The 57,671-nt window shown below is 69.0% G+C and carries 46 protein-coding genes (1 of these 46 only partly in view); 14 read left to right on the forward strand and 32 right to left on the reverse strand.

What is annotated here, in order from left to right:
• Positions 1-102: 102 nt before the first annotated feature.
• The gene (locus tag AOM03_RS05165; RefSeq protein ID WP_062378816.1) at positions 103-1,068 is read right to left on the reverse strand and encodes a LysR family transcriptional regulator; all 966 of its coding nucleotides are present in this window, start codon (positions 1,066-1,068) and stop codon (positions 103-105) included.
• A 74-nt stretch (positions 1,069-1,142) separates the two neighbouring features.
• Here AOM03_RS05165 and AOM03_RS05170 point away from each other — a divergent pair, with 74 nt between their 5' ends.
• Positions 1,143-2,159 (forward strand): threonine ammonia-lyase, encoded by a 1,017-nt coding sequence (locus tag AOM03_RS05170; RefSeq protein WP_062378818.1) that lies wholly within the window; start codon positions 1,143-1,145, stop codon positions 2,157-2,159.
• A 330-nt stretch (positions 2,160-2,489) separates the two neighbouring features.
• Here AOM03_RS05170 and AOM03_RS05175 read toward each other — a convergent pair whose 3' ends face one another.
• From AOM03_RS05175 to AOM03_RS05210, 8 genes are all read right to left on the reverse strand, one after another.
• Complete coding sequence (locus AOM03_RS05175) at positions 2,490-3,587, reverse strand: branched-chain amino acid aminotransferase (RefSeq protein ID WP_062378820.1); 1,098 nt, start codon at positions 3,585-3,587, stop codon at positions 2,490-2,492.
• A 142-nt stretch (positions 3,588-3,729) separates the two neighbouring features.
• On the reverse strand, positions 3,730-4,509 hold the full coding sequence (locus tag AOM03_RS05180) for a hypothetical protein (protein ID WP_062378823.1): 780 nt from the start codon (positions 4,507-4,509) through the stop codon (positions 3,730-3,732).
• A 57-nt stretch (positions 4,510-4,566) separates the two neighbouring features.
• Positions 4,567-5,160, reverse strand: coding sequence for a hypothetical protein (locus AOM03_RS05185; RefSeq protein WP_062378825.1), 594 nt, complete (start codon positions 5,158-5,160; stop codon positions 4,567-4,569).
• A 168-nt stretch (positions 5,161-5,328) separates the two neighbouring features.
• On the reverse strand, positions 5,329-5,742 hold the full coding sequence (locus AOM03_RS05190; RefSeq protein ID WP_062378827.1) for an arsenate reductase ArsC: 414 nt from the start codon (positions 5,740-5,742) through the stop codon (positions 5,329-5,331).
• Complete coding sequence (locus tag AOM03_RS05195) at positions 5,739-6,764, reverse strand: metalloregulator ArsR/SmtB family transcription factor (RefSeq protein ID WP_062378830.1); 1,026 nt, start codon at positions 6,762-6,764, stop codon at positions 5,739-5,741. Before AOM03_RS05195 ends, AOM03_RS05190 begins: the two co-directional genes overlap by 4 nt.
• A gap of 206 nt (positions 6,765-6,970) precedes the next feature.
• A complete protein-coding gene (locus tag AOM03_RS05200; RefSeq protein WP_062378832.1) occupies positions 6,971-7,432 on the reverse strand; it encodes a DUF4190 domain-containing protein in 462 nt (153 codons plus the stop codon).
• 146 nt (positions 7,433-7,578) lie between these two features.
• Positions 7,579-8,556: a zinc-binding dehydrogenase gene (locus AOM03_RS05205; protein ID WP_062378835.1), complete on the reverse strand. Its 978-nt coding sequence runs from the start codon at positions 8,554-8,556 to the stop codon at positions 7,579-7,581.
• A gap of 63 nt (positions 8,557-8,619) precedes the next feature.
• Positions 8,620-9,267, reverse strand: coding sequence for an NADPH-dependent F420 reductase (locus AOM03_RS05210; RefSeq protein ID WP_062378838.1), 648 nt, complete (start codon positions 9,265-9,267; stop codon positions 8,620-8,622).
• Positions 9,268-9,368: 101 nt separating this feature from the next.
• On the opposite strand from AOM03_RS05210, the gene AOM03_RS05215 reads away from it, so the two are divergent.
• Positions 9,369-10,262 carry an HNH endonuclease gene (locus tag AOM03_RS05215; protein WP_062378841.1) on the forward strand — a complete coding sequence of 298 codons (894 nt, stop codon included), beginning with the start codon at positions 9,369-9,371 and terminating at the stop codon, positions 10,260-10,262.
• Here AOM03_RS05215 and AOM03_RS05220 read toward each other — a convergent pair.
• Positions 10,259-11,380, reverse strand: coding sequence for a DNA cytosine methyltransferase (locus AOM03_RS05220; RefSeq protein WP_062378843.1), 1,122 nt, complete (start codon positions 11,378-11,380; stop codon positions 10,259-10,261). The two genes, AOM03_RS05215 and AOM03_RS05220, sit on opposite strands and share 4 nt — an antisense overlap.
• Before the next feature lie 183 nt (positions 11,381-11,563).
• On the opposite strand from AOM03_RS05220, the gene AOM03_RS05225 reads away from it, so the two are divergent.
• Genes AOM03_RS05225 through AOM03_RS05245 form a run of 5 tightly spaced genes read left to right on the forward strand, consistent with a single transcriptional unit; the run spans position 11,564 to position 18,681 of the window.
• Positions 11,564-14,110, forward strand: coding sequence for a Z1 domain-containing protein (locus AOM03_RS05225; RefSeq protein WP_062378845.1), 2,547 nt, complete (start codon positions 11,564-11,566; stop codon positions 14,108-14,110).
• Positions 14,107-15,123, forward strand: coding sequence for a PD-(D/E)XK motif protein (locus AOM03_RS05230; RefSeq protein ID WP_082092126.1), 1,017 nt, complete (start codon positions 14,107-14,109; stop codon positions 15,121-15,123). The genes AOM03_RS05225 and AOM03_RS05230 overlap by 4 nt, the downstream gene beginning before the upstream one ends.
• Positions 15,120-17,030 carry a hypothetical protein gene (locus AOM03_RS05235; protein WP_156157620.1) on the forward strand — a complete coding sequence of 637 codons (1,911 nt, stop codon included), beginning with the start codon at positions 15,120-15,122 and terminating at the stop codon, positions 17,028-17,030. Before AOM03_RS05230 ends, AOM03_RS05235 begins: the two co-directional genes overlap by 4 nt.
• Before the next feature lie 56 nt (positions 17,031-17,086).
• The gene (locus AOM03_RS12975) at positions 17,087-17,917 is read left to right on the forward strand and encodes a hypothetical protein (protein ID WP_227589889.1); all 831 of its coding nucleotides are present in this window, start codon (positions 17,087-17,089) and stop codon (positions 17,915-17,917) included.
• Positions 17,917-18,681 carry a DUF6339 family protein gene (locus AOM03_RS05245; protein ID WP_062378853.1) on the forward strand — a complete coding sequence of 255 codons (765 nt, stop codon included), beginning with the start codon at positions 17,917-17,919 and terminating at the stop codon, positions 18,679-18,681. Before AOM03_RS12975 ends, AOM03_RS05245 begins: the two co-directional genes overlap by 1 nt.
• Before the next feature lie 95 nt (positions 18,682-18,776).
• Here the strand turns inward: AOM03_RS05245 and drmB are convergent, their stop codons facing one another.
• The 4 genes from drmB to AOM03_RS05265 are packed head-to-tail and all read right to left on the reverse strand — an operon-like array spanning position 18,777 to position 29,956.
• Positions 18,777-20,573 carry a DUF1998 domain-containing protein gene (gene drmB, locus AOM03_RS05250; protein WP_062378856.1) on the reverse strand — a complete coding sequence of 599 codons (1,797 nt, stop codon included), beginning with the start codon at positions 20,571-20,573 and terminating at the stop codon, positions 18,777-18,779.
• A complete protein-coding gene (locus AOM03_RS05255) occupies positions 20,554-23,679 on the reverse strand; it encodes a helicase-related protein (RefSeq protein ID WP_062378858.1) in 3,126 nt (1,041 codons plus the stop codon). Before AOM03_RS05255 ends, drmB begins: the two co-directional genes overlap by 20 nt.
• Positions 23,676-25,196, reverse strand: a complete 1,521-nt coding sequence (locus AOM03_RS05260; RefSeq protein ID WP_062378861.1) for an NERD domain-containing protein — start codon at positions 25,194-25,196, stop codon at positions 23,676-23,678. Before AOM03_RS05260 ends, AOM03_RS05255 begins: the two co-directional genes overlap by 4 nt.
• Entirely contained in the window at positions 25,193-29,956 is a 4,764-nt protein-coding gene (locus tag AOM03_RS05265; RefSeq protein WP_062378863.1) for a sacsin N-terminal ATP-binding-like domain-containing protein, read from the reverse strand. The genes AOM03_RS05260 and AOM03_RS05265 overlap by 4 nt, the downstream gene beginning before the upstream one ends.
• 175 nt (positions 29,957-30,131) lie before the next feature.
• On the opposite strand from AOM03_RS05265, the gene AOM03_RS05270 reads away from it, so the two are divergent.
• Positions 30,132-30,569: a very short patch repair endonuclease gene (locus AOM03_RS05270; protein ID WP_369345442.1), complete on the forward strand. Its 438-nt coding sequence runs from the start codon at positions 30,132-30,134 to the stop codon at positions 30,567-30,569.
• A 24-nt stretch (positions 30,570-30,593) separates the two neighbouring features.
• On the opposite strand, the gene AOM03_RS05275 is transcribed toward AOM03_RS05270, so the two are convergent.
• Both AOM03_RS05275 and AOM03_RS05280 read right to left on the reverse strand, forming a co-directional pair.
• On the reverse strand, positions 30,594-31,817 hold the full coding sequence (locus AOM03_RS05275) for an HNH endonuclease (RefSeq protein WP_062378869.1): 1,224 nt from the start codon (positions 31,815-31,817) through the stop codon (positions 30,594-30,596).
• A gap of 12 nt (positions 31,818-31,829) precedes the next feature.
• Positions 31,830-32,549 carry a M50 family metallopeptidase gene (locus AOM03_RS05280; protein ID WP_082092127.1) on the reverse strand — a complete coding sequence of 240 codons (720 nt, stop codon included), beginning with the start codon at positions 32,547-32,549 and terminating at the stop codon, positions 31,830-31,832.
• A gap of 466 nt (positions 32,550-33,015) precedes the next feature.
• On the opposite strand from AOM03_RS05280, the gene AOM03_RS05285 reads away from it, so the two are divergent.
• Positions 33,016-34,299 (forward strand): thermonuclease family protein, encoded by a 1,284-nt coding sequence (locus AOM03_RS05285; RefSeq protein WP_162197265.1) that lies wholly within the window; start codon positions 33,016-33,018, stop codon positions 34,297-34,299.
• Between the two features lie 62 nt (positions 34,300-34,361).
• Here AOM03_RS05285 and AOM03_RS05290 read toward each other — a convergent pair whose 3' ends face one another.
• A complete protein-coding gene (locus AOM03_RS05290; protein ID WP_062378874.1) occupies positions 34,362-34,748 on the reverse strand; it encodes a hypothetical protein in 387 nt (128 codons plus the stop codon).
• Between the two features lie 112 nt (positions 34,749-34,860).
• Between AOM03_RS05290 and AOM03_RS05295 the strand changes: the two genes are divergently transcribed.
• The gene (locus AOM03_RS05295; protein ID WP_062378876.1) at positions 34,861-35,430 is read left to right on the forward strand and encodes a dihydrofolate reductase family protein; all 570 of its coding nucleotides are present in this window, start codon (positions 34,861-34,863) and stop codon (positions 35,428-35,430) included.
• 1 nt (position 35,431) lies between these two features.
• On the opposite strand, the gene AOM03_RS05300 is transcribed toward AOM03_RS05295, so the two are convergent.
• The 14 genes from AOM03_RS05300 to ilvD form a co-directional block, all read right to left on the reverse strand.
• Positions 35,432-35,998, reverse strand: coding sequence for a hypothetical protein (locus AOM03_RS05300; protein ID WP_156157621.1), 567 nt, complete (start codon positions 35,996-35,998; stop codon positions 35,432-35,434).
• 383 nt (positions 35,999-36,381) lie between these two features.
• Complete coding sequence (locus tag AOM03_RS05305; protein WP_062378881.1) at positions 36,382-37,266, reverse strand: DUF4190 domain-containing protein; 885 nt, start codon at positions 37,264-37,266, stop codon at positions 36,382-36,384.
• Positions 37,267-37,466: 200 nt separating this feature from the next.
• Positions 37,467-38,315: an ABC transporter permease gene (locus AOM03_RS05310; protein ID WP_062378882.1), complete on the reverse strand. Its 849-nt coding sequence runs from the start codon at positions 38,313-38,315 to the stop codon at positions 37,467-37,469.
• Complete coding sequence (locus tag AOM03_RS05315) at positions 38,312-39,295, reverse strand: ATP-binding cassette domain-containing protein (protein WP_062378883.1); 984 nt, start codon at positions 39,293-39,295, stop codon at positions 38,312-38,314. Before AOM03_RS05315 ends, AOM03_RS05310 begins: the two co-directional genes overlap by 4 nt.
• A gap of 69 nt (positions 39,296-39,364) precedes the next feature.
• A complete protein-coding gene (locus tag AOM03_RS05320; RefSeq protein WP_062378884.1) occupies positions 39,365-40,447 on the reverse strand; it encodes an alpha/beta fold hydrolase in 1,083 nt (360 codons plus the stop codon).
• Positions 40,448-40,810: 363 nt separating this feature from the next.
• A complete protein-coding gene (locus tag AOM03_RS05325) occupies positions 40,811-41,254 on the reverse strand; it encodes a YbhB/YbcL family Raf kinase inhibitor-like protein (RefSeq protein ID WP_227589890.1) in 444 nt (147 codons plus the stop codon).
• A gap of 102 nt (positions 41,255-41,356) precedes the next feature.
• Positions 41,357-43,156, reverse strand: a complete 1,800-nt coding sequence (locus tag AOM03_RS05330) for an AMP-dependent synthetase/ligase (protein ID WP_062378885.1) — start codon at positions 43,154-43,156, stop codon at positions 41,357-41,359.
• Between the two features lie 75 nt (positions 43,157-43,231).
• Complete coding sequence (locus tag AOM03_RS05335) at positions 43,232-44,338, reverse strand: branched-chain amino acid aminotransferase (protein WP_062378887.1); 1,107 nt, start codon at positions 44,336-44,338, stop codon at positions 43,232-43,234.
• A 155-nt stretch (positions 44,339-44,493) separates the two neighbouring features.
• Positions 44,494-45,543, reverse strand: coding sequence for a 3-isopropylmalate dehydrogenase (locus tag AOM03_RS05340; protein ID WP_062378889.1), 1,050 nt, complete (start codon positions 45,541-45,543; stop codon positions 44,494-44,496).
• Entirely contained in the window at positions 45,540-46,571 is a 1,032-nt protein-coding gene (gene ilvC, locus AOM03_RS05345; protein WP_062378891.1) for a ketol-acid reductoisomerase, read from the reverse strand. The genes AOM03_RS05340 and ilvC overlap by 4 nt, the downstream gene beginning before the upstream one ends.
• A gap of 104 nt (positions 46,572-46,675) precedes the next feature.
• Positions 46,676-47,197, reverse strand: coding sequence for an acetolactate synthase small subunit (ilvN, locus tag AOM03_RS05350; RefSeq protein ID WP_062378894.1), 522 nt, complete (start codon positions 47,195-47,197; stop codon positions 46,676-46,678).
• On the reverse strand, positions 47,197-49,146 hold the full coding sequence (locus AOM03_RS05355; RefSeq protein ID WP_169746413.1) for an acetolactate synthase large subunit: 1,950 nt from the start codon (positions 49,144-49,146) through the stop codon (positions 47,197-47,199). Before AOM03_RS05355 ends, ilvN begins: the two co-directional genes overlap by 1 nt.
• A 581-nt stretch (positions 49,147-49,727) precedes the next feature.
• Entirely contained in the window at positions 49,728-50,534 is an 807-nt protein-coding gene (locus AOM03_RS05360; RefSeq protein WP_062378896.1) for a hypothetical protein, read from the reverse strand.
• 154 nt (positions 50,535-50,688) lie between these two features.
• A complete protein-coding gene (gene ilvD / locus AOM03_RS05365; RefSeq protein ID WP_062378899.1) occupies positions 50,689-52,386 on the reverse strand; it encodes a dihydroxy-acid dehydratase in 1,698 nt (565 codons plus the stop codon).
• A gap of 271 nt (positions 52,387-52,657) precedes the next feature.
• Between ilvD and AOM03_RS05370 the strand changes: the two genes are divergently transcribed.
• The 4 genes from AOM03_RS05370 (at position 52,658) to AOM03_RS05385 (ending at position 56,739) form a co-directional block, all read left to right on the forward strand.
• On the forward strand, positions 52,658-54,361 hold the full coding sequence (locus AOM03_RS05370; RefSeq protein ID WP_062378902.1) for a choice-of-anchor I family protein: 1,704 nt from the start codon (positions 52,658-52,660) through the stop codon (positions 54,359-54,361).
• Between the two features lie 114 nt (positions 54,362-54,475).
• Positions 54,476-55,225, forward strand: coding sequence for a MerR family transcriptional regulator (locus AOM03_RS05375; protein WP_062378905.1), 750 nt, complete (start codon positions 54,476-54,478; stop codon positions 55,223-55,225).
• A 40-nt stretch (positions 55,226-55,265) separates the two neighbouring features.
• Complete coding sequence (locus tag AOM03_RS05380; RefSeq protein WP_062378907.1) at positions 55,266-56,063, forward strand: NADPH-dependent FMN reductase; 798 nt, start codon at positions 55,266-55,268, stop codon at positions 56,061-56,063.
• A gap of 115 nt (positions 56,064-56,178) precedes the next feature.
• Complete coding sequence (locus AOM03_RS05385; RefSeq protein WP_062378909.1) at positions 56,179-56,739, forward strand: NADPH-dependent FMN reductase; 561 nt, start codon at positions 56,179-56,181, stop codon at positions 56,737-56,739.
• Positions 56,740-56,920: 181 nt separating this feature from the next.
• On the opposite strand, the gene AOM03_RS05390 is transcribed toward AOM03_RS05385, so the two are convergent.
• A protein-coding gene (locus AOM03_RS05390) for a MarR family winged helix-turn-helix transcriptional regulator (RefSeq protein ID WP_062378911.1) crosses the window boundary here: on the reverse strand, positions 56,921-57,671 show its 3' portion. Its footprint extends 101 nt past the window's final position; only the last 751 of its 852 coding nucleotides appear in the window; its start codon lies off the right edge, out of view; the stop codon is at positions 56,921-56,923.

The raw sequence follows: 57,671 nt of genomic DNA on the forward strand, positions 1-57,671 counted from the left end.
CCGCCCCGCCCCGCCCCACCGCGCCCGACCCGAAATGGGTAGATGGTGGTCGGTTTCGCCAGGTTGCTGCGCGTGAGGGGTAGCTGGTTGTCGTTCCGCGATCTAGACGACGGTCCCCGAGCACGCCTCGCGCGCGATCTCGGCGACCGCGGCGAGCGCCGGCGGGAGCGGCGGCCGCCCCAGCGTGAGCAGGGTGATGGCTCGCGAGGCTCCCTCGACCGGCGTGAGAGCGACACCCGGATGGCGGTGGGCCGCGAGCGCCATCCGCGGCAGCACGGTCACACCGTGACCCACGGCGATGAGCGCCTGGGCGGCCACGTAGTCGTCCGACGCGAAGGCGATGCGCGGCTCGAAGCCCGCCCGCTCGCACGTGCTCATGAGGTAGCCGCGGCAGCGTTCGCAGCCGGCCATCCAGGTGTCGTCGGCGAAGCGGGCGAGCTCGGGGATGGTGACCGCGGGCATCGTGCCGACCGCTCGCTGGCCGGCCGGGGCCGCGCCCGCCTCGGCGCCATCCGCGCCCGCCGCGCCCGCCGCGCCCGGGCCCGCGGCCGTCACGAGATACAGAGGGTCCTCCCCCATCACCTCGACGTTCACCGCGGACGTCGACTCCTGCTGCGGGTAGCGGAACGCGATCGCGAGGTCCACCTCGCCCGCGAGCAGGAGCTTCTCGGCCTCCGGCGGCTCGGCCTCGCGCAGGTCGAGCGACAGCCCCGGATGGCGCTCGGCCAGCTCGCCCAGGATCCGCGGACCCAGCGTGGCCACGCCCGAGGGGAACACCGCCAGCCGCACCGTGCCGGTCTGGAGGGAGGTCGCGGCGGCGAGTTCCGCATCGGCCACGGAGAGCAGGCCCAGGATCTCCTCGCCGCGACGGGCGAGCCGCTCGCCGGCCTCGGTGAGGCGGACGCCGCGGCCCACGCGGGTGACGAGCGTCGCGCCCGTCTCCGCCTCGAGCCGTCGCAGGTGGTGGGAGACGGTGGGCTGGGAGAGGTGGAGCTCGTCGGCGGCGGCGGTGACGGAGCCCTCGCGGGCGAGCGTGACGAGGACCTCGAGCCGGGACACATCGATCATGCATTCACCGTATCAATGCGATTCAAAGAAAGCACTCATTAGACATATGAATCAAGCGGACGGACCATGGAGTCATGACCGCGCCGACCTTCGAGGGAATCCTCAACGCCGCCAACCTGCTGTCCGCCAAGCTGCCCCGGACCCCCGCCTGGTCGTACCCGCTCCTCGACGAGCGCGCCGGCCGCCGCGTCATCGTCAAGCACGAGAACGTGCAGCCCACCGGCGCCTTCAAGGTTCGCGGCGGGCTCACCCTGCTCGCGGGCCTCTCCGCGGAGCAGCGCGCCGCCGGCCTCGTGACGGTCTCGACCGGCAACCACGCGCAGTCGCTCGCCTACGCGAGCCGCGCGGCGAGCGTCGCCGCCACGATCGTCATGCCGGCCACCACCCCCGAATTCAAGGCCGATGCGGTTCGCGCCCTGGGCGCGTCCGTCGCCCTCGTGGGCGCCTCGATGAACGATGCGGCAACCTACGCCGCGTCGCTCGCCGAGCAGTCCGGGGCCTACTTTGTGAACCCCGGCAACGAGGCCGGCATCGTGCACGGCCACGGCACGGTCTACCTGGAACTTCTCACCCAGTACCCCGAGATCGACACGCTGTATGTCCCGGTCGGCTCGGGCTCCGGCGCCGCGGGCGCGGTGCTGGTGCGCGACGCGATCTCCCCGTCCACCCGCGTCGTCGGCGTCCAGGCCGCCGGCGCGCCGGCGGCGTACCGCTCCTGGAAGTCCGGCGAGCTGGTCACGGCCGACGCGGACACCCTGGCCGCCGGCCTCGCGACCGGCGTCGGCTTCGCGACGCCGCAGGCGATCCTGCGCGACGGCCTCGACGACTTCCTGCTGGTGAGCGAGGCCGAGCTTCGCGACGCCATCGCCACCATGGCGCACGACGCCCACACCCTATGCGAGGGTGCCGGCGCTGCGGGGCTCGCGGGCATCCTGCAGGACCGCGACCGCGGCGTGGTGCGCGGAGCGCGTGCGGGTGCTTCCGGTGCGGGCGCCCCTTCCACCCCCGGCGTCGCGGCGTTCGCGTGCACCGGAGGCAACGCTGGCTCCGCGGAACTGCTCGCGCTGGCGAAGCTCGACCTCGCGGCCTGAGTCTCCACTCGCCCGCCTGACGCCCCGCCGGCGCGGCCCCGTGCGAGCCGCATCCAAACGCGGGAGCACAGGGGATCTTGTTTCGGCACGCTAGCCGAATTCATGCGTTTTGGGCGCAGCGCGAGCCGACCGCCCAAAACGCTTAAATTCGGCTAGCGCCGCGAAGAGAACCCCCACGCTGCCTGTCGACGGAGCCGCTCGGCACCGTGAAACGACAACCAGCTACCCCTCAGGCGCAGCAACCTCGCGAAAGCGACGCTCTTCTACCCATTCCGGGGGGGGGCGGGGGCTCGGGGCGCACGGGGCCTCGCGGCGAGCAGCGCGCCGTCGCTACAGGACGCGGCGCATCCAGCCGTGCGGGTCCTCGGCCCGGCCGTACTGGATGTCGGTGAGGCGCGGCCCCACGGTGCTCGCGACGAAGCCCGCGGAGCCGTCCGCGACCGTCACGTCGAAGTCGTCGGAGACCAGGCGCGCGATGGGCGTCACCACGGCGGCGGTGCCGCACGCGAAGATCTCGCCGATCTCCCCCGACTCGATGCCCTCGATCACCTCGGAGAGCTCGATGTCGCGCTCCTCCACGGAGCGGCCCTCGTCGCGCAGCAGCGTCAGAATCGAGTCACGAGTGACGCCGGGGAGAATCGTGCCGCTCAGGCGCGGCGTGAGCACCGAGCCGTCCGAGCGCACGATCACCACGTTCATCCCGCCCAGCTCCTCGATGTACCGGGACTCCTTGGCGTCGAGGAACAGCACCTGCTTGCAGCCGTGCTCGGCGGCCTCGCCCTGGGGCAGCATCGATGCGGCGTAGTTGCCGGCGGTCTTGGCCTCGCCGGTGCCGCCGATGGTCGCGCGGTGGAAGTCGCGGGAGACCCAGATCGAGACGCCCTCGCCGGCCGCCGCCATGTACGCGCCCACGGGCGACGCGGTCACCACGAAGTCGACCGTGTCCGCGGGCTGGACGAGCAGGCTGGGCTCGGTGGCCATGAGGAACGGTCGCAAGTACAGGCTCGAGCCGTAGCCGGACGGCACCCACGCGGCGTCCGCCTCGATGAGGCCGGAGACCGCGGCGAGGAAGTCCTCCTCGCTCACCTCGGGCAGCGCGAGGCGCCGCGCGGAGGCCGCGAGGCGCGCCGCATTCATCTCGGGACGGAACAGCCACACCGAGCCGTCCTCGTGGCGGTACGCCTTGAGCCCCTCGAACACCTGCTGCGCGTAGTGCAGCACCGCCGCGCCGGGATGCATGGGCAGCGGCCCGAAGGCGGAGATGCGCCGCTCGCGCCACCCCTCGCCCTCGCGCCAGGTCATGCGCGCCATGTGGTCGGTGAACACCTTGCCGAAGACCGGCGCCTCCATGAGGCGGCCGCGCTCCTCGTCGCTCAGCGGGTGGCGGTTCGCGACGTGAATGAACTGGGCGGGCGCGACGGTCTCCATGGCGTCACCCTATCCCCGAGGTCCCGGGACACGGCCGATGCGCGCCCCGGCCACGGCGCGCGCCGCGCCAACGGCCTACGCCAAGCGCAGCGCCAACGGCCCGCGCCGCCACAACAAGCGCGCCGCACCACGCGCGACGCCCCTACGGCCTCCGCACCCCAGCCTCGATCCGCTTCCACTGGCGGGCGAAGTCGGCGTGAACGTCCTTCTTGAGCTGAGCCTCGATCTCGCGGCGCGCCTTCGCGCGCGCCCACGCCCCCTCGAGGTGCCCCGCGCTCGCGAGCCGCGTGCCGGCGTCGAGGCGCATCTGGCGCACCGCCCACCAGTGGTCCACGAACGCGTCGCGCGCGTCGTGCAGCCGCTCCTGGATCTCGCGGTACTTGAGGATGTCGTCGGTGAGCCCGTAGGTGCCGTCGACGATCTTCTGCACGTCCTCGGACTCGATGCGCGGCACGTCCTCGGCGGGGCGGGGGTCCTTCTGGATGGCCTGGCGGGCGAGCTTGGTGTAGAGGCGGACCTCGGCCTCCGAGCGGCCCGGCGACAGGACGGCGTGCAGCGTGCCGTCGATCGCGCGGCCGCGGACGGCCAGGTTCTCGAGCAGCCGGGTCATCTCATGGAGCATGTCGATGGCCGGGTAGGTCTCGAAACCGGCGCGCGAGCCGCCGCGCAGCTGCACCACCTGCTCGCGCAGGCTGCGCACGAAGTTGTCCGGCGGCACCAGCGAGGACGGATCCTTGGGCAGCCCGACCACCAGGATCTCCTGGGCGGTGGCGAGCGCGGCGGGGGCGGCCTCGTCGAAGCGGCGGTGCTGACCGCGCACCTCCTCGACGCGGCGCGCGATGTCGAGAGCGACGCCGGCGGTCGCGCCCGCCACGATGGCGACGATCAGCGCCGGGAGCAGTGACGACCAGTCGAAGGACACGCCACGAATCTACCGGCAGGACCGGGGACGATGCGCACGCCGCCCTCCGTACACCCCTCAGTCGTGCACGACGACCGGGGTGAAAACCCCGACGAGCTCCTCGCGCACGCCCCCCGCGGCCGCGTCGAGGCCGGCCGGCGATGCCGAGGCGATGATCCGCACCTCGCGCGCGAGCGCCGGACCGCCGCCGGCGAACACGCGGCGGCGCGCCAGCAGCGTGAGCGCGGCCACGGCGGCCGGGTTGGCGCGGTCGATGCCCTCGAGGTGGAGGATGAGCGGCCGCACGTCGGCGCGCCCGCACACACCCGCGAGCCAGCGCGGCACGCGCCGCTCGGTCACGCGCACCCGCGCGCCCTCGCCGCCGGGCCCGCCGGACAGCGACGCGCCGAAGCCCGGGCCGTCGCCGCGGAACTCGCCGTTCTCGAGCTCGGACACGTCGACGACCACCAGGTCCGCGCCCAGCTCGAGCGCGAGCACCTCGACCTCGCCGGCGACCAGGTCGCGGCAGGCTCCCACCAGGAGCGGCAGCCCGCGCCCGTCCGTGCTCCAGGCGCGCTCGACGGACTCGGTCACGCCGTTGCGCAGCTCGCGCGATCCGCAGCCGGCGGCCGTGCGCGCAGGCGGAAGGGTGGTGGCGGTCAGGGGGGTCATGCGTTCTCCTCGAGGCAGCGACGTTGCTGTCGTGGAGGACATCCTGCCCGACCCGGGCGCGACCGGCCGGCACCGCAACACCAGTTTCGGCACCATGTGACAGAGATCACCACACGAGAAGCCGGGGGACGATGCCCGGGCGACCCGAGCATCGTCCCCCGCCAAGGGTCAGGCGACCGCCGGGACCCCGAGGGACTCGAGGAGGCCCAGGATGCGGCCCTTGATCTCGTCGCGAATGGGGCGGACGGACTCGATGCCCTGGCCGGCCGGGTCGTCGAGCTTCCAGTCCTCGTAGCGCTTGCCCGGGTAGAAGGGGCACACGTCGCCGCAGCCCATGGTGATGACCACGTCCGAGGCCTCGACGGCCTCGTCGGTGAGCACCTTGGGGCTCTCCTGGCGGATGTCGATGCCCTCCTCGAGCATCGCCTCGACCGCGACGGGGTTGATCTGGTCCGCGGGCATCGAGCCGGCCGAGCGGACCTCCACCGCGCCGCCGGACAGGTGGCGCAGGTAGCCGGCGGCCATCTGGGAACGGCCCGCGTTGTGGATGCAGACGAAGAGTGCGGAGGGCTTGTCGGTCATGCGGATGCCTTTCGTAGCGGGGTGATCTCGAGGTCGGGGACGAGCTCGCCGAGCAGCGCCCGGACACGCTCGTCGATGTCGTCGCGGATGGCCGCGACGCCTGCTTCGGAGGCGAGCGCCGGGTCGCCCACCTGCCAGTCTTCGTATCGCTTTCCAGGGTAGATGGGACACACGTCGCCGCAACCCATGGTGATGACCACGTCGGAGGCGCGCACCGCATCGTCCGTCAGGGGCTTGGGGAAGGCGCCTTCGGCGGTGCCCAGCTCGTCGAGGTGGGGGCGGACGGCGGCGTGGACGTCGGCCGCGGGCATCGAACCGGCCGAGCGGACCTCGACCTGGTCGCCGGCGTAGTGGTGCACCAGCGCGGCGGCGAGCTGCGAGCGCCCGGCGTTCTGGACGCAGACGAACAGGATCTGCGGCGCGTGGTCGGCGTCGGGGTTCTCGACCTTGCGCAGGTCCACCAGGCGCTGGCGCGCGAAGTGCCGGGTGAGCGGGACCAGGTGCTGCTTGATGGCGGCGCGGCGGGCGAGGGCGGCGTACGACTCGCGGACGATGCGATCGACCACCCGCTCCCCCAGCTCCGGGAAGATCTCGTGCAGGGACTGCGTGACGGCCGCGAGCGCGCGATCGACGCTCTCGAGCTCGGTCGCGCGGAACGTGTGGACGGTCGCGGCCGCGGGGACCAGGGTCTCGAGCAGCGCGCGGACCGTGGTGACGAACGGCTCGGCGACGCGGTAGTAGACCCAGGTGCCGCGGCGGTCGGCCGTGACGAGCCCCGCGTCCTTCAGGGTCTTGAGGTGATGCGAGACGGTCGGGCCGGACACATCCGAGAGCCCGTTGATGTCGTTCGCGGAGACCTCGCCGCCCGGCGCCGAGGCGATGAGGGCGACGATGCGCAGCCGCAGCGGGTCCGCGACGGCCTTGAGGACGGTCGCGGCGCGCTCGGCGAGCTCGGGCGCGATGGTGTGCGCCTCGATGTTGATCGGGACGGGCTCGTGGTCGGGTCGGGTGTCGGTGGTCATGTCAGCCTCCTTGGGCGTGACACCGGACGATGCACGGGCGGCCCGGGTGCGGCCCTCGCGCCGTCGCCACGGCTTGATTTGATGTATCTCTATTTAGACACATCTCGAACCAAGGCGCAAGGGGTGGCGGCGAACCTGGAGCGTCGGGGCCGGGGCCGACGCGGGGGCCGCAGGGCCGCCGCGGCTGGCGCAGGGTCCTCGCCGGGTCAGGCCGCGATTGCAAACAGCCAGATCGCCGTGCCGACGTAGCCGACCACCATGCCCGCGGTGGCAAGACCGCGGTTGGTGGCGCGCCCCTGCGCCGCGGCCGAGCGACCCAGGTGGCCGAAGATGATGCCCAACGGCGCGAAGACGAGCAGCGCGCCGACGAGGGCGACGATGGCCATCCAGTTCTTCTCGGTCGTGGCCCCGCCGTGCGGCCCGGGAGCGGCGTACGGCTGGCCGTGCGGCTGCGCGGGCTGCTGGCCGAAGGACTGCTGGCCGAACGACTGCTGCTGGCCCGGCACCTCGTAGGGCTCCGGGCGCTGCGCCGCGTACGGCGGAGCCGGCGGCGCCTGCTCCCCCGCCTGATTCTGGGACTCGACGTACCCACCGTAGGGCTGGCCGGCCACGTAGCCCTGGTGCGGTTCGGCCGCCCGGTAGCCGTCCATCGGGTTGTTGTCACGCATGAGAGGGGTCCGCCTTCGCCGTTGAAGCCCCGACGGAGTGGCCCGCCGTTGCCGGATTTTCGCTGGACCCCAGCCTAGCGAGGGTCACCGACACGGCCGACCGGCGCATCGTCCCCGGACGATGCGCCGCCCGACCCCGCACTCCCCTAAGGCCTCAGCAGCACCTTGCCCGCGCGGCCGGTCACAAAGTTGGCGCGCGCCGCATCGGCAATCTCGCTCAGCGGGTAGGTGGCCTCGACGGGGAGGGTGAGGGCGCCCTCGGCGAGGCGCGCGAACAGCTCCTGCATGAGGCGGCCGCGCTGCTCGGCGGGCATGGCCTGGCTCACCTGGGAGCCCCAGAAGCCGCGCACGGTCGCCTGCTTGAAGATGAGGTCGCCGGAGCCCAGCTCCAATACGGGCGAGGCCATGGCGCCGAAGACCACCAGGGTTCCGCCGACCGCGAGCTGTGACAGCACGTCGCCGGCCGCCTTGCCGCCCACGGACTCGACGCCGGCGCGGATGGGAGCACCCCCGGTCAGTTGCGCGACGCGGTCCCGCCAGCCGTCGGAGTCGGTGGCGACGATGCGCTCGATGCCCTGCGCGGCCAGCTCGCCGACGCCCTCGGCGCGGCGGACCAGGCCCACCACGTTGATGCCGCGCGCGACGGCGAGCTGCGCGACCAGGCGGCCCACGGCGCCGTTGGCGGCGTTCTGGATGAGCCACTCCCCCGGCTCGAGGCCCAGCGAGTCGAGCAGGCTGATCGCGGAGAAGGGCATGGCGACCAGCTGCGCGGCGACCTCGTCGGGCACGCCCTCGGGCACGGGCAGCAGCGCGGCCGCCTTGGCGATGAAGGACTCGGCCCACACGCCGAACGTCGCGCCGGTCGCGACCCGCTGCCCCACCTCGAGGTGGGTGACGCCCTCGCCGAGCGCGTCGACCACGCCCACGGCCTCCGTGCCCGCGCGGGCGGGCAGCTCGGGCTTGACGCCGTAGGTGCCGCGGACGGTCCACAGGTCGTGGTTGTGAATGGGCGACAGGAGCAGGCGGACGCGGACCTCGCCCGGGCCGGGCTCGGGGGTCGCGACCTCCTCGAGGGACAGGACGTGGGCGGGGTCGCCGAACTCACGGTGGATCAGTGCGTGCATGACTTCTCTCTCAACTTGCGGGGGTGGGTGCGGCGGCCGGGGCGCACGCCGAGGGGTCGGGGGCTAGATCTGGCGGACGCGCTCGACCGTGGGCAGGATCGCCTCGAGCTGGGCGCGCGTGACGCGCGGGCCGTAGGCCGGGGTGTCGCGCTCGACGCGCCACGACTCGGACAGCGGACCCAGGTCGACGGCGTCGAAACCCAAGGAATCCAGGAACGATGCGACGAGGGCCTTCGCAGCGTCGTCCCCTCCCGCGATGGCCAGGGCGCGGCGCTCGGGGTCCCCGGCGGGCAGACCGGTGGTGGGGATCTCGCGCGCGTAGATGTGGTTGAAGGCCTTGACCACGCGCGCGGCGGGGATGAGGTCCTGGAGCAGCTGGGAGGTGGTCGACTCGTTCGCGTCGAGCGCCGCGATGCGGCCGTCGCGCTGCGGGTAGTAGTTGTTCGCGTCCATGACCACCTTGCCGGCGAGCGCGTCGAGCGGCAGGTCGCGGATCGCGCGCAGCGGGACGGCGACGAGGACCAGGTCGGCCTCGGCGGCGGCCTGCGCGGGCTGGACGGCCTCGGCGCGCGCGCCGAGCTCCTCGATGAGGTCCGCGAGCGTCTCCGGCCCGCGGCTGTTCGACAGGAGGACGTCGTAGCCGGCCGCGATGGCCGCGCGCGCGACGTTCGAGCCGATGTTGCCGGAGCCGATGATTCCGATGGTGGTCATGGGGCGGCCAACACCTCGCAGGGCGCAAGTATTCCGGTGGGTGTTGGCCGGGGACGATGCGGTGGTTGGCGCTGGCGCGCGCGGGCTGGGAAGCTTTGGGCATGATCGAGGACGGCGACATCACGCGGACACGCATCTACGCGGACGTGATGGCGGCGAGCAACGACGGCACCGTGCCGCTCCACCGCGACTGGCTGCTGGGGTACGAAATCGACGGCGAGAGGTTGCCCCTCATCGACCCGCAGGGCCGAGGCATCCGCAACCCGGGCGATTGGCGCTACACCCTCTCCGTGACCACCACGGAGAACGGGAAGTATCCCGACCGCGAGACCCAGCCCGGCGTCTGGCAGTACCCGTACTGCATCAACAAGCACGGCAACGTCGATTCGTCGAACTCCAAGCTGTTCCAGGCGCACGCCGACGGCGTCCCGCTGCTCTACTTCTACAAGCCCATGCCGTACACGTACCTGCCCGTGGGCATGGTGGTGCCCATCGCCCGCGACGACTCGAGCGAAGAGTTCACCATCGCCTTGTCGGAGGGTCGGGTGCCACTGTCGACGTCAAGCTCGACGGTTGAGCGCAAGTGGACCGAGGCACTGGTGCAGCGGAGATTGCACCAGCCGCGCTTCCGGGCGCTCGTGATGAGCGCGTACGACGAGCGGTGCGCCATCTGTGCACTGCCCGAGGCGACGCTGTTGGACGCGGCGCACATCCGCGGCGACAAGGATCCGAACGGCCAACCCGTCGTGGAGAACGGGCTCGCGCTGTGCTCGATCCACCATCGCGCCTACGACAACCGTCAGATCGGCATCGACGAGGATCTGCGGCTGCACGTGCGGAAGGACGTGCTCGAGGTGACCGATGGACCGGTGTGGGAGCACGCGCTGTTGGAACTGCCCGGTCGATCACTTTCCGTCGTGCCCAAGTCGCGCAAGGACCGTCCCGATCCATACCGGCTCGGGTTGACGTTCAAGGAATACCTCGAGCAGGCCTAGGCTGCGCGGCTCTCGGGCTCCTCGGCCTTCGCGAGTGCGGCCGCGAGGTGCCGACCGATGGCGGCACCGAGCGCGATGGGCACCGCATTGCCGATCTGACGCGCGATTGCCGTGCGCGATCCGACGAATCGATGCGTGCTCGGGAAGCCCTGGAGCACGGCCGCCTCGTAGTGGGTGATCGCACGGTCCGCGGTCGGGTGGATGTAGCGACCCTTCTCAGGCTTGAAGAACTCCGTACGGATCGTCACGGACGGGCGGTCGCGACGGAGCCTGCCCATGACGTCGGCCGAGCCGGACTGATGCTTGCGCCAGCAGGGAGCCTGAAGCTCCCAGGGGAGGTCGAACCGGTTCCCGCCTGCGGGGATTGCGCGGAAGCGATCGAGAGAGAGCTGCCGGTAGTCACGGCTCCAGTGGAGTTCGCGCGGGCTGAAGGCGCCATCGAATCGCTTTCCACCGAAGTCGTGGAAGCGAGACCCGAAGACAGCATCCATGTCCGGCTCCACTGGGATGCCAGCGAACGCCTCGCCGACGGTCTTGTGGCGGTCCAGCCCGAGCATCTCCTCTCTGGCGTGCGTCGGGAGCGGCAAACCCGGATTCGGCAGGTCGCGGTGCCGGCCGATGACGATGGCTCGCCGACGCGCCTGGGGCGCGCCGTAGTCCGCGGCGTTCAGCACGCCATGGACGAAGTCGTAGTCGCGGAGCACTCCGGTCGAGGTCTCGTCAGTGAGCTTCTGAAACTCGATCGACCTCTGGAATGCTTCGACGTTCTCGATGACGAAGTACTTGGGGCCGGTACGCAGGATCGTCTCGGCGTAGCGTCGCCACAACGAGTTGCGCACGTCTTCGACGTCGCGCTTTCCCAGAGTCGAGAAGCCTTGGCAGGGAGGTCCGCCGACAACCACGTCCACGGATGTGGGCACATTCCCGTCGACGAGCCATTCCTCGATGGGGCGGGCCTCGACGATGCCCTCGCCAAACGTCGCGTCGAAGGTAGCGGCCGCCGCGATGTCCATCTCCACCGCGGCTACCGTCGAGAACCCGGCGGTCGCCGAGTGGAGCCCGGCGGTCAGCCCGCCAGCGCCGGCGAATAGATCGAGAACTCGGATGGTCAAGGGCACTCCCCCGTGCGAAACGATGCATGGAGTGTACGCGCCGAGACTGAGATGGCTCGGGACCTTGACAGGTCCCACCGCAACTCGCACATCGCTGGGTAGTCTCCACATACAGACAACGCAGTTGTCGGCGACGACTCCGGCGTCGACACCGCACCAGCCCAGATCAACTTGGAGCACTTCAGAAAGATGACAGACGAGATCGACGACCTCTACGCCACATTCCGCGAGCTCCTTGAGATCTACACGCCGGCCGACGCGCTCCGGAAGATTCGCATGTTTGGGGCAGATGAGAGCAAGGTCGAGGCTGTCGTCGCACGACACGAGTCGGAGATGCTCAAGATTCGGGAGATGGAGATCCCCCGGACGGTGATCAACGGGAATCGCGACACGTGGTACACGGGCCCGCAACCGAGCGACAAGTGCTGGCCAGCGGTATCGGCGGCGTTGACAAGGAGTGGTTGGGACAGCGCTGGCATCGACTCGCTCGATTCGTCCTCGACGCGGATCATGTCTCTGCTGAATCACCCCAAGGAGGCGGCCTTTGCCAGCAAGGGCCTCGTCGTCGGGTACGTCCAGTCAGGTAAGACCACCAGTTTCACCTCGGTGATCGCCAAGGCAGCCGACCGCGGCTACAAGCTGTTCATCGTCCTCTCGGGAATCCACAACGGCCTGAGGCGACAGACACAGAAGCGGCTCGTCTCGCAACTGGTGGAGCCGAACCCGGCGCTGTGGTCCCAGCTCACAGAACTCGACCACGACTTCACGCCGCTCGCCAATCCGGCTTCGTACTTCGGCGCAAAGAACAAGACCCACGTGATCTGCGTCGTCAAGAAGAACGCGACGGTGCTCCGGAAGCTCGCGGAGTGGCTCGAGCACGCAGGTTCATACCTCGATGACTGCCCGACGCTCATTGTCGACGATGAGGCAGACCAGGCCACCGTCGCCACGAAGTCGATCAACCCTCTGATTCTGCGCATCATGGCGACACTCAAGCGCAGCGTCTATCTCGGCTACACCGCGTCTCCGTTCGCCAATCTCCTGATCGATCCGAGCGCCGAGGACCTGTACCCCCGCGATTTCGTGGTCAACCTGCCCAAGCCGGCCGGGCACTTCGGCACAGAGGTCCTTTTCGGACGCCATGCGCTCGAGGGCGAGACCGCGGACGATGTCGACGACGGCTACGACATGATCCGAATCGTGCCGGACGAGGACATCGATCTAGTGCGACCGGCGAGCAGAGCTGTGACAGATGGATTCGTTCCCGAAATCACGGCGACCATGGAACGCGCTCTCAACTACTTCCTGCTTGCAACATCAGCACGGCGTGTACGCGGAACCGGAAACCCCCACAACACGATGCTCATCCACACGAGCGTCAATACGTCGGTCCACAACAGCTTCCGCGAGCCGCTGCAAGCCTTCCTCGACGGAGCGAAAGCGTGCATCGACGCGCCCGAAACCCGGAGCGCCCTGTCGCGATTGTGGGCCGAGGAGACATCGATGGTCGATGCTCCCGAGTTCGGCGAGTCAGCTGTGCCGTTCGATGACCTGTACGAACACTTGCCGAGTGTCATCGAGGACTGCTCGGTAATCATGGACAACTCGAGCAGCGACGACCGACTGGATTACGACAGCGGTCCCGTGGTCGCGATCGCGGTCGGTGGCAACACGCTCTCACGCGGTCTCACACTCGAGGGCCTCTCCGTCAGCTACTTCGTTCGCTCCGCTTCCGCCTACGACACACTGCTGCAGATGGGCCGCTGGTTCGGTTTCCGACATGGCTACGCGGACCTGCCGCGCATCTGGATGACCGAAGAGCTGAACCGGTGGTTCCGGCATCTCGCGACCGTGGAGTACGAGATGCGCCGCGACATCGACAGCTACATGACCGAGGATCGCACTCCGCTCGACTTCGCGGTGCGTCTCCGGACGCACCCGGCACTCCGCGTCACGGCCGCCGCGAAGATGCGGGACGCCGTCACGGCCGCGTCCTCCTACGGAAAGAAGCGGGTCCAGACCCACTACTTCGATCTCAACGAGGATTGGCTGCAGCGCAACGTCGAAGCCGCAGATTCGCTCGTCGCCGCCGCGCTCGATGGCGGCACCGTGCCAGAGCAGGCGGGAAACGGACGCGTCCTTCTGCGGGACGTCGACTACTCGCACATCGTCGAGTTCCTCACCCAGTATCAGTTCCATGACGAGTGGACCGAGGCAACGCCGGATCTGCTCCGCGCATACATCGAACGTCGGGTGCAGCGGGCGGGATCGCTGAAGAAGTGGAATGTCGCGCTCATTGGCAATCCCGTCAAGGACGCGGCGTCGAGCTACACCTTCGGCGATCGGGTCACCGTTGGCCGCGTCACACGTGCCCGTCTCAAGAACTCAACTGTCGCGGACATCAAGACTCTCATGAGCCGCAGGGACGCAGCAATCGACCTCAAGAAGAAGGCAACAGGCCTCAAGGAAGACCAGATCTTTGAGTTGCGCCGATCAGAATTGCCCGAGCACGGTCTGCTCACCCTGTATCCGATTGACCGTGTCTCGAAGCCCGAAGTTCGCAACGAGAAGTCCCGTGAGCCGCTGGACGCTCCGGTCGACGTCATCGGCGCGGGGTTCGTGTTCCCCGCGCCGGTTGGTGAGGACTCGGAGGTTAAGGGCTACGTCAGCGCTGACCTCTCCAACGTGTATATCGAGGACGAGGACCTCACCGCCGTGGACGGGGACGACGAATGACCGGCGAGCCGGGCGAGGTCAGCCGCGCATGGCGCGCACTGGCGGCTGAAGGCCCGAGTACGCACAGGCACGTACGAACTGCCGCGCTGGCTGTTGAGATTGACGAAGGCCCCGTACGTGCGGGCGTCGACTCAGACGGCATTCGCCATCTGCTGGTACCCGTGAAATCCACAACTCGGCTGAGGAAGGACCTCGACGGGCCCGGACTCCGCCTGCGGAGGTTGCCACTCGAGGATGACAAGACTTTCGGGTACTTCGCCGATCTCAGTTGCCACCTACCCGAACTCGGGTACCTCTTCGAGGAGCTCGTCGACGAGATCGTCGCTGCGCTCGCTGGGGCGCCAAAGAATGCGCGCCGCGCGATGAACGACGTCATCGACCGCTGGAAAGCTCTGTTCTCCGGCCCCAAGGATGTCTTCGGCGCAGAGAAGGCGATCGGCCTGTTCGGCGAACTCACCGTGCTCGCGCGACTGCTCGCAGTCGACACGAGCGCACATCACTCCTGGACAGGCCCGGAGGGTGCTGCTCACGACTTTGAGGCGTCGAATGGAGCCATCGAGGTCAAGAGTTCAACTATCGCGAGCGGCCGCCGGTTCAGAGTCCACGGACTTGACCAACTCGATGCTGGCGCGGGCGCGCCGCTGCATCTCGCATGGTTTCGCCTGAAGCGTGTCTCCGGAGCCGCTGGCACAGGCCTGGCGGAGCTAGCGAACACCGTACTCACGCTGGCAGACGACGAGCAGGCGGTTCGGAGAAAACTCGCGGCCGCCGGCTTCGTTGCCTCTCGGCTCGAGGATGAGGACGACTATCGCTTCGAGGTGGTCGAAGAGCGCTGGTACAACGTCGACTCGAGTTTCCCGCGTCTGTCGAGCGCCGATCTCGAGCGAGCCGGTGTCGAGGTACGGGTCACGGATGTCGAGTACACCGTCGACATCTCCAGTGATCTGCCCCTCCCCCTTGCTCCGAGCGCCGTCGAGCACCGAATCTTGACGCTTCTCGAGGAGCCGTCATGAACTCGAGGCGATGGTTCTCGCAGCCATTTCCTCCCGACGGCGCGAGCGCTGCCGAGGGGATCCGCAATCAACTGGGCCGGCCTGAGCTGGATCTCTTGACCGTCCTTGTACGTGAGGCTGCGCAGAACAGCTGGGACGCCCGCGCAGAAGGTTTGAACGGGCCCGTTGAGTTTGATATCTCGACGTGGCTGGTCGGGGCTGGTCGGATGCCCGCATGGAGAGATGCGCTCTTGTCGGGCGCGCCGGAGACTGGGGACTTTCCGCTGCGCCAGCGGCTGCGCCCAAACGAGCCTCCACTGCGGGTGATGCAGATTTCCGACCGCGGCACCTCTGGCCTCGGTGGCCCGACGAGAGCCGACGTCGTGACTGACGGACCGCGAGACTTCATCACGTTTGTGCGCAACGTCGGCGAGCCGCGCGACAAAGAGCTCGGCGGCGGAACCTACGGCTTTGGCAAGGGCATCTTCTACCTTCTCGCGCAGCAAGGCACGGTGCTCATCTACACGCGGTGCCAGCATCCAAGTGGCGCATACGAGACACGCCTTATCGGATGCACGCTGTGGAAGAGCTACGAGGGAGTCGACCCGACCAGCCATGCTCGCCGTAGGTACACGGGTCGCCATTGGTGGGGAGACGTCGCTGACGACGACGTGGTGGAGCCATTGGTCAACGGCGATGCAGATACCCTCGCAGAACGGCTGGGAATCCGCGGTTTCGAGGGCGATGAGACCGGCACCACCATTGTCGTGATCGACCCGGTGCTCGAGGACCTGACGGTAGACGAGCTCGGCGACTACCTGGCGGAGACAATGGTGTGGCACCTCTGGCCGAAGATGCTCGGGAAGGACGGCGCCGAAGCGCCGATGACGTTCTCGGTCACCTGCGACAACGCTGGGCACCAGGTGCCCGATCCACGCTCGTTTCGTCCGGTCGATGTGTTCGTCCAGGCGTACGACATCATGCGCGGAGAAGAGGCCCCGCTGCTGGCGTGTCGCAACCCCGTTCGCGACCTCGGCAGGCTCGGGATCAAGAAGCGGATCATGCCCAGAATCGTCCCGACTCGGGCGTCCACGGGCGTTGACATCGAGGAGTCGCTGCATCACGTCTGCCTCATGCGCCCAGCCGAACTAGTAGTGACGTATTACAAGGGCCCGCGGCCCCCGAGTGAGAACTACGGCTACGCAGGCGTGTTTCGCGGGTTGGAGTCGATGGACGACGTCTACGCCAGGGCCGAACCACCTACGCATGACGCGTGGCACTGGAGCATGCTCGAGCGGCCAGAGAGCACCTTCATTCGCACGACATTTCGCCGCATCGATGAACAGCTCAGTTCGCTCTTCGAACTCGAGACGGGGGCAGGCGAATCGTCTTCGACATTCTCACTGGGCGCTGCAAGCTCCGCGTTTGCGAGTCTCCTGCCCGGAGGCTGGGGTACCGGTGGCGCCACGGTCTCGAAAGCACCGAATCCGGCGCACACCCGACGCAAGGTGACGCAGAAGAATAGCGGCTCCGGTCGGCAAGCGGGTACGGGAGATGACTCGGAACGCCCGCAGCCCTCGCGGCGCGCTCGTGCTCACGCGCGCGCCGCGATCGCGGGGCCTCCCACGTTGGAGGTGCACGCCGGGTCTGCGGTTCTGGTCCAACGGTTCACCGTGACACCGGCTGTGGAGATGACCGTGCGCGCCATTCTCTCTGTCGGGTTGCCCGGTTCGGCGCGCGAAAGCGACCCGCCTGTGGGCTCTGACGTGCCAGTTGTCAGCCACTGGCTTGGCCCGGACGGCGTCGAATACCACGGAACCTCGATCTCCATCGTCGGCGCCCCCGGCGAATGGGAGCTTTTCGTGGTTCCGGCGGCGGACACCGTCACCGAGATCGCGTTGCAGGCGACGGCGGCGGTCACACGGTGAGAGTCTTCCCGTACCTTCTTCCGTCCGAGGACTGTGTCGACGGACAGTCGTGGACGATGCTCGTCGAGTCCGAGCCCATTGACCTACCTACGGCGCTCGTCGACTGGGACTATCACTTCGACCTGAAGCTTCGGCGCACGGTCGAACTCCAGCCTGCACGAATCCGGCGGGAGTCCGGTCTGCCCGCGGACGCGCCACTCGATCTCGCGGTCGTGTGGAACGCATCGGGATCAAACCTCAGCGGGACCGGAACTCGACACAAGTTGGGCAGCGGCGAGTCTGAAGCCTGCGACCTGCAGTTGGAGCTTGCCGGCGCAGATCTCGGGGGCGTTCTGACGCTCACCACCACGATCGTGCTCGCCTCACGCCTGGACGACAGCCCGCCTGCCGCGCCTAGGCGCGCGGGCTCGGTGCTCTGGATGGACGAGGTGGCGTTGCGCCTCCAAGGCGACTCTGCTCAGTTCCCGATGGCGGTCATTGACTTCGGCCATACGAACCTGCCTCCCGACGCCGGCTGGCACTTGCAGATCACAGGCGGTCTTGAGAGCGCGGCGATGGGCGCTTTGCTCCTGCTCATCAACGAATCGCACGAGGCGGTAGTCGGCTCGTTCGAATCGGCGGCAAGACCCAAACCCGCTCAGCGAGCCATACTCTCCGCAGTCCGCGCCGACGTGGCTCGGACGCTCATCGAGTACTCGCTGGAATGCGAGGACTTCGAAGTCGCGGCCGACTACCCCGAAGGTTCGCTCGGATCAGCCTGCTCGGACGTCTTCGAGAAGGTCTTCGACGGTCGCTCTGTTGCGGATGTCAGGCTGCTCCGCGAGCACTCCCCGGGCCTGTTCTCGTCCGAACTGCAGGCGCGCACCTCGCTCTTCAGGGAGATCTGATGGCACATCTGTATCCTCGGCTGCTCAACGCGCCCGCGAAGGAGCTCTTCGCCAAGTACTCGACGGAGCAGCCCCAGTCGCTTGCGGCGCGCGTGACGACGCACCACGAGTCCGCCGTCTACGTGGCCACCGGCGGCGACCGCGTCTCTGAGTCAGCCCTGCGCGACCTCCGAGACAAAGTGGTCGAACTCGCGGAATCGGCCGGATACCCGGAGCCCCCGACCGATGCAGTCGCGTTCGACCGCGCACTCGCGTCCACATTGCACGCTGAGATGCAGCTCGTCCCTGCAGAAGCTGCGTCACGCGACATGTGGGCATTCCTGGCGTTGTGCCTCCTGCCGGATATCGCCTTCTGGCGATTCCCGACGCCCCCTGTGGATCGAGTCCTCGGCACTGATCTCACCCGTCACGTATACGGGCGCCTATGGTGGCGCGCCCAACTCGTGCATGACAGTCGATCCGCGGAGCCCTACGGCGCCCTCGCAATTCTCGGCGAAGCTGCTTTTGACCAGATCTATGCGCGGCGCACAGCTCTGGGCGGCAGTCCCACCCTGGTTCGAACGATCCTGGAGGTTTGGCGCCAACTCCAAGCTTCCGGAGCGTTGACCGGTCTCAACGAGCGCGAGGTCCTGAGAGACTTCCTCAAGCGACTCCTTCGGCTCAGTTCGTTCCTGTCCTTCGACGCAATCTCCGAACAAGCGCTTGGGGCAGAGCTCCATGCGGTGGCGGTTGAGTCCGCAACCGCAGTGCGAAGCGCACGCTAGGAACTAGCTCGGGCAAGGCCGGTGACGTCGCGGGCACTCTGCTCGACCTGCTCGCCGTCAAGCGAAACCCGTCTAGTCAGTACCCGCATTCCTGCTCAACCCACAAGACCCTGCGCGTTCTCGAGTACTCCCTCAAGCAGCCCCGGAACACCACCGCCTCCCAGCACCAGCCGTCGGTCGAGGAGCCTGTTGCCGGACTCGCACGAGGTTTCGCTCACCAGCGCGCACCCGTGGCACGCGGCCAGGTTGAGTTGAGCCGCGCGGTGTCTGTCACTTTCCAAACAGACCGGGTCATTCGAACACACATCTGCATCGCCTAGCGCCGCGAGCAGGATCGGAAAGAGTAGATCCGGACGGCCAAGCCGAACTAGCCCCCCCAAGGTGCCCTGTGCATCGCCGGCAGCGGTGTAGACGAAGACTCCCGCTGTGTTGTCGACGCGCGAAGTACTGGCGTAGATCCGCTCCTGGAGCGAGGCAGACGAGTATCCACTCTCGAACGCGAGGCGGCGTATCAGTAGATGCGCGATCGTATGCAGTGCAATGTAGCGCGGCGCCGGGTACTCGAGGCGATGTGCCCACGAAGACTCCTCGCGACTCGCGACCAGGATGGCCGCACGGTTCTGCACCTCCGGCAACGCCTCCCAACCTGCAAGTCTCGACTCCGCGAATCGCAGGAAGACGCCCTCTCCGAAGAGCTCGATAGCGGGGAACGCAGGATTGCGCCGCCGGCCAGGGTCGAGATCGGCCGGAACCAGTTTGGCGTCCGCGCTGTGTCGGCGGAAGCCTACAAGGGTTCGAACTTCCCGAACTCTCCTGACCTGGCCGACGTGAGACAGCACACTCCCTAGCGCGGGCAGCGGCTCCGCGCTCGAAACCTGCCATCCGTCGACAACGAGTGCGCCGGCGGTGTCGTCCCGGCCGGACTCGAGCTTCTCAACAAATGCTGCCCACTCACCGTCTTTGAGGTCTAGTGCGGGAGACTCGGACGGCTCGTTGCGAGTTCTCGCAACTTCGAGCACGAGCTCAGCCGACACCCCAAGTTCGTCCGATATCCACTCGGCGACCATCTCGGCTTGCGGTCCACCACTGTCTTCGACAACCTTCTGGAAGAACGCGTGCGCGGAAATCTTCTCGGCCATGCGCACCGAGGCTGGCGTGCTCTCGGGGATGTCGAGGGCCGAGACCCGCTCAGAGATGTAATTGCCGGTTGCACCGCGCTGCACGGCAACGAGTTCGTGATCACACGGTTCGCCGTCGTATTCCCAAGGTTGACGGCCGAGACACTTGATGCCGTCGCGAAGAAGGGAAGCGTTCTGGACCAGGTCCGACAGGGGCCGGGAACGCCTACACTTCCGGCATCGGACACGCAGAGACTGAAGCCCCTCGCCGTGTTCTGGCGCCTGCACAAACTCGAGCTCCTTGTAGGCTTTGCAGACTCGCACCTCCTCTGTGACGCCAGCGTCATTGCCGCGATGCGCCCACTGAAACCATGGGATGTCCTGTGCGTGGCTACCTCCCCTGCATATTGCGATGTAACGCATTGGCACCCTGAAGCCGCCGCAATCGCACTTGTTTGTCCAGGCACCCTTTTCGCTCCGGGAGTACTGCGAGAGCCGCTGGCAACGCTCGCAGAACCGCCAAGCGGGGAACCTCCAGTAGCGCAGACCTGCGGCGTCCCTCCCCGCGCGTCCAGCGTGCGTAGGAGGTTCGCGCAGCTCGCCGGCACCGATGCGAGCGGAGAGCCTCTCGCAATGAATCACCGGCGAGTACTTGAGGTCCCACCATGACGTGTCGGGCGCGATCAACGATTCGCCAAGCACATCAGCTATTGCTCCCACGCCGAACGGGCTCAACGACTCAGAGAGCCGCAGCTCATGCACCACTGGCTTCACGCGACGCCTCCTCGTTGGGTTCCTGAACATGTACCGCGACGTTCGGCTCGACCGAGCGCATCGAATCGCCTACGAGCCAGCCTTCGCCATCCTGACCAAAGCGCTTCAGCAACCCGGGCTCATCGCCCCGCCTCTCGAAGCGAAGCGCATCGGAGTGTGCGCGCGCTGCACCGGCACGTCGGTCCCAATCGCGGAGCAGACCCTCGAGCTGCTCACGGGAATCCGCTAGTTCAGCCTCGTCCGAAGCGCCAATGCGTTCGAGCAACGCAGCCGACAGCCGCTCAACCGCGGCGCGCATGACCAAGTCATCGAGCGCGAAGTCAACCGCGGATTCGTCGCTTCCGAAGTGCTCGAGCGACTGCCGGACAACAGCCACAAGGGCTCCTGCCAGGGACCTGTCTCGAGACGCCAACGACCATGGAGTGACACTCGTAGGTTCGACGCTCCGGTAGAGCGACTCGTGGTAGCCGCGGAAGGTCTCAAAGTGGGACCGATCTCGAGCACGGTTGGAACGGAAAAGGGTGACCACGACACCGTTCACGCTGCCTCGACCGACCCGGCTCGTTGCCTGGATGTACTCTGCGGTCGTCTTCGGTTGTCCCACCATCAGCATTAGCGCGAGCCTCGAGATATCGATTCCGACCGACAGCATGTTGGACGACAGCACAGCGTCGACCGCCTCGCCACCGCCTTCGACGCGCCGCTCGAGCGCTCGAAGATACTTGGGCAGTTCCTCCGGTCCCCGTCTGCTTGTGAGCTCGAGCACGCGGTCGCCACGGACTTGCCGCAGCGGGACGTCCAGACGAGCGGCTCGCGCAGTCGCCCTTCGATTCACGTCGTCAAGGAGCAACGTCCCGGTCCGGCCCAACTCTCTCAGGCTGTTGTGGTACAGCACGGCCGTCCAATAGGCGTCCTGTCCGGCATGCGCCTGGGTCGCGTGTGGGATCTCAAACAACGGCGCAGCAGCCGACACGAGCGCCGACGCCTGCGAGCTTGACTGTGGCATGAGTCCCACGTAGAGCCGACCGGAACCGTCGTCGACAGGCTCCGAGAAGAACGTGCGGTCGTCGTCAAGACCTGACGGCGGGTAGAGGGCGCTGGCACGGCCATAGAGACCCTTGATCTGTTCGCTCGCCGACCGAATAGTTGCCGTCGACGCAATGACCTTCGGGCTGGAGCCGCGGCTGGCGAGCAGCACCTGGAGGACCGCGTCGAAGACAGCGACGGTTGTGCCGAGCGGACCGGACAGCAGATGAAGCTCATCTTGGACAATCAGCGACGGCGGCTTGTAGATGCCACGTAGACCAAGCAGCGCCCCGGCCTCCGCCTTGAACTGGAGTCGCGCAAACTTGTCGACGGTGGCGAGCAGGATGGTGGGTGGGTCGCGGTACAGAACTTCATCAATGACGGCCAATGGCAGTTCGTCCGCAAACTCGCATTCCTTGCTCGGACAGTGGATGACGATCTCATGGCCCATCCTTCGGAAGCCGTAGTCACCCTCGTCTGCAGAGGCTCTCACTGGGACGAGCGGCGCCTGGCACCAAGGACAACTCTGAACCTGAAACTCGTTGGCCTCCTGGGGACGCCTTGCCTTTCGGAGCCGTTCGAGCGACGACCTTGCCCGCGCGAGAGTCGGCGGTGTCACGTCATTGCCCACCCATAGCCCGATCGAGAATGGCGCCATCCCACGAGCGCGCTCGTCGCGACGACGCAACAGTTCCATCGCACATATGAGGGCAGCCGCACGCTCGAACTGTTGTGAGGTGAGCAGTCGCAGGGTGTACCTCGTGATGACTGCAGTGCCTCCGCCGGTAACACCATCCATGATCCGACGTCGGAACACCTCCACGGAGGCAAGGCCAAGATACGCCTCCGTCTTGCCGCCACCCGTCGGAAACCAGATGAGATCGACCAGCTCCCGGTCGGCATGGCTGTCGTCAGTAGTCGAGGCGAGGGCGACTAGCAAGAAGCCAAGCTGGAAAGGACGCCAGCGAGGCTCTCCAGGAGTTCCGGACCGGTTGAAGGACGACTGTCGCATCTGCAGGCGCATAGCGGCCATTCCGAGAGCAAACGCACGCCGGATCTGCTCGTCCTTCCGCAACACACCGATGCCCGAACGCATCCGCGTCAGAGCCGTTGCCGACCGGGAAGCAATGCGACGTGCACTATCTCCGTCTGCGCCCGAAATCGCGGCGGCTCGCGCTTCCTGCATGCGTACCCAGGTCTCAAACGCGTCCGCGAAACCTTCGAGCGCGGCAAGCACCTCTGCCGGGTCGGTATCAATGGCGGCGAGAAAGTCGAGACCCAGCGATCTCTCCTCTGCGGCGCCTGGCTCAAACGCCGTCGTCTTGATCGCCGGCGTTACGAACGCAGGAACTGGCTCAAGGAAGACGCTCGTGCAGATGCCCTCTTCCTCCCTCCAGTTGGCCGCCATGCCGTGCCCTGCGGCATAGACCTTGCGGTTGCGGAAGCGGAAGCGCAGTTCCTCGGCTTCATCGTCGAGATTGGCGCAGTGTGCAGTCGAGTATTCCATCATCGCGCCAGCGGGATCGGGCTTCACTTCGAGCCCTACCTGGTAAAGCACTGACGCCGATTCCAACCGAGGCTCAGCGGGCATCGCCGACCTCGCACGGAAGTGCACCGTGACGAGGAAGCCGCCCTTGATCCGCCTCCAGCGAGATCCCACCTCCACCGGGACTGCGCCAGCAACGGCCCGGCGGTGAGTCGACTCGTCCGAGAGCACCACATCGACAAGCTCGAACGGGACGCGTTGCCAGCGCGACGGCTCACCGTCGGTCAACTCGTAGGTCGCCGCGCGCACGCTACAGACGACGCGCGGCAGGTCGGTGACGAAAGAGATCGCGACCGACGACGGCCTCCAGTCTTCGGCGATACGGGGCAGTGCCCCAACTTCCTCAACATCTCCCTCCGGAACGTCCGCATCGGTGACCTCCTCAGCAGCGTCGGTCTCAGGCGGAAACAGCATTCCGACCGTGTATTGGAGGTGAGGGCGGTTGAGAAGAGTTTCGCGGTCGCCCCCCTCAGGGCCGACGTAGGCCTTACGCAGGTGATCGAGCGCCGCGGCCTGAGCCGCTGTCAACGTCATTCGCCGACCAGTCGGTGTTTAGCCAGCGATTGCATGAACTTCCTCTCCTCCGGTGTCACCACCATGTGAAGCCCGACGCGCGGCCTCGTGATCGCAACGTACAGCGCCGCCATTGCCGCCGTGGTGCGCTCCTTCGGCAATGAGCACACGATCACATGATCCGCCTCGAGCCCCTTCGCCTCCTGGGGAGTCTTGACCGCAAGGGTGTCAGCCGCCCCCGCAACAACGCAGGCATCACCAGCAGGAATCACCCACACCTCGGAGCGTGCAACTCCTTCAGAGGCAAGGGACCGCGCAATGTCGGCAACCGCGTCGCGGCGCCTGGCCTCCGGCACCGTGTACCACTGCACCTGATCGCCATGCACGATTCCCGGATCGCCAATGTCCGCACCCAGGTAGTTCTTCACGACATCAACCACACCCTTGGTGTTGCGCACGTTGCGGTCAAGTTGAAAGACCGCACATTCGGACATCACGATCGCGTAGACATCAGGATCGAAGCGACCGTCCACATGCGCCTGGTTGTTGGGGTCAAGGAACATTCTCCACCGGCCAGCGCTCCGACCTCCACGCACCAGTGTTTCGAGCCTGTCCATCGACCCTGCGTTCATCAGGTCCTGCGCCTCGTCTATCAGCACCACGTCGAAGTCTCGACCCGCGTCCAGCCCCGCGAAGGGTGCCACAACCACAGCATGCCCGCTCAATAGCGTATCGAAGTAGCCCCCGAGTGCCGGAGAGCCGAATGTGACGAGGACGTCCGCACCGTTCGCAGCCTCCTGGCGCGCCAACTGTGCGAGTGCCAGCGACTTGCCCGTGCCTGCCCCGCCCAGCACCATCATCCGCTCATTCATCGCGGCGCCAGCAACGACCCTCGCCTGTTCACGTGTAGCGCGTTCCTGCTCCTCGAGCACCGTTCCTCGCATGGCATCGATGACCGGCAGCCTCGAGAACTCGCCAAACAGCCAACTTCGCAATGTGCTTGTGGAGGCGGCACGCTGTCGAGGGGGCGGCTCGGGCGCGTTCTCGGCGAGATCGTCCAATAGCCTGCGCAGTCGCTCGACCGTCATATCAGCTTTCGCGAGCCAGTGGCTTGCCTTCCACTCTACGGAGTGCGGCGGCGACTCAATGTCGGGGGTCACCACAATCGCTTCGCGCGCGAACCAACCGGCGTTCTCCTCCTGCAAGATGTCGGCCAGCGCGTACATCGCCGATCGCGCCTGCTCCATGGGCCCAGTGGGAAGCGGGTGCCACTCGCCCGCGCGGTCGCGGCTGTACCAAGAACCGCCGTCCTTGGTCACCCCTCCACCCTTGACCTCAATGACGAGCACCACGCCCTTCCAGAGGATGACAAAGTCTGCTTCTGCCTGCTGCTTGTAGCGATGCGACCTCAATTTGACCGAGTGAAACGCTACGGCGTCCGCGGGACCAGGCACCTGGCGGAGAAGGCGAGCGAGTCTCGTTTCGGCAGCACTTTGCGACGTGCTCTCGATCGTCTTCAGATCCGGTACCAGGATCATGCATCCTGCCTTTGCCACAGGTCCTCGTACTCGCGAAAGCCCAGCAACTCGTCGGCGTTCGAATCCCCGAAGCTGTCCGCAAGGTCAACGATCAGGCACTCCTCCTTGCCGCCATTCGCGGGGCCGCGCAATCCACGCCCCGCCATCTGGATGTAGGCGTTCGGGCTGAACGTCGGGCGAGCGATGTAGAGCGCACGAACGCCAGGAGCATCGAAGCCCTGGATGAGCAAGTCACAGTTGGTGAGCACTCGAAGCTCTCTTGCTTTGAATCGCTCGATCACGTCCCGACGCTCCTGGCGGCTCGTCTGGCCGCTCACGGCGGCGGCCTCGACACCTCGGTACCGGAGTACGGCTGCAAGCAGCTGCGCTGACAGGACGCTTGGAGTGAACACGAGCACCGGCCAGTCGGGGTCGAGCCCCAGAATGTGCTCGACCAGGACTGACATTCGGTCGTGACTGGCTCCGATGCGGTCGAGCACTTCGGGGCTGATTCGACGCATCTCGGTGGCCTCTCGCCTCTGCGCCGGCGTCAACGCGACGTCCACGCCCTGAAGCACCTGGTGCTTCACGCGGGCGAGCACGCCGAGGCCCGCGAGTTCCTGATAGGCCCTTTCATCGAATGCGCTGATCTTCCTGTTGCCAAATCGTGCCACGAGCGACTTGGTGGCCTCTTCGGACTTCCCCTTGAACGGCGTCGCAGAAAGCCCCACGAGGGGGCGCTCATATCCGTGCCCAGCGATTCCCAACCAAGTGAGGATGCGGGTGTAGAGGGCAGAGGCCCCAGCCCGGTGCCCCTCGTCGACAATCACCGCGGACGCGTTGCGGAGCCACTCATAGTCATCGCTCTCCTGCTCAATGATCACACGCAGCTTCGCGTCAGTCGCGACGATGATGCTGAACTCAGTATCAGGCTCGTGCACGTCGTTGTTGTCCCAGAGTCTGGCAACGGTGAGCGGGCGCTCGTCGGCAAGCCCTCGCCATACGGTGCTCCAAGTTTGCACGGCCTGCTCGCAGAGCTCCTGTGACTGAGCGATCCACAGCACCGGCCCCCGAAGTCGCCCCTCGATGAATAGTCGTAGCACCGTTTCTGATGCAACGCGCGTCTTTCCAGCGCCGGTGGGAAGCTCAACCATGGCCTTCGACGCCCGCCCACGAGCATCACGAACAGTAAGGACCTCGTTGAGTTCGCTGCGGATCCGCTCCTGGAAGTCGTGCAGCGGGTTGAGAATCGTTGCCCCCGGGACCACGAACTCTGCGTCTCGGCGCTCTCCTCGACGTCCGCCATACTCAGACCCGAATCCCATGTCGCGCAACCACGAAATGGTGGCAGAGTTTCCGGCCCACATGGTCGGCACATCTGTGAACCCGAGCTGCCTGAAGTTGTCAGCCAGGAGTTTCACCGAGTCAGAGCCGTAGACAGTCAGGAACAGCTCCCCGACAGCCGTATTCCTGTCCACCAAGCCTTGCGCTGCGAGCGCGCTCCATAGCCCGCGAGGCAGGGCCTCCCGCAAGTCGTCGTCGCCGAAGTAGGCCGCTAGGCGATCCGCGTCATTGTCAGCGCTCTTCGCGTCGACTCGCATGGCCTCAAGCTCGTGCGCCAGACCCTTTTTGCGGACATCAACGAGCTGCGCGTTGGTGAGCGAGAGATCGAATGCCTCGTTGACTAGGTGCAAGACCCGGTCGTCATCTACGAGCTCAGACACCACAAGTGTCACGCCGTCGAGGTGAGACTCCAGGCTCTTGTCCTCCACACCGTCTTCCGTAGTGACCAACTTAGTAATCCGCCCAGCGCGGACCACCATTGCATTGGTCAGGGAATGCGCGGTTGCGACGCTCCGCAAGCCTGTGAATACGTCGAGCACCCGCTGCGCCGGCTGACGCCCCTCGACTACGAGCGAGAAGCTGAAGCTGTCCTGGAATCGTCGGCAGCCAACGACGCTGACGAGCGCGTCGGCGCTCTCCTCTGTCGCATAGAGATATGGCCGCTGCCGATTCTCGAGGTAGTCCCGCTGCTCCTCGTTCTCGGCCACGAAGACAGACTCCGGCGGGCGGTTCTCGACTGCGCGTCCTACGCGAGCCGGAATCCCCGGCGGGCGGCTACCTGGGTACGCGGATCGACACGCCCCGACAATGAAGTCCACCAAAGCCGTGTCGGGAATCGTGCGCGCAAGATGCGGCGTCTGCAGCGCGGAGCGAAGCGTGTCCGGGTCGACTTGCGACAACTCTTTCGGCGGCGCAAGGGTTGCAGCCACCGCTCTTGGTCCCTGGAACAGGGGAAGAAGTTCTGCGTACTGAACGAGACCACTGTCCACCGCTCGACGCGGAGGCACGCAACCCCTGGTCGTCATGACGAGGCCCGCCCGGTCAACAGCCCACCGGACAGGAGAGAGCACCTTGTGGTTCAGACCTGAGTCAATGTCTTCGCAGTCCCAGAACTCGGCGCTGCCGGCGAGCAATCCCATCGTCCACAAGACACGATCATGATCCGGGCCCCCCGACGCCGCCAACACGAGCAGTGCCGAAACCGGGCCGCGGCTTGAGTCATCCGCAGGCGGGAACAGTTCGACTCGTTCGACGGGTCGCTCTCCAGGGCCGCGGTTGGAGTTCAGCGTCTCGAGCACCCAGGACTGGTATTCATCCCCGAAGAACTCGTCCTCAATGTCAAATCCCTCCTGAGGCTGCGTCGCCACCCCGAGGGAGTGCGCGACTTCAGGCACACAACGACTCTTGTCCAGCAGCAGCGATGCGAATCTGTCGTCGGTCTCATGGTCGAGGTCGATTACCTTCTGAGGCCACTGCCAGCCACCCGACCTCGTCGGCACCCTGACATAGCCGGCACCAGCATTCGTTGGGTCCGCCAGGAGCTTCGAAGCCTGGCGGACAGGCACGTCCAGTGCCGAGTCCCAGAGCCGAATGAGTGAGTCCTCGTCGGCTTCAGGTGTCAGGTGCGCCATTCGCGCCAGCAGGATCGCGGCGGGGTCGAGATTGCGGAAGCCCTCAGACCTGAGCAGTTTCTCGACTCCATCGAGTGCGAGGAATTCGGGAAGGACGAAACTCGCGTCCTCGATTTCGACGCCAGGCTCCTGGCGCAAGAAGACCTTGCTCCGATGCGCGAGCCCTCGAAGACCTGCCGTCGTGGGAATCACCGGCGCGTTCTCGATCGATTCGACCTTGAGGTTGCCCCTGACGAATCGAAGCGCGTCTGCTGCCGCCTGCAGGTCACCCGACGCCCACAATCGAAGCCACGTCAGAAGTCCGGTCTGCGGCACTGCGGCAAGTGACTTCTTGAGGTCTCGACCGTCGTCCACGTGTCCAGGCGCTGCGAACGCGGCGACGAACAACTGGCGGAGGCGCGCCATGCGCTGGGCGGTTGCATAGCAGCGCCAATGGGGGAAGTTGGCTGGCGTGCCCGGCGCTTCCATCCACGCCCGGTAGACAGTGTGATCGACAGGTGCCTCGAAGTTCAGCGGTTTGAACGCCGACGCCAGGTGAAGCCGGCCTCCGGCGTCAGGCACCATCTTTCGCGTTGCGGCGATCCGTGGCACGCGGTCGCACAACACATCGTCTCCAAACGAGCGGGACTCCCGGCCTCGCGCCGGCAAGTAGTCAAGGTGCGACGCCGGGTCATCAGCCGTTCCGAGCGCCGTCAACGCCTCGACGAACAATCCCGAAACAGTCTCAAGAATCTCGCGATTGTAGTCATTGTGGAGCAGGGTCGTGCGGTCGTCATTGACGCTCCAGGGAGCGTTGAAGAGCGCCGACGCCGTAGTCCGATCCTGCAACGGGAAATAGGACCAGAACTCGCCCAACCTGCGTTCAGCATGCCGGACCGGCACGGCCACCGTCACCTTGACGGCCTCTCGTGACACCGTCTCGCCGACCTCGCGGCGAGCGTCCGCCGAGGGTCGATGCATCGTGTCCTTTACGATCCACTCGGCCCCGTCCGCGTCGATCTCAGCATCGCGGCCGGAGTCGGCGTGGTACTCGGATCGCTCAATGCGGAACATGTCGTGTCCGAGCGGCTTCGACACATGCCGGACGTCAAATCCGACCGCCCCAAGTACTCGCAGCCGGATTTCCCGGACCGCGGTGACAAAGAGTAGAAACTCCGAGTCGAAACTCTCAATGTCGTGCTTCAGACGGCCAATGTTTGTGACGTCCGGCAGCTTGATGATCGTCGTGGCCCAGGTTGCGAGGTCACGCAGGGTGCCGTCATTGCCAAATTCGCGTCCCGCATCGACTGCGGTCGCGGTTCGCAGGGCCGGCAAACTCTCGTGCGCCCCAATGATGCTGGTTACCGCGGAGCGAGCCACCGGTGAGTTGAACTCGAAGGATACGGAACGGCTAAAGACCTGTGGCCGCCCCGTCACCGCCAGCACGGACTTGAAGCCGAGCCCAAAGCGGCCGATCTCGTCGCCACGCTTGGCGCTCAGATGTGCGTGTTCAATCGCAATGATCCCCTGCTTGGAGAACGGCCGACCCTCGTTGGCGCAATATAGGGTCGCCTTCTCAGGATCGAGGACAATCTCGACACGCCCACCCGAGGCCTCGCCCGCCATCGCATCGGCGGCGTTCTGTACCAGTTCTAGCAGCGTCCGATTCGCGTACCCGCCCGTACGAATGCTTTCTTCATGGCGCGCATGCTCGGTGATCAGATTCGGATTCGCGCGATATGCCGCGATCGCGCGCCCAAACTGCGCTTCGATTTCATCGGAAAGTCCCAGGTCCGGCTCCCACGCCGCGATTGTCACTGCTTCCATACCGCAATCCCCTCAAAGAGTCGCCGCGAACAGGCTAGGAGCGCAGCGCGCGACATACCAGCCATGCACTCGTCGCTGGCTTGGTGAAGATCCTGCCACTCCCCTCCGACACTGCAGTTCAACCGCTCGGACCACGGCAGTGATCTTCCTCACGCCCGCCCAATACGGTGGACCAGTGGACACTCCGAGGCCCCGCGCGACGTCCGAGTTGGCTGCCCGCACAATGCGCGCCAACCGCTCGCGCGACACCGCTCCGGAACTCGCGGTTCGCCGCCTGGTGCACGCGTCGGGTCTTCGCTACCGTGTCGCCGCACACCCGATCAAGGGGCTCCGCCGGACGGCGGACATGGTGTTCGGCCCGGTCAAGGTCGCCGTGTTCATCGACGGCTGCTTCTGGCACTCATGCCCGCAGCACGCCACCAGCCCCAAGGCGCACTCCGACTACTGGCTGCCGAAGCTTCAGCGCAATCGCGAACGCGACCTGGAGACGAATGCGGCGCTCGAGGCCGCGGGCTGGCTCGTACTGCGGTTCTGGGAGCACGAACCTGCCGATGATGTCGCGAGAAGCGTCATCGAGACAGTCCTCGAACGGCGCGGGCACTCGTCCACGTAGGAATCGCGGGCCAGGCGCCGCGGCCTACTTCCGAAAGACGTGCTCCTCGTGCCACTCGAAGTAGGTCTGGCTCGCCTTGCTGGCGACGTACCGGTCGATCCGCCGGCCCAGAATCGCCTCGATGCGACTCTCGAGCGCGCTGCCGCCCTCGACTTGCGGCGATGCGGCCACGGCTCCGTCTGGCCCCGTGATCGCGATGAGGCCGTCTTCGTAGAGCGCGTCGCACCCGAAGACGCACGCGAGCATCGCAATGTTCTGGAGGTCTCGCTTCTCGGTCTCGTCTGCCACCGAGCGCCTCTTGATGTGGGCTGCCCAAAGGAATCGGGCCGGGTACGTCTCACCGCACAGCGCGCACTCGGCCTCATCGCGTCCGGCCAGCAGCTCCGTACGGAGCGTCGCCTGTTCACGCCGCTGGCGAGCCGTCACTTCTCGGTAGAGCTCGCCTTCGAACCGCGTGCTTCGAGCTTTCCCGGCGCCCGATGGCTTGTGGCCGCCCCAGCCCATGGTCAGCGGCGCACTTCCGACGATTCCCACGCCGGGAAGCGTCAGCAGCACCGCGCCGACGAACGCCGAGCGATACCCGACCACCGGCGTTGCCAAAACCACCCGACCGTCCGCGCGCAACCGTGCGAGCGCGGTCTCAAGCCCGTCAAGATCGACCACTGTGCCCTCGGGCGACTTGCCCGTGGCCACAACAGCGCGTCCATCTGACACCGACTGAATAGTATTGGGGCGTCCGCTGGCAGTCCTCATCGCGACTCCGACCAGGCTCCGAGCAATCTCCTCCGCCGTCGCAGCAATCAGGCTGCCCTGGACCAGCAGGTCGAGGAGCTGCTCCTCCTCCAGCGCGGGCACGAGTCGGAGCTTGATCCGGATTCGCTTCGTTGGATTGCCACCTTTGGCGCCTGGCGCCCTTCCCACGACGGTCTGCGCCTGCTTGATCTCGGCGATGAACGTACCCACATCACCATCGATGACCCGCCCCGGGGTCCCCTCGACGATCCGACGATCCGACAGAGGCAGCTCCTGCACGGTTCGCGAGTCCACGTAGGCGTCGTCGATGAGCGCGCCGACCTTTCGACAACGATCAACCAGACAGGTCAGCGCCGCGTCGTAGTCGGGGTTGCGCGCCGTACCCGCCTGCGCCGAGCCACCGCGACTTTCGACGACGATGTCGAATTCGGCACCTCGATACTCGACATCGAAGTCCGCGTCGAGAACCCGGCCGCTGTCATCGATCAGGTGCATGGCATGAGCATGTCAGACGATGTGCCCGACCATGATCCAGCCCCCGAACGCGGCACACCCCACCGTCACCAGCCAGAACAGCCCGACCCACACGGCCCCGGGCACCCGGGTCAACCGTGCCAGCGCATCGGCGTCGGAGCCCCTCCCCCGGCCCCGCCGGCGCGACGCGCCCAGCTCCAGCACGGCACGCACAGCCCCGAGCAGCAGGAGCCACGCGATCCCGTACGCGATGCCCACGCGCCATTCGTCGGGCAGCGACCACGCGGCGGCGCCGAGCCCCGCGATGGCCACGACCATCACGAAGAAGCCGAACCAGTTCCGGATCCGCATCAGCACCAGCAGCAGGACCACCAGCAGCGCCCACAGCACCCCGACGGCCCAGCCCTGCGACAGCGCCCACGCGCACGCGAGCCCCAGCACCGCCGGCGCCGGGTAGCCGGCGAACGCGACCAGGGACAGGGGAAGGCGCCGCGCGTTGCCCCAGGACTCGGTCACGCCGGACGTGTCCGAGTGCAGCCGGATGCCCGAGACCCGCCGGCCGGTCAGCACCGCGACCAGCGCGTGCCCGCCCTCGTGCGCGATGGTCACCGCGTGGCGCACCACGCCCCACAGCGCGGGCACCGCGAGCACCGCGACCACCACGCCCAGCGGGATGAGGACCGCGGGCAGGGTCGGGTAGATGTGCATCGTGACGTCCGCCCACAGGCGGTCCCAGATCGCGGCGAGGTCCATGGCACGGCGAGCCTAGCGGGGTACCCCAACGCGGCGCGGATACGGCACACTGGTGCGCAATCGCGAGGTTGGCAACCAGGCGCCAGGCCCGAGCGATTGCAGCAGAGAGGCGGCTATGCCGTACCCGTCCCCAACCGAGCACTCGCTGTCCCCCAGCAGCACATCCCAGCCGACCGTGTCGCCGGTCCAGACCCACTGGTGGCAACGGTGGTGGGTCCAAATTGTGATCGGCGTGCCTGTCATGGGCTTCCTGTTCGCCTCCGCGGACCCCGTGGGTGACACGTGGCTACTGCTCGCTTGGGTGGGTGCGCTCACGTGGCTCGCGTACGGAATCGTCGACCCCCGCCGCAGCCCTCCGGCGGTTCTCAACACTGGTGCGAGGAGAGCGGTCCCGTTCCGAAGAGTCGTGGTCCGCCACTTCGGCGTTGGCGTTGCGATCTTGATGCCTTCCCTAGCGATTGCTGCGATGACGAACACCACCGATGACACGAGGGACGTCCTGTCTGCCGAGGTCGAAGCCGAGCGCGCAATCGTCGCATCCGAGTCACCATCTGCCCGCGCATCGATGGCAGTGGCACCGCCCGTGCTCACCGAAGCGGACCGCGAGCGTGTGAGCGCCTACGGAGAATGGCTAGCCGACCTGGAGTCGCTGAGCTTCCCAACCGAGTACACGGGCGGCGCCGCCGACAGCACGGTCGCGACGCTGGACGAAGCAACGGCGACATACCCGGGCGACGACCCATCCATCCCGACCGCGCTCGACATCGCATCGGACGCCATCAGCAGCGCGTTCACGGCACTCGCGACAGAGCACGCCGCAAACCACGATTCCGCCCAGGATCGTTTCACCACCGCAGCGGCGGGCCTCGCCACGGCGGCCACGAGCATCGAATCCGAGCTCGATGCCCTCGCTGTCGAGACCGGCTACCGACTCGTCGGCGAGTCTGTGCCGGCCGCGACAACCACCACTGCGTCCACGACGGTGCTGCGCTGGATCGACGGCGACACCGTGCGGACATCTGCCGGTACCGTCCGCCTCATCGGCATTGACACCCCGGAACTGTCCGAGAAGTGCTCGAAGGCATTCGATGCCGTCGCCGCGGTCGAATCGCTTGCCCCAGCGGGCACGGCCATCACCTTGGTGAACCCGGCCAGCGTGGACGACACCGACAAGTACGACAGGCTCCTGCGCTACGTGCTCGTCGACGGCACCGACATCGGGTACGCACTGCTGATCAATGACCTCGCCGAGGCCCGCTACGACTCGCGCGACGGATACGCGTGGCATCCGCACGAGTCGGCGTACCGCGCTGAAGGCGCGCCCGTCGGCGACAAGGCGCTGTGCGAGTGGGAGGACGACTCGCTCGCAGGCTTCGTGCTCGCTGCGGCGATCGCCGCCGGAGACGACGACTCCGATTGGCACTCGCGTCTGGCTCGGCTCTCTCGCATGTTGAGGTCGGCTGACGAGCCACTCGACAAAACCATGGCCTCCGCCGTGGCCCAGCATGAGAAGCGCGAGGCCGCCGAACGCGCCGCACGGGAGGCGGCCGAGGCCGCCGAGCGCGCTGCGGAGGAAGCCGCAGCGGCTGCCGAACGGGCGGCCGCGGAGGCTGCCGAGGCCGCAAGTTCCTCCAGCGGCACCTCAAGTTCGTCGAGTTCGTCCGGATCGACCTTCAACCCCGACACGTACACGGGTTGCCGCGCCTACGCACCCGGCGGCAAGACCTGGAAGCCCATTCCGTGCCCGTAGTCCGGACTTCGATGATTTGACGGCAACCGACGGGCTCGAGTTCCGCGAGCACTCACCCACCCTCAGTCGTCACACGTGACGCACACCCCCGTCAGCGGCACCGCCACGAAGCACCGCGGGCACACGGCGGGGGCCTCCTCGGCCACCCGCACCCGCGTCCCGCCACCCGCGCGGATCTTGTTGATGGGCAGCTCCACGTACCGGCGCTCGCCGCGCGCCACGGTGATCTCGATGTACCCCGAGTGCACCTTGGCGACGTTGCGGCGCGCATCCGCGGACTCGAGCCCGATGTACGACCTGCTGGGCGGCAGGTAGACGCGCGCGAACTCGAGACCGGCCACCGTCTCGCGGACGGTGCTGCGATTCTCGGCGGGCGGGGCGAACTCGGCCAGAGCCGCCTCGAAGGAGTCGAAGTAGATCCGGCCGCTCGCCGGAGCCTCGGAGACCATGCCCCGATTCTCACCCGGCCCCGCCCCGCTCGCAGGGCGAGGGGGCCGCCGACCCCGGCCGATGCATCGTCCACCGCGAGCGCCCGTCCCACCCGGGGAATACGGTGGCGGTATGGGCAGGCTCATCGTCGAGCAGATGGTCAGCGCGGACGGCTTCGCCGCGGACGCGCGCGGCTCCGTCGCGCGCCTGGCGCCGCCGTTCGACGACGGCCAGTCGGCGCTGTCGCAGCTGCGCATGCTTGAGGAGGTCGACGCGATCCTCATGGGCCGGCGCACCTACGAACTGTTCGCCGACTACTGGCCCCGCCAGCCCACCACCGGCGGGGACCCCGTCGCCGGCCCCATCAACGCCCTGCCCAAGCACGTGGTCAGCGCGACGCTGCGGCGCGCGCCGTGGGGCGACTACGCCTCCGCGCGGGTGGAGGTGGGCTCGCCGCGGGACATCGCCCGCCGGCTCACCACGCAGTACCAGGGCGACGTGATCGTGTGGGGGTCGCTCACGCTCGTGGGCGCGCTGCTCCAGCAGAAGGAGGTGGACCACCTGCGGCTGCGCGTGGTCCCCGTCCTGCTGGGCGAGGGCCTGCGCCTCGCGCCGGGCCTGCGCGACGACCGCCGCCTCACCCTCGTGGGCGTCGAGTGGCACCCCAGCGGGCACACCACCCTCGCCTACGACGTGGGCTGAGTCAGTCGCAGAAGTCGCAGCGGCCCGTCGCCGGAAGGTTGACGAAGCACCCCTGGCACACGGCCGCGGGCGCCGGTTCCGGCTTGGCGGCCTTTTTGGTGGCCGATGCACGGGGCGCCTTCACCGTGACCGGCACCGAGGCTGCGGCCTCGGCGGACACCGCGACCGGCGCCACGGGGGCGGGGGTCGGGGCGGGCGCCTGGGCGGCGGCCAGGGTCTGGGCGAGCGCATCGGCGACCGCCTCCGAAGGCGAGAGGTCGGCCGGAGCGGCCGGCGCATCGTCCACCACGACCGGCGCGGGCTGCGGGAGCTCGACGAACGAGCTCACTCCCCCGCGCGGGTGCAGCGCGATGAAGGTGGGGAACACGTACGCGATGGCCTCGCCCCCGTCGGACGGCTCGATGCCGATGAAGTCGCGCGACTGGGGGATGTAGACGTGCGCGGCGTCGAGCTCGCGGACGGTCTCGAGGATGGTGGGGATCGCCTCGATCGCGGGCGCGAAGTCCGCCAGAGCGTTCTCGAAGCGGCTGAAGTAGGTCCGGGGTTCAAGCTCAGTCGTGATGCTCACGGATCCCATTGTGCGCCTTTGTCCGGAGTTGCACCGGGACTTCCGGACCTCGCAGGGGTTTCACTTCCGCGCCCCCGGTTTGGACACTTCCGGACGCCCACCGGCTGCTCTGTCGACGGACGCCCGGAAGCTGTTATGGACAGTCTCTCGCCGCGGCGCGCCCTGCCCCAGTGACCCAGGTCCCGGCCGGAGCATCGGGCCTGGATGATGGCCGCCAATTGCGCGGAGCTGCCGCGCTCTCCCCCTCTCTCCCCCGCTAGAGCGAATCGTGACGGTTGCGGGCCGGCGATGCGCCTCAGGGAGCGGATTGTGTCGGCGTCCACAACGCGCGCGAGCCGCGGATCCCAGGTGGGATCCGCGGCTCGCGTAGAGAGCGCTACGACTCAGAGGCCGGTCGAGAGGTACAGGTCCTCGCTGCCGAACATGGTGCTGACCTCGATCAGCTCGGGGGTGACGCCGTCAGGCAGGCCCACGGAGGTCCGGAACTTCATCTCCGTGCCCACGGTGCCCTTGAGGTCGATGCTGGTGCGGTAGCCCTCGAACGCGTCGGAGTCGACCATCGAGTACGTGTCCTCCACGGTGGTTCCACCCGCGAACCAGTCGAAGCTCGGGAACGACGCCCAGCTCGAGGTGGCGCCGTCCGCGATCTCGGTGGGCGTAGCGGTGCCCAGCAGCACGGCGACATCGCCGTCGCCGGCCCAGGCCTCGACTACCTCAACGGACTCGAACACGATCTCCCAGGCGTTGCCGCCCTGAGTGAAGGTCCACACGGTGCCGTCGCCAATAGCGGCGGGGTTCTCGAAAGTGCCGACGGTCGTGGCCGCCTCCGCGGGCTCTTCGTCGGCGACGTCCTCGTCGGCAGTGGAGCCCTCGACGTCGCCCGTCGTGTCGTCGTCGGAGGCGTCATCGGCCGGGGCCTGAGCCGAGATGTCGCCGCGAGCCTCGTCGAGAGCCTCGTCGACAGCGCTGACGGCAGCGGAGTTCACCATCATCGCGAAGATGATCGCGAGCGCCGACAGGACGGTTCCGGCAATTGCCATGCCCTTGCCAGCCGCAGTGCCCTTGAACGCCTGGACCGTGGCGATGACGCCGAAGACGAGGCCGATGAAACCGATGAACATCGAGCCCACGTTCAGCAGAGGCATCCAGCTTCCGACGATGGCGATGATTCCAAGGACGAGCGCGGTGACCGCGAAGCCCTTCTTGACGGGCGCTGCCGACGTCGGCGGCACCGGCGCGACGGGAGGCGTGGTGATCTGATCGGACATGATTCTCCTCAGCGATAGCTTGAGCGCAATAGTGGTCGAAGCATCGCGCGGCGGTCGAAACCGTCTGAGCGCGGACGGAGTGCCGCTTCAGCGCGGCGGCCCCGCAGTTCCCGACTCATGCGTGCTCACCGCCATGCTAAGCAGATTGCGGGAGCCGAAGATGACCACATCCGCATGGCGAATCTCACATGTGTCGAGGGTCACCGCGGGTCCCGGTACCGCCACATGGTGAGCGAGCCGAACACGAGCACCAGCGCCGCCGACCACCCGAGCACCCACACCCACTCCCCGCCCACGGCCACGCCGTCCATGAGCGCGCGCACCGCGTTGACCACGTGCGCCACGGGGTTGACCTCGATCCAGCCCTGCAGCCACCCGGGCATGGTCGCCGGGTCCGCGAAGATGTTGGAGCCGAACACCAGCGGCATCAGCACCATCATCGACACCCCCATGACGGCCCGCTGCGACCGCAGCAGCAGCCCCAGGAAGATCCAGATCCACCCCAGGGCGAACGCGAACACCAGCAGGACCAGCACGCCGAGGGCCACGCCCACGAACCCGCCGTCCGGCCGCCAGCCCACGAGCACGCACACGATCCCCGTCACCGTCGCGGCCACCGTGTAGCGCACCGCATCGCCCAGCAGCATCCCCACGAGCGCGCTGGGCCGCCAGATGGGCAGTGACCGGAAGCGGTCGAAGACGCCCTTGTCGATGTCCTCGCGCAGCGTCGCGCCCGTGTACATGGTGATGAACAGCACCGACTGCACCAGGATGCCGGGCGCCAGGTACGCGATGTAGTCCGCCGTGGAGCCCGCGATCGCCCCGCCGAACAGGTACGTGAAGATCAGCGTCATCATCACCGGGAAGACCGTGACGTCGAACAGCTGCTCGGGGATGTGCTTGATCTTGAGCAGGGCGCGCCATCCGAAGGTGACGGACGTGGTGAGCGCGCCGGGTCGCGGAGGCCTCGCGCCGCTCGCGAGCGCCGATGCGATGGCGGCCTCGGTCGGCGCCGTCGCCGTGGGTTCGGGCGCGGCCTGGGTGGTCATGCCGCCTCCTCCGTGCCCTCGGGGCGGTCGGTGTCGGGGCGCTCGGCCTCGTGGCCGGTGAGGGCGAGGAACACCTCGTCGAGCGTCGGCTGGCCGAGCGCGAACTGGGCCAGGTCGATCCGCGCCTCCTCGAGCGCGGTGAGCGCGCGCATGGCGCGCGACCGGTCGTCGAGCGCCGCGACCAGCAGCTGCGGGTCGTTGGCGGTGTCGACCGTCACGTCGAGCTCGCGCACCAGGATCCGGCGCGCGGCCTCACGGTCGTCGCGGTGCATGACGCGCACGTGCAGCGCGCCCGCCCCCACCGAGTGCTTGAGTTCGGAACTGGTGCCCTCCGCGATGATCTTGCCGGAGTCGATGACGGAGATGCGGTCCGCGAGCTGGTCGGCCTCGTCCAGGTACTGCGTGGTGAGCATCACGGTGGTGCCGTGCGCGACCAGCGCACGGATGATGTCCCACACCTCGTTGCGTGCCCGCGGGTCGAGGCCCGTGGTGGGCTCGTCGAGGAACAGCAGCTCCGGCGTGGCGACGATCGACGCGGCGATGTCCACACGCCTGCGCATCCCGCCGCTGTACTTCTTCACAGGACGGTCCGCCGCATCGGCCAGGCCAAACGCCTCGAGCAGATCCGCCGCCCGCCTGGTCGCCGCGGCGCCGCGGTAGCCGTAGAGGCGCGCGATGAGGACCAGGTTCTCGAGGCCGGTGAGGTCCTCGTCGACGGACGCGAACTGGCCGGTGAGGCTCACCTGGGAACGCACCGCATCGGCCTCGTGGATCACGTCCCTGCCGAGCACGCGGGCCGTGCCGGCGTCCGGCCGGATCAGCGTCGCGAGCATCCGGATCGCGGTGGTCTTGCCGGCGCCGTTGGGGCCCAGGAAGCCGTGCACGCCGCCGCGCGCGATGCTCAGGTCGATGCCGTCGACCGCGCGGGTGTCTCCGTAGACCTTGGTGAGGCCGTGGGTCTCGATCGCCAATGCGGACATGGGCCCTCCTCGATCGCGTCAGGGTACGCCGGGGCGGGCCGACGCAACATGCCCCCGGGGGTTCGGGATCTACGCGGCCACGGACTCCACGCCGGCCCACCATTCGCGGATGGCCCGTCCGACGCTCTCCGGGTCCGGGTTCCACGGCTGGTGGCCGGTCCCCTCCTGCACCACCACGCGGGAACGCGGCGCGTGCTGGGCCCACGCCCGGACGCGCGCCGGGCCCGCGAACGGGTCCTTGTCGCCGATCCACCACAGCGACGGCGCCTGGAGCGACTCCAGCTCCGCGCGACCGGGCAGCCAGTCCGCGCGCACTCCGCGCCAGGTCGCGGCCCGGCTGAGCAGCTGCATCTCGTGGGTGAAGGTGTCCGTGTGCCGGGCCAGCGCGAGCCGCCACTCGAGCTCCGCGCCGTCGAGCCAGCCGGCCTCGAGCAGGTCGTCGTGGCCCTGCGCGCGCAGCACGTGCACGAAGTCGCGCCGGGTCACCCACCGCCGCGCGACCACGCGCCCCACCGGCTCGAGGGTCGCGAGGCGCAGGTCCCGCGGCAGGTGCAGTCCCCTCACCGACGGCACGCCCGCGAGGATCACGCTGCGCACCAAATCCGGCCGCCGGGCCGCGAACGTCAGCGCCGCCATCCCGCCCAGCGACGCGCCCACGACATCGACGGGACCGTCGGCCAGCTGCTCCGCCGCGGCCGCGAGGTTGGAGGTGATCGCGCCGATGATCTGGTCGCGGTCCAGGGGTCCGTAGTCGATGGGCTCGCTCAGCCCACACCCGGGCCGGTCGACGGCGAGCACGCGGGTGCCGTCGAGCGCTCGCGCCATGGCCACCAAGGACGATGCCGCGCTCGGGATGCCGTGCACCATCAGCACCGTGCGGCCCTCGCCGTGGTCGAGGACGCGCAGGCGGTTGCCGAACGTCTCCGCGGTCACCCATCTCTCGACCGGGTCCGGCCTGCCGTGGCTGGCCCAGAGTTCGCGCTCGACCTCGCGGAAGTGGTCGTCGTCGCGGTAAGGGCGGCGCGGGAGGAATCGGGCGAGGCGCGCGTGGTGGGCGGCAGCGTACTCGGCTGTCTCCGGTGCGGCGGGCGCGTGGGCGGCGGGCGCGACCTGCTGCGGGCCGGGCTCATCGATCTGTGCAGTAGTGGTCATGACGTCTCCTGTGACTCTTCAGCGTCCCGCCGTTGAAGAGGTCTCGCAACCGGAGCACGTCGGATCTGCTTTCGCGTGCCTCCGCGAATTCATGCGGGATGCACGCGGCCGTGCATCGCGCATGAATTCGCGGAGCACGACGACAACCACTCCCGCGCTCTCCGGCGTTTGAGGCGCGCCACCGACACGATTCGCTCTGTGAGACGCACGGGTGCCCGGAAAACGACACAATCCGCTCTGCCGGGCGCGGGGAGCCGGGCACGGGGGCCGCGGGGGCCGGACTCGCAGGGCCGGGCGGGGCCGGGCTGGGCCGGGCGGGGCCGAGCGCGGGCCCAGACCGGGCAGAACGCCCCGGCCCGCGCCCTACAGCGAGTAGGTGGCCACGAACCGCGCCTGCTCGATCATCGCGTCACCGTACTGGTGCAGGAACTCGTCGCGCGTGGGGAGGCCGGCCACGCGGCGGTTGAGCGCGTAGACCCAGAAGTAGTAGTGGTGGTCGCCGTGACCCTCGGGCGGGAAGGGGCCCACGTAGCCGTGCCCGCCGTCGTCGTTGAGCCCGGGCCGGCCGGCGCTCAGGTCGATCTCCCCCTCGACCGGAGGCAGCCCGTAGTGCGTCCAGTGTGTGAACCCCAGCGGCAGGGGCGCGTCCGGGTCGTGGCACACGATCGCGAGCTCGACCGTCCCCGCCGGGATGCCCCTCACCGTCAGCCGTGGCGTCTCCGCACCCTCCTGGCCGGCGAACCGGTCCCGCATGCGCGAACCCGACACGATCTCGGGGCTGGACAGGGCGAGGTCCTTGACGGGCACGGCGTTCCTCCTAGGGACGATGCGAGGGTCGTCCCCCCATCATGGCCAGGAGGAGGGCCGGGCGCGAGGGGACCGGCGCATCGTCCGGGGGAAGGAAGCCGATCAGGCGGGCTTGGCCGACCCCGCGTAGATCGACTCGACCACGTCCGAGAAGTGGTCCATGACCACGGCGCGGCGGACCTTGAGCGAGGCGGTGATCTCCTCGCGAGCCTCGGTGAACTCGCGCGGGAGGATGCGGTACTCGCGGATGGCCTCGGCGCGGGAGACGTGCTCGTTGGCCTTGGCGATCGCGCGGCCGATGAGCTCGCGCACGCGGTCGTTGACCGAGGCCTCCTCGACGGACATCTCGGGCAGCTCGTGGGCCTTGAGCCACGCGGGCAGCAGCACCGGGTCGAGCGCGACCAGCGCGGAGACGAAGTGGCGGTGGTCGCCCACGACCACGGAGTCCTGGATGGCCGGGTGCGAGCGCAGGGAGTCCTCGAGGACCGCGGGCTGGATGTTCTTGCCCGAGGACAGGACCAGGATCTCCTTCTTGCGGCCGGTGATGGTGAGGTGGCCGTCGACGATCTCGCCCAGGTCGCCGGTGGCGAACCAGCCGTCGCGCATGACCTCCGCGGTGGCCTCCGGCGCATTCCAATAGCCGGAGAACAGGTTGACGCCGCGCAGCAGGATCTCGCCGGACTCGTCGACCATCATCTCGCCGCCGGTGATGGGGCCGCCCACGGTGCCCATGATCTGGCCCTTGGCGGGGGTGCCCACGGCGGCGGCGGCGGTCTCGGTGAGGCCGTAGCCCTGGAGCACGGTGACGCCCAGGCCGCGGAAGAAGTGGCCGATGGACGGGGTCAGCTTCGCGCCGCCCACCAGAACGTAGCCCAGCTGCCCACCCAGGAGGTGGCGGATCTTGCCCAGGACCAGCGCATCGGCGATCTTGAACTTCGCGGCGAGAGCGGCGGACGGGCCGCCGGTCTCCTGCGCGGCCGAGACGTCGCGGGCGACCTTCGCGGACCAGCGGAAGATCTTCTTCTTGAGGCCGGACTGCGCGGCGTCCGCACGGTTGTAGATGGTCTCGAGCACGCGCGGCACGAGCGGCATCCACGTGGGGCGGAAGGACGCAAGGTCCGCGGCGAGCGTCTTGTGGCTGGGGCTGTAGCCGATGACCGAGCCGGTCGACAGCGACAGCACCATCGCCAGGCGCGCGAACACGTGCGCGAGCGGCAGAAACAGCAGCACGCGGGTCTCCCCCGCGACGAACTCGCCCACGTTGGGGTCGAGCGCGACGTTCTCCGAGTGCTCGACCAGGTTGCGGTGCGTGAGCATCGCGCCCTTGGGGCGGCCGGTGGTGCCGGAGGTGTAGATGATGGTCGCCAGGTCGTCCAGCGTGACGTCCGCGGAGCGCGCGTCGAGGTCCTCGTCCGTGATGTGGGCGCCGGATGCGGCGAGCTCGTCGAGGCCCTCCGCGGTGAGCGCGACCACGGTGGGCGCCTGGTCGAGGCCGGCGAGCAGCTCGCGCTGGGCCTCGGTCTGGGCGGCGACGATGCGGATGCCGGCATCCTCCACGATCCACGCGCACTGCGAGGCCGAGGAGCTCGGGTAGAACGGCACGGCGATGGCGCCGGCGGTGAAGGCCGCGAAGTCGATGACCGACCACTCGAGGCTGGTCTCGCCCATGAAGCCGATGCGGTCGCCGGCCTGGACGCCCGCGGCCATCAGGCCCTTGGCGACGGCGCGGACGCGCGCATGGAAGTCGGGCAGCGAGACGGGCGACCAGTTGCCGGCCTCGTCCTTGACCTCGGCGAAGGTGCGCTCGGGGTGGGCGGTGGCGCGCGCGGCGAGGAGCGCGCTGAGGTTCATCCGGTCGTCGACGTTGGCGAGTCCGGGAGCAGACATGGGTGCGTGAGCCATGCCCCCCACCTTAACTTACGCACCCGTAGGTTACGGAAGCGTAGGGTGCGGTGTGGCGAGATCCACACGCCGTATTTACAGCGCGCGGCGCATCCAGCCGTAGGTGTCCTCGGCGCGGCCGTACTGGATGTCCGTGAGGCGCCGGCGCACCTCGAGGGTGACGGGACCGGGCTGGTCGCCGGTGCCCACCTCGAAGTCGGTCGAGGCGATCCGGCCCACCGGGGTGACGATCGCGGCGGTGCCGCACGCGAACACCTCCGCGATCTCGCCGGACTCGACGCCGTCGCGCAGCTCGTCGAGCGAGATGTCCCGCTCGATCACCTTGAGATCCTGGTCCTCGAGCAGGGCGATGACCGAGGCGCGGGTGATGCCCTCGAGGATGTTGCCGTTGATGATGGGCGTGAGGACGGTGCCGTCGGTGCGCACGGCGAACACGTTCATGCCGCCCAGCTCCTCGAGGACCGAGCCGGTCGCGGCGTCGAGGTAGAGCACCTGGTCGAAGCCGCGCTGGGCCGCCTCGACCTGGGGGCGCAGCGCCGCGGCGTAGTTGCCTCCGCACTTGGCCGCGCCCGTGCCGCCGGGGCCGGCGCGGTGGTAGTCGCGCTCCACCCAGATGGACACCGGCGCGACGCCGCCGCGGAAGTACGGGCCGGACGGCGAGGCGATGAGCAGGTACTCCACCTTGCGCGAGGGACGCAGGCCCAGGAAGACGTCCGTGCCGATGAGGAAGGGCCGCAGGTACAGGCTCGTCTCGGGCGCGTCCGGCACCCAGGCGTGGTCGAGCTCGAGCAGCGCGTGGATCGAGGCCAGGAAGTCCTCGACCGGGAGCTCGGGCAGGGCGAGGCGGGCGGCGCTGCGCTGGAGGCGCTCGGCGTTGGCCTCCGGGCGGAACAGATGGATGGAGCCGTCGGCCCAGCGGTACGCCTTGAGCCCCTCGAACACCTCCTGCGCGTAGTGCAGGACGGAGGCGGCCGGGTCCATGGGGATGGGCCCGTACGGCTCGACGCGGCGGTCCTCCCAGCCACGCCCGGCGCTCCAGGTGATGCGCGCCATGTGGTCCGTGAACGTGGTGCCGAACCTGAGGTCGCTCAGCCGCTCGGCGCGCTCCGCCGCCGTCGCCGGGGCGGGGTGCGGGACCACGCGGAAGGCCTCCGCCGTCGGGGAGGGAACGAGGTGGGTCACTTCTTTGGCCTTCCTTGATGCTGTTCCATGCGTCCCGCGAGGTGCTGAGTGCTCGAAATCAGTCGATTCGGGCACTCAGCACCTCGCCGGGAGCTCTGGTGCGCGGGGACGCGGTGCGCGGGGACGGGAGCTGTAGTGCGCGGACGCCGCGCGCCCTAGCCCCGAATCCTCGCGGCGAGCGCGTCGCCCACCTGGGAGGTCGAGCGAGGGGCGCCGCCCGACGCGGACTTCTCCGCCGCATCGGCCGCCACCGCGTCCTCGACCCGGCGCGCGAGGTCCGCGTGCCCCAGGAAGTCAAGCATCATCGCGACGGACAGCACGGTCGCGGAGGGGTCCGCGATCCCCTGCCCGGCGATGTCGGGCGCCGAGCCGTGAACCGGCTCGAACATCGACGGCCCGGTGCGGTCGGGGTTGACGTTGCCGGAGGCCGCGAGGCCGATGCCGCCGGAGATCGCCGCCGCCTCGTCCGTGAGGATGTCGCCGAACAGGTTGTCCGTGACGATCACGTCGAACGATGCGGGGGCCGTCACCAGCTTGATGGTCGCCGCGTCGACGTGCAGGTAGTCCCACGTGACGTCCGGGAACTCCGGCGCGACGGCCTCGACCGTGCGGCGCCACAGGTGGCCGGCGTGGACCAGCACGTTGTGCTTGTGCACCAGCGTGACGTGCTTGCGCTCGCGGCCCGCCGCCGTGGCGAACGCGAAGCGCACCACGCGCTCGACGCCGTGGCGGGTGTTGACGGACACCTCGGTGGCGATCTCGTGGGGCGTGTTGACGCGCAGCGCGCCGCCGTTGCCCACGTAGGGGCCCTCGGTGCCCTCGCGGACCACCACGAAGTCGATGTCGCCGGGCTCGCTCAGCGGCGAGACCTCGCCGGGGTACAGGCGCGACGGGCGCAGGTTGACGTACTGGTCGAGCTCGAAGCGGAGCTTGAGCAGCAGCCCGCGCTCGAGGACGCCCGACGGCACCGTGGGGTCGCCGATGGCGCCCAGCAGGATCACGTCGTGCTCCCGGATCGCGGCGAGGTCCGCATCGGTCAGGGTCTCCCCCGTCGCGTGCCAGCGGCGCGCGCCCAGGTCGAACTCGGTGGTCTCGAACGCGAGGTCCGTCCCCTCGGTCGCGGCGGCGAGGCACTTGAGCCCCTCCGCCACGACCTCCGGGCCGATGCCGTCGCCGGCGACCACCGCGAGGCGGTACGTGGTCATCGCGCGGTCTGGCCGTCCACGTAGTCCGAGTCGGCGGTCGCGGTCGACCACGCGAAGAGCTTGCGCAGCTCCTGGCCGGTCGCCTCGATCGGGTGCGACTCCTCCTTCTTGCGCAGCGCGGTGAACTCGGGCGCGCCCGCGTCCTGGTCGTCGATGAAGCGCTTGGCGAACGCACCCGACTGGATGTCCGCGAGGATCGCCTGCATCGAGGCCTTGACCTCGGGGGTGACCACGCGCGGGCCGGAGACGTAGTCGCCGTACTCGGCCGTGTCGGAGATGGACCAGCGCTGCTTGGTGATGCCGCCCTCCCACATGAGGTCGACGATGAGCTTGAGCTCGTGCAGCACCTCGAAGTAGGCGATCTCGGGCTGGTAGCCGGCCTCGGTGAGGACCTCGAAGCCGGTCTGGACCAGGTGCGACATGCCGCCGCACAGCACGGCCTGCTCGCCGAACAGGTCGGTCTCGGTCTCCTCGGTGAAGGTGGTCTTGATGACGCCGGCGCGCGTGCCGCCGATGCCCTTGGCGTACGACTTCGCGAGGTCCCAGGCGGTGCCGGTCGCGTCGACCTCGACGGCGATGATGTCCGGGATGCCGCGGCCCGCGACGTACTCGCGGCGCACGGTGTGGCCCGGGGCCTTGGGGGCGATGAGGATGACGTCGACGCCCTCGGGCGCCTCGATGAGGCCGAAGCGGATGTTGAAGCCGTGCGCGAACGCGAGCGCCTTGCCGGGCGCGAGGTTCGGCTGGATCTGCTCGGTGAAGATGCCGCGCTGGTGCTGGTCCGGCGCGAGGATCATGATGACGTCCGCCCACGCGGTCGCCTCGCCCACGGGCAGCACGGTGAAGCCGTCCGCCTCCGCCTTCGCCGCGGACTTGGAGCCCTCGCGCAGCGCGACGCGGACCTCGACACCGGAGTCGCGCAGGTTCTGCGCGTGCGCGTGACCCTGGGACCCGTAGCCGACGACGGCCACCTTCTTGCCCTGGATGATCGCGAGGTCGGCGTCCTGCTCGTAGTACAGCTCAGCCATGCTGGGAGTCTCCTTGATCTGCTGTGGTGGGTCTGACGGTAGTGGTTTTCTGGGCCGGGAACTGGCGGGGGACGATGCCGGGGAGGCCGTGCATCGTCCCTCACCTAGGCGGTGGCGACCTTCTCGAGGGCGCGCTCGGTGATGGAGCGCGACCCGCGGCCGATGGCGACGGTGCCGGACTGGACGATCTCGCGGACGTCGTAGGGCTGGAAGGCCGCGAGCAGCGCCTGCAGCTTGGACGGGTTGCCCACGGCCTCGATGACCACCGAGTCGGGGGCCACGTCGACGACGTGCGCGCGGAACAGGTCGACGATCTGCAGGACGTCCGCGCGCTGGCGGGAGTCGCAGCGCACCTTGACCAGCAGCAGGTCGCGCTGGACCGAGCGGTCGGACTCGAGCTCGACGATCTTGAGCACGTTGACCAGCTTGTTGAGCTGCTTGGTCACCTGCTCGAGAGGGAGCTCGTCCACGTCCACCACGACGGTGATGCGGGAGATCTCCGGGTGCTCGGTCTGGCCCACGGCCAGCGAGTGGATGTTGAAGGCTCGGCGGGAGAACAGGCCCGCGACGCGCGCGAGCACGCCGGGCTTGTTCTCCACCAGCACGGACAGGGTGTGAGTGGTCATCACTGCTCCTCGCGGTCCCACTCCGGCGCGATGCCGTGGGCGTACTGGATCTCGTCGTTGGACTTGCCGGCGGCGACCATGGGCCACACCATCGCGTCGCGCGAGACGGTGAAGTCCACGACCACCGGACGGTCGTTGATGGCGTTGGCGGTGCGGATGGTGGCGTCCACGTCCGCGTCGGACTCGCAGCGCAGGCCCACGCAGCCCATGGCCTCCGCGAGCTTGAGGAAGTCCGGGATGCGGGCGGTGCCGTGGCCCGTGTGCAGGTCCGTGTTGGAGTAGCGCTGGTCGTAGAACAGCGTCTGCCACTGGCGGACCATGCCCAGGGACGAGTTGTTGATGATCGCGACCTTGATGGGGATCTGGTTGATCGCGCAGGTGACCAGCTCCTGGTTGGTCATCTGGAAGCAGCCGTCGCCGTCGATGGCCCACACGCGGAGGTCGGGCATGCCCACCTGGGCGCCCATCGCGGCCGGGACGGAGAAGCCCATGGTGCCCAGGCCGCCCGAGTTGATCCACGTGTTGGGGCGCTCGTAGCGGATGAACTGGCTGGCCCACATCTGGTGCTGGCCCACGCCCGAGACGTAGATGGTGGACTCGGGGTCGTTGAGCTCGCCCAGGCGCTGGATGACGTGCTGCGGGCTGGACAGGCCGTCGCCGGTGGGGGTGTAACCCAGGGCGTAGGTGGTGCGCCAGTCGTCGAGCTGGTGCCACCAGGCCTCGAGGTCGGGCCGGCCGTGCTTGAGGTGCTCCTCCTCGAGGGCCGGCACCAGCGCGGCGAAGACGTCCTTGAGGTCGCCCACGATGGGCACGTCGACGGCGCGGTTCTTGCCGATCTCCGCGGGGTCGATGTCCGCGTGCACGATGGTCGCGTGCGGGGCGAAGCTGTCCAGCTTGCCGGTGACGCGGTCGTCGAAGCGGGCGCCCAGGGAGACCACCAGGTCCGCCTTCTGCAGCGCGGCGACGGCCGCGACCGTGCCGTGCATGCCGGGCATGCCCAGGTGCTGCGGGTGGCTGTCGGGCAGGGCGCCGCGGGCCATGAGCGTGGTGACGACGGCCGCGCCGGAGACGTCGGTGAGCCGGCGCAGACCCTCGGAGGCGCCGGAGCGGATCACGCCGCCGCCCACGTAGAGGACCGGGCGGCGGGCCGTGGCGAGCAGGCGCGCGGCCTCCTGCACCGTCTTCATGTGCGGGCGGGCGCCCGAGTTGAAGCCGGGCAGCTCGATGCGCTCGGGCCAGGTGAACGTGGTCATGGCCTGCTGCGCGGACTTGGCCACGTCGACGAGCACCGGGCCGGGGCGGCCGTGGCTCGCGATGTAGAAGGCCTCCGCGATGGCCTTGGGGATGTCCTTGGGGTCCGTCACCAGCATGTTGTGCTTGGTGATGGGGGCGGTGATGCCCACGATGTCCGCCTCCTGGAAGGCGTCCGTGCCGATCATGCTCGCGCCCACCTGGCCGGTGATCGCGACCATGGGGATCGAGTCCATGTTCGCGTCCGCGATGGCGGTCACCAGGTTGGTGGCGCCGGGGCCCGAGGTGGCGATGCAGACGCCCACCTTGCCCGTGGCGTGCGCGTAGCCCTGCGCGGCGTGGCCGGCGCCCTGCTCGTGGCGGACCAGCACGTGCTTGAGCTGCTTCGAGTCGAGCAGCGGGTCGTACGTGGGCAGGATCGCGCCACCCGGGATGCCGAACACGTCCGTGGCCCCCGCGCACTCGAGCGCGCGGATGATCGCCTCCGCGCCGGTCATCTCCCGGCCCAGCAGGCTCGGGTCCGGGTTGGACTGCGGCGTGGGGCGCGCCATGCGGGGCGCGGCGGGGTCGGCGTCGGGGGTGCCGTTCGCGGTGCTCTGGGTCGTGGCGGCAGTGGCGCCGGCGGCGCCGGGGCGCGACTTCGCCGCGTCGGAGGGCCGCGGCGCCGAAGCGCCGGGCTTGGCCGTGGCCTGTGCCATCTTCTCTCCTCGTCGTCGTCGAGGCGATTCCGTGTCCGCCTCGCATGGGAAGACCCCTCGGCCGGTGCGGCTGTCGGGGTCTGCGCGCGGACGGTGTCGTGGTTCCGGGGCTAGTCCGCGCGCCCGATAACTCGTACAAGAATCGTCTGCATGGTCCGACAATAGGCGCACCCGGGGCCCACCCCTCACCATCCGGACGCCTCATCTCACATTTTGGTTCACGATATCGAATGGTGAGACGCCCTCCCCTGGACACTCCGCACGGATGGGCGGGCGACACGCCGGGCTCCGGCTGCGCGCGGGGCTCGGCGCGCGGCGCGTCGCGATCGATTCCGTGCGCAGTGTCCGGGGTTTGGGGTTTGGGGTTCGGGGTTCGGCCGGGATCGCCCTCCGGCCACGATCGCACCTCGCGACCGGGACAGTGAGGACCGCCAGACTGGGACTCGCGCGCCCTGCGGGACACTGCGGACCGATGTACGGCGGCACCCGCGGTCCGCACTGTCCCGCAGCGCGCATCGGCCCCCGAAGAGCGGTCCCCAGTGTCCCGGACGGCCGCGCAGAGGGCCACAGACCCCAGCCCCTCACACCCCAGGCAGCCGGACCCTCACGAAGGTGCGGTCGTCCATCCGGCCCGTCGCCGGATGCGGGCCCTTGGTGCCGCGGAGCTCCTCGATGCACAGGGGGTCGCGCGCGAGCGCCGCGGACAGCGCCGCCTCCGCCTCGGCCAGGGTCGTCGACCCGGGCAGGAACCCGTCCGAGTACAGCGCGATCTCGATCGGCTCGGGGCCCAGCGGGTCCACATGCAGGTGCGCGTCCGGCACCTCGCCCCCGTCGATCACGCCGAAGCCGAACTCCCCCACGGCGTTGGCATGCTCCCATTGCGCCTCGACGAAGGGGACGACGAACGGCCAGGCCGGGTCCTCGGCGAGCAGCGACTTCCGCGAGGCCCCGCGAGCGAGGTGGGCCTGGAGCACCAGCGCCCGGGCATCGGCCGTGAGCGCGTCCACGGACTTGGCGTCGAAGAAGACCGCCTGCCGCGGGGCGATCAGCGTCGCGCCGCAGTCCCCCACGCGCCACAGCTCGCGCCGCGCGGCGGACACGATCGCGACCGCGGCCCGCGGCACCCCGGCAGGCCCCGTGCCGACCTCGGCGACCGCCCGCGACAGCGCGTCGACGGCCTCCCGTGCCGTCGCCCGGGGATCGAGCGTCCGCACGGCCTCGACCAGCGCCTGCGCGGCGAGCCGGCCCGACGTGGGCAGGGTGCCCTCGGACAGCGAGGTGACGCCGTCGATCACCGCGGCAAAGTGCTCGGCGACCACGAAGGCGTCCTCATTGCGCGACGGGTCGTCCCGCTTGGCCTCGGTGAAGGCCTCGACCGCCTCGATCACGTGCGACTCCCCTCAGCCGTGCCGGCGCCGCGCGGGCGACGAGCCCTCGGACACTCCGCACGGATGGAGCGGCAACACGCCGGGCCCGAACCCCGCATCGGCCCCGATCCGCGGCGTGTCGCACTCGATTCCGTGCGCAGTGTCCACGGCGAGATCAGCCGAGCACCGCGCCCTTCGACGCCGAGCCCACGAGCTTCTGATACTTGCCCAGCACGCCGGTCGTGTACCGCGCGGGGATGGGCTCCCAGTCGGCGCGGCGCGCCTCGAGCTCCTCCTCCGAGACCAGCAGCTCGAGCGTCCCGTTCGCCACGTCCAGGGTGATGCGGTCGCCGTCCCGCACGAACGCGATGGGGCCGCCGTCGACCGCCTCGGGGGCGATGTGACCCACGCACAGGCCGGTGGTGCCGCCGGAGAAGCGGCCGTCGGTGACCAGCAGCACGTCCTTGCCCAGGCCCGCGCCCTTGATCGCACCGGTGATGGCGAGCATCTCGCGCATGCCGGGGCCGCCCTTGGGGCCCTCGTAGCGGATGACCACGCAGTCGCCCGCCTGGATGGTGCCGTCCTCGAGCGCGTCCAGCGCGGCGCGCTCGCGGTCGAACACGCGCGCGGTCGCCTCGAACACGTCGTTGTCGAAGCCGGCCGACTTCACCACGGCGCCCTCGGGCGCCAGCGACCCGCGCAGGATCGTGATGCCGCCGGACTTGTGGATGGGGTTGTTGAGCGCGCGCACCACGCGGCCGTCGATGGTGGCGGGCTTGAGCTCGGCCATGTTCTCCGCGAGCGTGCGGCCGGTGACCGTCATGACGTCGCCGTGCATGAGCCCGGCCTCGAGCAGCGTGTTCATGACGGCGGGCACGCCCCCGACGCGGTCCACGTCGTTCATGACGAACTGGCCGAAGGGCTTGAGGTCGCCCAGGTGCGGGACGCGGGCCGCGACACGCGCGAAGTCGTCGAGCGTGAGGTCCACCTGCGCCTCGTTCGCGATCGCGAGCAGGTGCAGCACGGCGTTGGTCGAGCCGCCGAACGCCATGACCACGGAGATCGCGTTCTCGAACGCCTCCTTGGTCATGATGTCGCGCGCGGTGATGCCGCGGCGCAGCATCTCCACGACGGCCTCGCCGGACTTCACGGCGTAGTAGTCGCGGCGACGGTCCGCCGACGGCGGGGAGGCCGAGCCGGGCACGGACATGCCGATCGCCTCGCCCACGGAGGCCATCGTGTTGGCGGTGTACATGCCGCCGCACGCGCCCTCGCCCGGGCAGATCGCCTTCTCGATGCGGAGGCGGTCCTCCTCGGACATGAGCCCGCGCGCGCACGCGCCCACGGCCTCGAACGCGTCGATCACGGTCACGTCCTTCGACGTGCCGTCCGACAGCGTGACGTGCCCGGGCATGATCGAGCCCGCGTAGAGGAACACCGACGCGAGGTCGAGACGCGCGGCCGCCATGAGCATGCCCGGCAACGACTTGTCGCAGCCCGCGAGCAGCACCGAGCCGTCGAGGCGCTCGGCCATCATCACCGTCTCGACCGAGTCCGCGATGAGGTCGCGCGACACGAGCGAGTAGTGCATGCCCTCGTGGCCCATCGCGATGCCGTCGGAGACGGAGATGGTCCCGAACTCGAGCGGATATCCGCCCGCGGCGTGCACGCCGTTCTTCGAGGCCTGCGCGAGGCGCTGCAGGGACAGGTTGCACGGCGTGATCTCGTTCCAGGAGGACGCGATGCCGATCTGCGGCTTGGCGAAGTCCTCGTCGCCGAGCCCGACGGCGCGGAGCATGCCGCGCGCGGCGGTCGCCTCCAGTCCGTCGGTCACCTGGCGCGAGCGGGGCTTGATGTCGGGCGAGGAGGTCATGGGCCGAGTCTAGAACCCGCCGCCCCGCCCCACGGGACGATGCACGGGCCGGGCCGGCATGGCAAACGCTGAGTGAACGCTGGGTTACGCACCTGACGCCGCGCCGCCGCTCTGCCATATGGTCGAAATGCCTGGTGCGGAGGGGGAGGAAGCTCCTCCACGCATCGGCCGCCGTGTTCAGCACGACCCAGTGCCGACCACGACCCAGTACCCATCACGTACCGAGCGCCCGCGCGCCGCAGCGGGGGCGCCCCTGCCCCGGAGGCCCCGCATGTCCCCAGTCCCCCGTCCCTCGACCCGCGCCCGTCGCGCCGCCGCGATCGGCGCGACCGCCGCGCTCGCGACCGCCCTCGCCATGCCCGCCCAGGCATCGGTGGTGGCCGCGCCGTTCACCACCAGCGCCGCCGACGCCGCCCTGGCGCTCACGCCCATCGGCAGCCATGACTCGGGCGTGTTCGACGAGTCCGCGGCGGAGATCGTCGTCTTCCACGCCGCGACCGCCCGGCTGTTCGCCGTCGACGCCAACGCCGGCTCGGTTCGCGTGCTCGACGCGAGCGACCCGACCGCCCCGACGGACGAAGGCTTCTCGCTCGACGCGCGCGGCGTGACCGCCGCGGACGGCTCGGTCATCCCCGAGGGCGCGGTCGCGAACTCGGTCGCGGTCCGCGAGGACGGCCTGGTCGTGGTCGCCGTCGAGAACGACCCCAAGACCGACGACGGCTGGCTGGTGTTCTTCGACGCGGCAGGCGAGGGCGAGGCGCTCGGCGCGGTGCGCGCGGGCGCCCTGCCGGACATGGTGACCATCACCCCGGACGGCAAGCGCGCCGTCGCCGCGAACGAGGGCGAGCCCAACGCGGACTACTCGATCGACCCCGAGGGGTCGATCACGGTGGTGCGCCTGCCCAAGAAGGTCGAGGCGCCGAAGCAGCAGCAGGTCAAGACCGCGACGTTCCACGCCTTCGAGGACGCGCTCCCGGACGGCGTGCGCATCTTCGCGGGGCTCGCGGAGCCGGTCAACCCCGTCTCCGAGGGGCTCGAGCCGGAGTACGTCACGGTCGACGCCGCCTCGCACACGGCCTACGTCACCCTCCAGGAGAACAACGCCGTCGCGGTGGTCGACCTCCCCAGCGCCCGCGTCACCGCGCTGCTGCCGCTGGGCGCCAAGGACCACTCGCTGTCGGAGAACGCGCTCGACCCGTCCGACAAGGACGGCATCGCCATCCGCACCGCCCCCGTCATGGGCCTGTACATGCCCGATGCGATCGCCTCCTACACGGCCGACGGCGAGACCTACCTGGTCACCGCGAACGAGGGCGACGCGCGCGACGACTGGAACGAGGGCGTCGACGAGTTCGAGGAGTCGACCCGCATCGAGGACCTGCTCGAGGACGGCCTCCTGTGCGACAACGTCATCGCGGACATCGCCGACGACGAGGACCTGCTCCGGCTCGACGTCACCACGGCCTCCGGCTTCAACGAGGCGGAGGGCTGCTACGACCAGCTCTACTCGTTCGGCGCGCGGTCGTTCTCCATCTGGACCGCCGACGGCGAGCAGGTCTTCGACTCGGGCTCCGACTTCGAGGACATCACCGCCGACCTCGTGCCCGAGTACTTCAACATGAGCAACGACGACCACGACCCAGACGACTTCGACTCCCGCTCGGACGCCAAGGGCCCGGAGCCGGAGGCCGTCACCATCGGCGAGATCGACGGGCGCACCTACGCGTTCATCGGCCTCGAGCGCATCGGCGGCATCATGGTCTACGACGTGACGGACCCGGCCGCGGCCTTCTTCGTCACCTACGTCAACAACCGCGACTTCACGGTCGACGCCGATGCCCCGGAGGCCGGCGACCTGGGCCCCGAGGGCCTCGCCTTCATCCCGGCGGAGGACTCGCCCACCGGCGAGCCGCTCCTCGCCGTGGCCAACGAGGTCTCGGGCACCACGACGCTGTTCGCGATCGAGGTCGACTGACCGGCCGACGCGGCCCCCCATCACCAGGGCCCGGCGGCCGGGACGCGCTCCCGCCGCCGGGCCCTGGCGCGCCCGCTTGTGGTTGACGCGACGTCAACCTCTAGCGTGTCCCGCATGGACATCGACATCGCGGAGCTCGCGCGCACGGCCGGCGTGACCAGCCGCACCCTGCGCCACTACGACGCGATCGGCCTGCTCCGCCCCGCGCGCACCGGCCCGGACGGCCGCCGCCGCTACGGCGAGGCCGAGCTCCTGCGCCTCCAGCACATCCTGGTGCTGCGCGAACTGGACGTCCCGCTCGGCACCGTCGCGAGCATCGTCGACACCGACGACCCCGCACTCACCGCGGACCTGCTCCGCGACCACCACGCCGCGCTGCTCGCCCGCAGCGCGCGCCTCGCCACACTCGCCGCCACGGTCGAGCTCACGCTCGACCACCTCGAGAAGGGAACCCCCATGACCGCGCCCGACATGTTCGAGGGATTCGACCAGTCCCGCTACGAGCCCGAGGCGCGCGGGCGCTGGGGGGACGATGCGGTGGACCGGTCCCACGCCGCCTGGGCGGGCCTGGGCGCGGGCGGGCGGGAGGCCCACCTGGCCGAGCACGCCCAGATCGCGGCCGGCATCGCCGGCCACGCCGCCGCGGGCACGTCCCCGGACGATGCGGCGGTCCAGGCCCTGGTCGCGCGTCACCACGCGTGGGTGTCGGCCTTCTGGACGCCCGGCCGGGACGCCTACCGCGGCCTGGGCGAGATGTACGTCGAGGACCCGCGCTTCCGCAAGACCTACGAGAAGTTCGGGGAGGGCACCGCGGAACTCCTCCGCGCGGCAATCCGGATCTTCGCCGACTCGCTGCCAGACTGAGCCACACGGGCGCGCGGCGCCCGCGGGGAGGGGGACGCGGATGGCGGTCATCGGACTGCTCGTGGGACAGCTGCCGCAGGCGCGCACCACACGGGCCCTCGCCTCGACCCTGCACACGCTCGTGCCGCGTGGCACCACCCTGGTGGAGCTCTCGCACGACGACCTCCCCGGCCACGGGCCGTACGACGACGAGCCGGCCCCCGCATCGGCCCTGGCCTGGAAGCGGGCGCTCGGAGCGCTCGACGGGCTCGTCATCGTGGCGCCCACGCACGGGCGCTCGCTGCCGGGCTCGTGCAAGCACGCGCTCGACTGGGCGACCGCGACTCCGAGCGCGCTCGCGACCCTGCCCGTGGTCATCGCGGGCGCGGCGGCGCCGGGGCGCGAGCACTTCGCCGCGCTGGTGCACCTGCGCGGGGTGCTCGCGGACGCCCGCGCGACCGTGATGGGCCAGCCGGAGCGCACGCTGGCCGTCGAGGCCGCCGACTTCGACGACGACGGCCGCTGCGTCAACGCCGAGCTCGAGGCCGAGGCCCGGGACCTGCTGCGCGCGGCCGCCGGCTTCGTCGCGCACGTCGCGCGGACCCGGCCGCACGCGGACCTCCGGCGGACGGCGGACCTGCCCATCCGCGCCGTCACCACCGCGACCGAGGACGACCCGGTGGCCGCGATCCGGCGCGCTCCCCTGCCCGCCCCCACGACTCCGTGGGCGGGAGTGCCGGTGCCCGGCGCATCGTCCTTTGTCGATACCGCGATCACCGCGGACCCGCTCTACGCGGCCGACGCGCGGCAGTTCTACGGGATGGTCGAGCGCTCGCGCACGGGCAGCCACCTCGACTGAACACGCGTCCAGGAAATCTTCCCGCGGCAGGAATAGATGCATACGCATCTAAGTTGACGCTCCCGGAGGCGCCGTCGGCGGCGCCCCTCTCCCCTGAGACGTCAAGGAGTCACCCATGCCCCGAATCGGATACATCGTCGGCTCGCTCTCGAGCGCGTCCATCAACCGCAACGTCGCCCACGCGCTGGTCGCGCTCGCGCCGGAGGGCGTCGAACTGGTCGAGCTCGACTACAGCGACCTGCCCGTCTACACCCCGGACCACGACGCCGACTACCCGGTCGCCGCGCGCGAGTGGAAGTCCGCGATCGAGGGCGTCGACGGCGTCATCATCATCACGCCCGAGTACCTGCGCTCCATCCCGGGCGCGCTCAAGAACGCGATCGACTGGGCGTCGCGGCCGTGGGGCACCAACTCCTTCAACGGCAAGCCCGTCGCGATCGCGGGCGCGTCCATCGGGGCGATCGGCACGGCGGCCGCGCAGCAGCACCTGCGCGCGGTGCTGGGCCACCTCAACGCCCCGACGCTCGGCCAGCCCGAGGTCTTCTTGCACTACACCCCGTCCGCCTTCGACGCGCAGGGCGCCCTGATCGACGAGCAGGTCAAGGCGATCCTCGAGGGCTTCCTCGCCGCGGCCGTGGCGCACGTCGAAACGCACGCGCCGGTGGCGGTCGCGTAGGCGGTTCCGGGCCTCGTTCGAAAGGCCTCGAGGACGCCCCGTCCAGCATCGCGCCGGGCGGGGCCCTTTGCGGAAGACTCGCCAAGCCTTCTGCCCCGACGGGCCCTTCGGGCCCGGCCTGCCCGCTCGGGCACCCCGGAGGGATGTTGCCCCCCTACCCGCGCGAGTTCCGCGGTGGTAGCTACGTGCGCGCAGCGTGCGTGCTCAGGCGGCTGAACTGCGCATGCAGGAGCGGTGCGATCTCCTGCAGGGCGTCGTGCACCGCCACCGCCGCGGCGAGCCCTTCAGCGGTCGCAACCACCCGGACCCCCCGGCGATCGCCCTCGATGTCCCGCTCCCGCGTCACCAGGCCGTCGCGCTCGAGCACGTCGATCAGGTAGGTCGCACCCGCAGGCGAGAGCCCGAGCTCGGCGGCGATGGTCGACGGGCGGCAGTCGGCTTCCGCGCACACGACGATGACCGCGAGGATGCGTCGACCGTGCACCTTTCCCTCGCGCTCCGCGCCCAGCCGCGCGACGATCTCCTGCGTGAGCTGCAGCCCGACCAGCGCCACTCCCCGGGCGAGGCTCCACGCGTCGTGCGATTCGTCGGAGCCGTGATCCGCGGCCGGGTGCTCAGGCCCTCGGGCCTGCGTCGCGCTCACCACCTCGGCCGCCAGGGCCGTCGCCTCAGCGTAGAACGCGCTCAGATCTGCGGCCGTGCGCGCGGCCGCCCGCTCGCCTGCGGCGGTCAGTCGGTAGACGCGCTGCCGGCGATCCTGCGCCGAGCGCTCCGATGTCACGAGACCGCGCCCGGTCAGGTCGCGGACGAACGAGAGCGCCTGGCCACGGTCCAGCCCCGTCACCTCGGCGAGGACGGGCACCGTGGCGGGTCCGCGCGACGCCAGGTACTCGAGGGCGAGGAGCTGGCCGTCGTCGATGTAGTCGGTGCCG

This window comes from Demequina pelophila (assembly GCF_000971175.1).
In the GTDB taxonomy this organism is placed as follows: domain Bacteria; phylum Actinomycetota; class Actinomycetes; order Actinomycetales; family Demequinaceae; genus Demequina; species Demequina pelophila.

Bases quoted from the DNA above. Each gene is read 5' to 3' on its own strand.
- AOM03_RS05165 (WP_062378816.1), bottom strand. From the start codon at position 1,068: ATGATCGATGTGTCCCGGCTCGAGGTCCTCGTCACGCTCGCCCGCGAG.
- AOM03_RS05170 (WP_062378818.1), top strand. From the start codon at position 1,143: ATGACCGCGCCGACCTTCGAGGGAATCCTCAACGCCGCCAACCTGCTG.
- AOM03_RS05175 (WP_062378820.1), bottom strand. From the start codon at position 3,587: ATGGAGACCGTCGCGCCCGCCCAGTTCATTCACGTCGCGAACCGCCAC.
- AOM03_RS05185 (WP_062378825.1), bottom strand. From the start codon at position 5,160: ATGACCCCCCTGACCGCCACCACCCTTCCGCCTGCGCGCACGGCCGCC.
- AOM03_RS05190 (WP_062378827.1), bottom strand. From the start codon at position 5,742: ATGACCGACAAGCCCTCCGCACTCTTCGTCTGCATCCACAACGCGGGC.
- AOM03_RS05195 (WP_062378830.1), bottom strand. From the start codon at position 6,764: ATGACCACCGACACCCGACCCGACCACGAGCCCGTCCCGATCAACATC.
- AOM03_RS05200 (WP_062378832.1), bottom strand. From the start codon at position 7,432: ATGCGTGACAACAACCCGATGGACGGCTACCGGGCGGCCGAACCGCAC.
- AOM03_RS05205 (WP_062378835.1), bottom strand. From the start codon at position 8,556: ATGCACGCACTGATCCACCGTGAGTTCGGCGACCCCGCCCACGTCCTG.
- AOM03_RS05210 (WP_062378838.1), bottom strand. From the start codon at position 9,267: ATGACCACCATCGGAATCATCGGCTCCGGCAACATCGGCTCGAACGTC.
- AOM03_RS05215 (WP_062378841.1), top strand. From the start codon at position 9,369: ATGATCGAGGACGGCGACATCACGCGGACACGCATCTACGCGGACGTG.
- AOM03_RS05225 (WP_062378845.1), top strand. From the start codon at position 11,564: ATGACAGACGAGATCGACGACCTCTACGCCACATTCCGCGAGCTCCTT.
- AOM03_RS05230 (WP_082092126.1), top strand. From the start codon at position 14,107: ATGACCGGCGAGCCGGGCGAGGTCAGCCGCGCATGGCGCGCACTGGCG.
- AOM03_RS05235 (WP_156157620.1), top strand. From the start codon at position 15,120: ATGAACTCGAGGCGATGGTTCTCGCAGCCATTTCCTCCCGACGGCGCG.
- AOM03_RS12975 (WP_227589889.1), top strand. From the start codon at position 17,087: ATGCTCGTCGAGTCCGAGCCCATTGACCTACCTACGGCGCTCGTCGAC.
- AOM03_RS05245 (WP_062378853.1), top strand. From the start codon at position 17,917: ATGGCACATCTGTATCCTCGGCTGCTCAACGCGCCCGCGAAGGAGCTC.
- AOM03_RS05255 (WP_062378858.1), bottom strand. From the start codon at position 23,679: ATGACGTTGACAGCGGCTCAGGCCGCGGCGCTCGATCACCTGCGTAAG.
- AOM03_RS05260 (WP_062378861.1), bottom strand. From the start codon at position 25,196: ATGATCCTGGTACCGGATCTGAAGACGATCGAGAGCACGTCGCAAAGT.
- AOM03_RS05265 (WP_062378863.1), bottom strand. From the start codon at position 29,956: ATGGAAGCAGTGACAATCGCGGCGTGGGAGCCGGACCTGGGACTTTCC.
- AOM03_RS05275 (WP_062378869.1), bottom strand. From the start codon at position 31,817: ATGCACCTGATCGATGACAGCGGCCGGGTTCTCGACGCGGACTTCGAT.
- AOM03_RS05280 (WP_082092127.1), bottom strand. From the start codon at position 32,549: ATGGACCTCGCCGCGATCTGGGACCGCCTGTGGGCGGACGTCACGATG.
- AOM03_RS05285 (WP_162197265.1), top strand. From the start codon at position 33,016: ATGACGAACACCACCGATGACACGAGGGACGTCCTGTCTGCCGAGGTC.
- AOM03_RS05290 (WP_062378874.1), bottom strand. From the start codon at position 34,748: ATGGTCTCCGAGGCTCCGGCGAGCGGCCGGATCTACTTCGACTCCTTC.
- AOM03_RS05295 (WP_062378876.1), top strand. From the start codon at position 34,861: ATGGGCAGGCTCATCGTCGAGCAGATGGTCAGCGCGGACGGCTTCGCC.
- AOM03_RS05305 (WP_062378881.1), bottom strand. From the start codon at position 37,266: ATGTCCGATCAGATCACCACGCCTCCCGTCGCGCCGGTGCCGCCGACG.
- AOM03_RS05310 (WP_062378882.1), bottom strand. From the start codon at position 38,315: ATGACCACCCAGGCCGCGCCCGAACCCACGGCGACGGCGCCGACCGAG.
- AOM03_RS05315 (WP_062378883.1), bottom strand. From the start codon at position 39,295: ATGTCCGCATTGGCGATCGAGACCCACGGCCTCACCAAGGTCTACGGA.
- AOM03_RS05320 (WP_062378884.1), bottom strand. From the start codon at position 40,447: ATGACCACTACTGCACAGATCGATGAGCCCGGCCCGCAGCAGGTCGCG.
- AOM03_RS05330 (WP_062378885.1), bottom strand. From the start codon at position 43,156: ATGGCTCACGCACCCATGTCTGCTCCCGGACTCGCCAACGTCGACGAC.
- AOM03_RS05340 (WP_062378889.1), bottom strand. From the start codon at position 45,543: ATGACCACGTACCGCCTCGCGGTGGTCGCCGGCGACGGCATCGGCCCG.
- ilvC (WP_062378891.1), bottom strand. From the start codon at position 46,571: ATGGCTGAGCTGTACTACGAGCAGGACGCCGACCTCGCGATCATCCAG.
- ilvN (WP_062378894.1), bottom strand. From the start codon at position 47,197: ATGACCACTCACACCCTGTCCGTGCTGGTGGAGAACAAGCCCGGCGTG.
- AOM03_RS05355 (WP_169746413.1), bottom strand. From the start codon at position 49,146: ATGGCACAGGCCACGGCCAAGCCCGGCGCTTCGGCGCCGCGGCCCTCC.
- ilvD (WP_062378899.1), bottom strand. From the start codon at position 52,386: ATGACCTCCTCGCCCGACATCAAGCCCCGCTCGCGCCAGGTGACCGAC.
- AOM03_RS05370 (WP_062378902.1), top strand. From the start codon at position 52,658: ATGTCCCCAGTCCCCCGTCCCTCGACCCGCGCCCGTCGCGCCGCCGCG.
- AOM03_RS05375 (WP_062378905.1), top strand. From the start codon at position 54,476: ATGGACATCGACATCGCGGAGCTCGCGCGCACGGCCGGCGTGACCAGC.
- AOM03_RS05380 (WP_062378907.1), top strand. From the start codon at position 55,266: ATGGCGGTCATCGGACTGCTCGTGGGACAGCTGCCGCAGGCGCGCACC.
- AOM03_RS05385 (WP_062378909.1), top strand. From the start codon at position 56,179: ATGCCCCGAATCGGATACATCGTCGGCTCGCTCTCGAGCGCGTCCATC.